This is a genomic window from Neobacillus cucumis (genome assembly GCF_023715505.1).
This window is the reverse complement of sequence record NZ_JAMBOH010000011.1, coordinates 1-57,671: the sequence shown is the minus strand read 5'-3', so window position 1 is coordinate 57,671 and position 57,671 is coordinate 1. Positions and strand designations below refer to the sequence as shown.

The following is a 57,671-nucleotide window of genomic DNA, read 5'->3' as shown; positions in this document are numbered from 1 at the left end:
AAAAGGGTGCCTTTTGCACCTGAATGGAAAAAAGGAGGATTTAGGATGAGTAGTAGTCTTCAAAAAGTAGAAAGATTTCGGGATGAAATTCGTTTAATGACATTAAAGGAACTCCACCATCTTGGCTTTGGTCATTATGGCGGCAGTTTATCGATTGTAGAGGCCTTGGCCGTATTATATGGTGAAGTGATGAAAGTGGACCCGGATAATCCTAATTGGGAGGAACGGGATTACTTCATTTTGTCGAAGGGGCATGGCGGTCCGGGTCTTTATGCGACCTTGGCGCTGAAGGGGTACTTCCCTGTTGATGTACTATATACTCTCAATCAAAACGGAACCACTCTCCCATCACATCCAGACCGCAATTTAACGCCGGGTGTTGATATGACAACGGGTTCCCTAGGGCAGGGAATTTCAGCGGCTGTAGGAGTAGCGCTTTCACATAAACTTTCTAATAAAGATAATTTTACCTATTGTATTGTGGGAGATGGCGAACTAAATGAAGGTGAGTGCTGGGAAGCTTTTCAATTTGCCGCTCATCATAAATTAAACCACCTCTTTGTATTGGTGGATGATAATAAAAAACAATTAGATGGTCCGACAAAGGATATTATTGACCCGCTAGATTTTGAAGAGAAATTTAATGCGTTTGGATTTTATACGATGAAGGTTGACGGCCGTTCGTTGGAACAAATCTATGGTGCTATTCAAAGGGGGAAAGAACAGTCCAACAAACCGGTGGCGATTATTTTAGATACGATTAAAGCACAAGGTGTTCCATATTTAGAGGAAAAGGCTGATAACCATCATATCCGTCCAAGTCATGATGATGAAGAGGCAATATTAGCTGTCATTAATGAATTAGAGAACAAACTTGGAAAGGTTGTGTCTTAATGATTCAAACAGCATCTAAAACCTATGAAATTGAAAATATGGAAATGCGTCAGATGTATGCCAATACCATTCTTGAATTAGCTCAAAAAAATCCCAATGTCATTGCATTAGAAGCAGATTTAATGAGCGCGATTTCTACCAGTAAGATTGCCAAGCAGATTCCAAACCAACTCATTAATTGTGGGATTATGGAAGCTAATATGATGGGGGTTGCGGCGGGTCTGTCGCTTACGGGAAAAATTCCTTATGTGCATACATTTGGCCAGTTTGCTACAAGAAGGGCCTTTGACCAATTGTTTGTTTCGGGGGCATATGCCAAAACAAATATTAAAATCTTAGGCTCAGATGCAGGAGTAACAGCTGAGCATAACGGCGGCACACATATGACATTTGAAGACTTGGGCCTTGTTCGTTTGATTCCAAATACGGTTGTCTATGAAGTAAGTGATTCTACCATGTTAGGATATTTGCTGCGTAAAATTGAAAAAGAGCATGGCATCCATTATATTCGGACCATCCGTAAAAATGCTTTTAAAATTTACAATGATGGGGAAACATTTGAAACGGGGAAAGGCAAAGTACTTCGTGAGGGTAGAGATGTGACCATTATTGCCAGCGGTATTATGGTGGCAGAATCGTTAAAGGCAGCAGACCAACTTAAAAAACAAAGAATCGAAGCAACCGTGATTGATATGTTTTCCATCAAACCAATTGACCGAGAATTGATTGTTGAATATGCTGAAAAAACAAAGGCTGTGGTTACTGCCGAAAATCATAATGTGATTGGCGGTTTGGGAAGTGCAGTTGCTGAGGTATTAAGCGAACATTGCCCAACTAAAATGAAACGGATTGGCGTGCGAGAAAAATTCGGCCAGGTTGGAAAAGTAGACTATTTAAAAGGAGTCTATCAATTAACGGAGAAAGATATTGCTGAGGCTGCTCTTAGCTTGATTTAAGTTTGGAAGCATTGGGACGGTTCCCATGCTTCCAAATAGATGGAGGCCGGTTTCAATGCGAACCTGGCCTCCATGTTATTAAGTTAGTTCATAATCGGTTACGTCACGGTTTATTACTCTTGCTCCTTTTGAAGCCACTAGCTCCCCACTGGCAGTAGTGAATAATCGACTGTAATACTCTGTACCATAGTAAGTTTTACCACTTCCTCATTAACCGGCTCCTTTGGATTATCAATCGAAATGCAGCAGTCTTATCAAACTCCGCACCAACTGCAATTCCAACGTCTTTGCCATTTATCATCGTCCCCTCCTTATCCCTGTTTTAAAGGTGTTGGTGTTGCTAATGGTGTCAGGCACCAGACTCTATCATTACCACCAGACTCCTGCTAGAATAATAGTTGTAGCTTTACGTTTATTTTTCCAGTTAAGGATAAATTAAGGAAGCTAGTATATATTTAGTAATTAGAGAGAATTATAAGGGGATAACCAAAGTGAATCGATTGAAAAATAGAATCATTTCTTCTGCTTTTGCACTTGGGGTCATCAGTGCAGCTATTTTTGTATTACCTTCCAACTCTTATGCCCAAACTCCGTTAAATGTACCGCTGATCTCACAATTGCCGGAATTGAAGAATGGCTGCGAGGTTACGAGTTTATCCATGCTGCTTCGTTACAAAGGAATAAATGTTTCGAAAATGACACTGGCTACTCAAGTGAAAAAAGACCCGACGCCTTACCGAGTATCAGGGAATACGACCTACTGGGGGAACCCGAATACAGGCTTTGTCGGGGACATCACCGGGCGTTCCATCGGGTATTCTGTTTATCATGGCCCCGTCTATCAGTTAGCAAAAAGGTATACGAATGTCATCGATCTAACAGGAAGTTCGTTTGATGTCATTTTAAAACAGTTAAGCAAAGGGAAACCGGTCTGGGTAATTTCAACGAGCACTTTCAATACAGTGCCGAGCAGTCAATGGAGAACGATCCAAACGCCGACCGGGCCGATTCGAATGACCTTTCATGAGCATAGTGTCCTGCTTACCGGTTATGACCAAAATTACGTCTACTTCAACGATCCGCTTGCGAACATCAAAAATCGCAAGGTATCCCGAGCGTCCTTCATTAGAGGCTGGGAGCAATTTGGCAGACAGGCGATCACCTATGGATCTTCAAAAGGCGTACTCGACAAACCGGGCACAGGTGCGACCATCAATGAAACTTACAATCTATCAGGCTGGTTTTTAGATGAGAGCGGTGTTTCTAAGATTGAAGTATTGGTCGACGGAAAAGTGGTCGGTCAAGCCACCTATGGCGATTCAAGAGCGGATATAAAAAAGGCTTATCCTGACTACAACAATGGGAATGCAGGTTTCCATTATGCATTGGACACGAAGAAATTGAGTAACGGAAAGCATACCATAACGGTTAAGGAAACAGGTAAAAATGGCTGGACCAGTACATTACCTGGAAAGGTTGTCAACATTTCAAATGCACAAGGAGTATTGGATACTCCAGCAGCCAATGAGAAAATCAAGGGGCAGTATAACGTAAAAGGCTGGTATTTAGACCCAAGCGGCGTCTCCAAGATTGAAATTTTGATAGACGGAAAAGTGGTTGGTCAAGCTTTTTACGGCATTTCTAGATTGGATGTAAAAAAGGCTTATCCTTCTTACAACAATGCTAATGCTGGTTATCATTATGTTCTAGACACAACCAAATTTGGGGATGGAGTGCATTCGATTACGGTTAGGGAAACCGGAAGAAATGGTTTAGTTTCCACATTGCCCCAAAAAGCATTCACGATTACCAATGTCAGGGGAAATCTTGATCAGCCGGTATCAGGCAGTACCATCAACGGCAGCAAAACCATTTCCGGTTGGATATTAGATATGAGCGGTGTATCGAAAATTGAGGTACTTGTGGACGGGAAGGTCGTCGGCCAAGCGGTTTACGGGGATGCCAGACCAGATGTGAAAAGGGACTTTCCTGACTTAAATAATGGAAATGCCGGTTATCATTATGTGCTAAACACGACAGGATTTAGCAATGGAAAGCATACCATCACTGTCAGGGAAATGGGGAAAACTGGCAGGATCACCACGTTGTCTGGAAGAGTTGTCACTTTCTCTAACTAGTATGTAGAGGCTGATTCGTATACGAATCGGCCTCTATTACTTTTAGTCATGTCAAAGCCTAACTCTCAAGCCCGGCACGAAGTTTTCTGAGGGCACTCATCTTCCACTGTTTCACAGCGGAAACTGAAACCTTCTCGCGGGCAGCGATTTCCTTTACAGATAAATCCTCCACAAAGGTTGCCACTACCCATTTGGTTTCCTTTTCCGATAAGCCATCACAATAGGATAGGAGCTGCTCCTCCTCAAGCGGTATTTCGGAGCAACTCCCTTCGATCATTTCCCAATACTCCTCTTTCGGATACACATTTTCAGCCTCATAACGGGAGCGTTTCGTCAGTTCGAGTAAGAGCTTCCCTTTTATATAGCTATATGCATAATTCGTGAAGTTTCCCTTTTCGGGGTTAAAGCCCTTTTGTGCCTCCCAGAGTCCAATTAACGCAGTTTGATAGAAATCTTCCCGGTTACGGTAAATCGATAAAGACTGTAAAATTCGATGAATCATCGGCGTGTATTGTTCTACTAAACTGTCAAAGTTATCCACTTCTAGATCCTTTCGGGACCCGCGCGCGTTCCAATCAATTCCTAGGTAGCTCTACCATAACGGGAAATGAGATTTCCATCGAATTCCAAAATTTTTAATTTGAGAGGGAAAACGAGATGATATCACCACTTTTGTGGCTCAAATAAGAAATTCTGAGGCGATTTTTGAAATTTTAAACGAATTCTATATGAATTTAACTAAAGGTTTTCTGTTCTCAAATCATTGCCTGGCTTTTTATTTTCATAAAAAATAACGTGCACAGCTATATTCAACTCACCAGATTTTGTAAAATAGAGGTGTGATCATTAGTTGGTAACAAAGATGAAGGGGAGGGATTGGGTTGATGGAGACAATCATCAAAATGTACCAGCATTTGGATTGGGCTAACCTTCGGATTTTAGAAACGCTGAAAACTATGGGGGATCACAACAGCGAGGCGAAACGATTATTCTCCCATATCTTGCTTGCGGAGGAGGTTTGGTTACTTCGAATAAAAGGATTGGACAGTAATCCTCAAGAAATCTGGACAGAACTTAGTCTCGAAAAATGTTCCAACCTCTTGGCAAAAAATAAACAAGGCTTTTCCGAACTTCTTGGAGGTTTGTCAGAGACAGATATAATCGTGTATAAGAATAGTACTGGTAAGAAGTTTTCGACGGCAGTTCAGGATATTCTCACGCATGTGGCACTTCATGGGCAGTATCATCGGGGGCAAATTAACCGGCTGCTGCGAGAAGAAGGATTTGAACCTGTTAATCTCGATTATATTACGTTTGTTCGTTAAATAAGACCCTATTGGACATGTGCCATGCTCCAAATGAATTTGTCCAATAGGCTCTTTTCTCATATGTATGAATCTTCCTATATTCCAACAAAAAATGCATCATCCACTTACAAAAATCCTCATCACAACAGGCTAGAACGAGGATCTAATCAAACGTTTGTATAGTCACCCAATAAGTCAAAAATGCTTATTTTTTGTCAAAAAACATCCCCTAAAAGTGACATTTCAAACAGCAGAGGATCGGATCTTTCGCTATGATAAAGATGTATATCCACAAACCGATGAAGGGAGCCCTTTATGAGAAACCAAGGCACAAGCTCAGATTTAATCGATTCCTTTACGTTCATTCTGTCAAGTCTGCTGTTCCGATGCTCCATTCATTTATGGGGCCGTCCAAGGGATTTCAGACTCCATGCTTAAACAAATCGAAAAAACAACTCCAATCACTTCACCATTTCACTCGCCCCATTGGGAAAAAATCCTTAATGGAAATAATATTTGTTTATGGTCAGTCGATGCCAGAACGCTGAAAACCTTACAGATTTCCTCAGCGTGCCAATCTATTTTCGGCTACTCCAAACAGGAATTTATTGAAAATTTCTTACTGTGGAAGGAGATTCTTTATCTGAACGATAAAGACAGGGTCCTGCAACAGCTGCGTTCGATCGGAAACGGTGAATCCGCGAAACTCGAATACAGAATTCAAACTAAGCATGGGGGATATAAGTGGGTCTCTGATTACGTATCCTTAGTTCACGATGAAAACACGCATCAAGTGCGATTTGACAGAGTCATCATGGATATTGACCATCAAAAAAAGACGGAGGACGAGCTTACGTATTTAGCCTTTCACGATCCCCTTACCGGGCTGTCAAACCGAAGGAAACTAGAAATGGAGCTCCAAAAGGCCCTTACCGAAGCAACAAATAACCATCATTTTGTCGGTATTTTATTTATTGATATCGACCGGTTTAAGGACATTAATGATTCGCTGGGGCACAAAATGGGCGATAAATTTATTCAAATAATGGCCAAAAGGTTAAAAGAGAATTTACGGCCGGACGATATTATCTCGCGTCAGGGCGGGGACGAGTTCGTGATTTTATTAAAAAATTTATCCAATAACCTGGCATTAGATGAAATGGCTGCAAGAATTAGTCAGGTAATGGCCCAGCCAATCAAAATAGTCGACCATGAATATCGCCTTGGTGTCAGTATTGGGACCAGTATTTTTCCAGACCATGGGCTGGAAGCGGACGTGCTCATGATGAGGGCCGACCATGCCATGTATCTGGCAAAAGAAAATAAAACAGGAATCCAGCAATATCAAACAGGTATGTCGAAAAGCCTATCTAGAAAAATGCTGCTGGAACAATATCTGCACCGGGCTATCGAACATAGTGAGTTGTATTTAGAATACCAGCCGATTATCGATGTGCGGTCGAACGAGATTATCGGTTTGGAGGCATTGCTTCGCTGGATGCATCCGGTTCTGGGAAATATCTCACCGGGGGAGTTTATCCAAATTGCCGAGGAATCGGACCTAATCCTTAAACTGAGCAATTGGGTGTTATTTACCGTCTGCCACCAGCGCCGTCGCTGGATGGATCAAGGGTTAGCGCCTTTTTATATTTCCATAAATGTTCCTGCCCAGCAAATCAACCAAGATACCTTTATCGAAACGATTAAACGTGCGTTAAAACAGTACAAGCTGCCAGCCGAATTTTTAAAAATAGAAATTACGGAACGAACCGCTATGACGAACGTTGAGAAGACCCTAATCACGCTGAGGGAGCTGCAGGAATTTGGGATCGATATCATTTTAGATGATTTTGGCATCGGCTATTCATCAATCAGTTATCTAGTCCAGTATCCATTTAATACAATCAAAATCGATAAATCCTTTATCCAGGACTTTCACCATAACTCCAGCCAAAAGTCGGTTTGCCGCTCCCTGGTGGCAATGGGGAAGAACCTTGGGATGAATGTGGTGGCAGAAGGAGTAGAGGAATTCGAGCAATATCACTACTTATGCAGCATTGGCTGTGATAAAATGCAAGGCTACTATTTTAGCAGGCCGATTTCGCAGGATTTGGTTGAGAGTTTAACTAGCCATATATACACGGTAAAGCTCTAGTTTTAGCTACAACTATTGTTAACTAGAATTTAACTTTTTCTTGTGAGATAAGAAAGTATAAAAGTTTTTAACTTTGAGAATTGTCTAGCTCCAGCGCCTAGCCCCTCTAGGTCATAAGCCAATCCGTCCAAAAGGTTAAAAAGCAACCTTTCGGCCGGCTCGTCTTATGCTTGGCTACAGAAAGCTATTGCTTTCTGTACGCATTAAGGGCGACTAGTCTTTGACCCTGCTTTCGCTGGCCAGTCGACAAGTCGCCCTATATCGGGGCTGACCAAGGCGCTTGCGCTTTTCTTTGTTAAACCTCTTGTATTGTCATTTTTCCGGGATTACTATTAAGCTTAACTATATTAAAGTGATTGAGGCGGGGAGAGGTTTATCATGCGAAGTTATTTCATCTTGGGGATGTGCGTCTTATTTTTAGTTGAATATTTTGTGGAGCTTGAGTGGCTGCAGTTAGTCGTAGTCGGGCTTTCGTTATTAGCCTTCTTGGGCAGCGCCTTTAAAGCAGATCGGTTTCCACGCTTGCTCGGAATTATTATGATGACTGCGGGACTAATCATCGAATGGCGAAAAGGAACCGGGGTTCAAGGAATTAGCGATGGGCTCTTCTTAATTCTGCCATTGATTTGCCTGCTCACACTTGCGCCGCTTCTGTCCATTCCGTTAAGACTCAGTGGCTACTTTGTATCCATTGCTGCCTTACTAAGGAATCTCATGCATCAGCCGAAAAAACTTTATGCGGGAATTACGGGAACGCTTTTTTTACTAGCCCCGGTCTTAAACTTAGGGTCGGTGCGGATTTTAAATGAATTTCTGGAGGAAATTAAGCTTCCTTCGGCCATGTCAGCTAAAAGTTATCTGGTTGGTTTTTCAACCGCTGTCATGTGGTCACCATATTTTGCCTCGGTTTCACTTGTGCTTCACTACCTGAATATATCCTTTAAAGGGTACATTCTGTACGGAATGGGTTTATCAATCTTATCGTTAGTCGTCGGAAACATTCTGTTTGCTCTGTGGGAAAAACGGCATCCGCTGTCTGAAAAATTAACACCGGAGGCTCCGCTCGAAAAAGGGCACCGCCTGCAAATGATGAAGCTTGTTCTATTCGTTGTCATTTTAATGAGTGCGTGTTTAGTGGTGGAAAATTTCACTCATTGGTCGATGATCGTTATCGTGTGCTTGATGTCGATTCTAGTTCCAGCTGGGTATGGCGTGATTTCGAAAGGCTGGAAACGAATGGCCTCTCCATTAGAGGATTTCCGCGACCGGACCGTACCAATGATGAATAACGAAATCATGCTGTTTATGAGTGCGGGGATGCTGGCCTTTGCCATGAAAGGGACGAGTGCCGCGAATGGAGTTAGTACATTTCTTGGCCAGTTGGCAAACCAGTCGTTTATCTTGTTTGCACTTGCTGTGATGCTGATTGTTCTAAGTATCACTTATATCGGGATTCACCAAATTGCCGCTGTCGGGGCATTGGCAATGCAATTAAATCCCGCCGAGCTAGGGATGAGTAATATTGGCTTGGCACTGCTGCTGCTCCTGACTTGGTCGATTTCCACTGCCCTCAGCCCTTTTTCGGGATTGAATTTGATGGTCAGCCGCTTTGCAGGGATTTCCGGTGTTCAAACCGGTCTTCGTGCCAATGGACTACATTTGTCTATCATTGCATTGATTGGAATCGCGATTATCGCCTTTATTGAATAATAAAAAACAATCTAACGAGTTCATTTTAGCGGTGTAAACAATCCAATCACCATGGAAACACATACTGGATTTCATATTAGAAATCTGAAGTGCCCCCCTTGGGTTCGACTAAACAATCCAGCTTAGGGGGTTTTTTATTGTTATATAAAGGGGTTCAGCCATTGTCGCTGCTACCTGTCAATAGCCGTGATTGACGACCTAAACTGTTCGAAAAATGCAAAGACGGTAGTCAATAGCCGTGATTGACGACCTAAACTGTTCGAAAAATGCAAAGACGGTAGTCAATAGCCGTGATTGACGACCTAAACTGTTCAAAAAATGCAAAGACGGTAGTCAATAGCCCTGATTGACGACCCAAACAGCTCGAAAAATGCAAAGACGGTAGTCAATAGCCCTGATTGACGACCCAAACTCCTCAAATAATCCAAAGACGGTAGTCAATGACATCGATTGACTTTTTCCTTTTTCACCCCACAAGACCCCCCGCGATTTTATGGCTGTTTTTGCATTTTATAAAGGATATACCCTGTGAAAAGCTGGAACAAATCCATAAAGTTTTTCGGATTTTTATTAGATAGGACCTCAATCCTTTGTAATCGATATGCCAAGCTGTTTCGATGAATATGAAGTTCCTTCGAAATGGCATTCATGTCGCCGCTGTTTTTAATATAGCAAATCAAGGTCTCCATCAGCTCTTGCCCTTTAGGATTTTCATCAAGTTCCTTATAAAAATCAGTGATCTCGGTAAACGAAATATCTTTATTTGTTAGGTAGTCAATAAACTTTAGCTCTTGATAAACGCAAATCGCTTGCGGAAGCTCCATCCGTTCCACAATTTCAATTGCACGCCGGGCCTCATGAACGGACTTGGACACATTGGTATAGTTGCTGCCGATACCAATCTTTATCTTATCCAGAGAATGGATTGACTCGATTCTTTTCACCACATCACTATCACTTGGGACCACAAAAAGCATGGTGTCCTGGTTGAGCCGAAAAGAAAACTCCTGCTCTAACAGATAGGGTTCCTTTGGGATATGGCCCTTTACCACAATGGCTTTACGCTCTAAAGTTAAATTAATTCCAATCGCTTCCCCGCTGCTGATCATCCCGGGATCATATTCCTGGCTGCGGAACACCCATTGATACAAAAATTCCTCTTTCATCTGCTCTTGAATACGCCGTTCCCTAAAAAGAAATTCCTGGTTGATTAATAGATCAGCGGTAACCCGGACTAATTCAGCAAACGGACCGACAATGTTGGGGTCGCCGCTGATTCCGATGACGCCGATTATTTTATTGCGAAAATGGATGGGCATATTGACGCCTGGCTGGGAGCCTCCCTCCGAATGATAAATCGATACGATGGTTCCCTGTTCGATCGCAGAAACCGCTCCCTGATGGTAGGTGCCGATCCTTTCCGGGGCACCGCTCCCAATAATTAACCCAATTTCATCCATGATATTGACATTATAGGGGATGACTTTCATTACTTTATCCGCGATCACTTGTGCTAGAGCTTGGTTGATTTTCACCTGAATTCCTCCATCCATTTTTATTCGGTTTCAAATATTCCTCGGAATATTTGTTTATTTGCCCAAAAAAATTCAACGATTATTAGCAATTTGAATGATGATTTATTTGTAAGACAATTATACAATAAATAATGTAAACGGTTACTAAAAATAAATAAAAAAGTTTTTCATACGTCTGATAAAACGTCAAGAATTAGTCACTTGACTGATAAATCTTCACTTTTTTGACACATATTAAAATCATTTTTGGTCAAATGACTAAAAACAACCAGATAAACTTTATCAAACTGAACGAAGATATCCTTACCGAAACCGTTTACTATAGATATGTGGAGCGATTCATGAATTGCAAGAATGAATCATCACATGTCAATGATTTGTCATACCATTCGCATATTTGTTTACAGAATATAGGTTATTATGATTACGAAATTAGAAATAGGGTTTGTCGTAAAATAATAATCTTTTATAAAAACAGAATATGTGAAGGGATTCACAAATGCACTATTATTATTATCTTTTTGTCCAAAGCAAGAATCTTAAAAGCTGGGAGGAGTTAACAAATGTTTAAGCCAAGAGGGGTTATCCCCGCATTAGTCACACCATTAGATAAAAACGGTCATTTGATGGAAGAGGCATTACGAAATGTCATCGACTACACCATTGCAGGTGGTGTCCATGGATTATTTATTCTAGGATCGAGCGGCGAAATTTACGGTTTAACGCCCGAGCAAAAACGCCGTGTCGTGGAAGTAACAGTGGATCACACTGCTGGAAGAGTTCCTGTTTATTGTGGGGCTAGTGAAATCACCACGAGAGACTGTATTCAAACAGCTCGAATGGTTGAAGAAATTGGCGGCGTGTCAGCATTATCTGTCCTTACTCCATATTTTATGTCACCAACCCAAACGGAGTTAGCCGAGCACTTTAAAGCAATTGCCAAGTCAACAAACTTACCCGTAATTCTTTATGGGAACGAAGCTCGTACCCAAGTAAAAATTGATGTGAAGACTTGTGAAGAACTTAGTAAGGTAGACAATATTATTGGAATTAAAGACTCAAGCGGAGATATGACGAAAACGGCTGAGTACTTAAGGGTAACTCCTCGTGAATCCTTTTCCGTGTTACTTGGACGCGACACACTGATTTATGCAGGTCTATGTCACGGTGCCACTGGTGCCATCGCGAGCACAGGAAATATTGCTCCTAAATTGGTAGCGGATATTTACAATACGTTTGTGGCTGGCGATTATCAAAAATCACTAGAATTGCAGTTTAAACTGGCTCCGTTACGTTTAGCCGTGGACAAAGCAACATTCCCTGTTGTGTTAAAAGAAGGTTTAAGAATGGTAGGAATAGATGTGGGCTATGCATTTGCTCCTGCAGCAGAGATGAATCGGGAAAGTAAGCAATTATTGGCCAATGTTTTAAAAGATTTAGAACTTTACCAAACCTATTAATTTCCTAAGGGAAAGGAAGAAATAACATGCCATTATTGTATGTTGCCTTAGCAGTTATCCTTTTACTAGTTTTAATGATTCCGCTGAAAATGAACGGGTTCATTGCACTTCTCTTAACTTCTTTATTTGTTGGTTTGCTCGTCGGAATGCCCTTGGATAAAATTTGGGAAACCATTGGTGACGGTCTTGGAGGTCAGCTGGGCGGGACTGCCCTAATTGTCGGCATCGGGGCTATGCTTGGAACGGTTATGGCTGATGCGGGAGCCGCACAGCGGATTGCTACTAGTTTAGTAGACAAAATGGGAATTAAACGGATTCAACTTGCCATCTTAATCGCTGCATTTGTACTTGGCGTTACGATGTTTTTCGAAGTCGCTTTTGTCTTATTGATTCCACTTGTATTCGTCATTGCACGTCAAACAAAGTTAAATCTATTATGGGTTGCTTTACCAATGTCGATCGGGTTATCAACCTGCCATAGCTTTCTCCCGCCACACCCGGGACCAGCGGCAGTTGTTGGCGTCTTCCATGCCGACATGGGCTTGACTCTTTTATACGGCTTAATTATTGCAATACCAGCGGCAACTTTTATCGCCTATACCTGGACTAGATTTCCATTTATTAAAAAGATTAATCCGATCATTCCAGATGGGCTAATTACGAACAAAACGTTTAAAGAAGAAGAAATGCCATCGTTTGGATCAAGTATTTTTGTTGCTCTGATTCCAGTCGTACTAATGGCCCTTGACGCGATTTGCACTTTATTTTTACCAGAAGATAACGGTTTTAGGCACGTAATGGATTTCTTCGGTTCATCTGAAATGGCTTTATTACTTGCTCTCTTAATCTCTATGTGGCTGCTAGGACCTAGAATAGGCCGCCCACTTAAAGATGTTATGCAGTCTTGCTCCAATGCGGTTAAGCCAATGGCCATGATCATTTTGGTTATTGGTGCAGGCGGTGCCTTTAAGCAAGTACTAGTTGATGGTGGTATTGCTGACTACATCAAAGATATAACAGCGGGCTGGAACATGTCTCCAATCATCCTAGCTTGGATCATTGCGGCTCTTTTACGGATTGCTCTTGGTTCTGCAACGGTTGCGGTAATGACTGCTTCTGGAGTGGTACTACCAATCGCTCAAAGCTCAGGAATTAGCATGGAATTAATGACACTTGCCGTTACATGCGGAAGTATTGCTTTCTCTCACGTAACCGATCCAGGATTCTGGATGTTTAAGGAATACCTCAATTTATCGGTTCCCGAAGCTATTAAAATAAGAACAACCTATACAACCGCACTTGCCATCATTGGTTTAATCGGTGTATTAATTCTCAATATGTTTGTAGGATAATAATTTCTTTTGAGTCAACCGGGCAGTAAATCAGTTTAGATCCCTTAAGCTTGGGAGTTTGCTGCCCGCCATGGTGTCAAATAGAAAAGCGGAAGCGCCTTGACCAGGGGCGCAAGGCTACAGACGAGCCGGTGAGAAGGCTGCTCTTTAGCCTTCTTGACGGATTGGCTTATACCTAAGAGCCACTAGGCGCTGAAGCTAGACAATTCTCATCTAATAAGGATAGTACAATCTTGTACTCTCTTTAAATAAAAAAATCTGTAGGAGTGAAATAATAATGAAGAAAATTGGATTTATTGGACTAGGAATTATGGGTAAGCCGATGAGCAAAAACTTGATCAAAGCTGGATATCAGTTAATCGTTAGTGATTTTAATAAAGAAGCAGTCAAAGAACTTGAACAATTAGGTGCAGAAGTAGAATCAACTCCAAAAGCCATCGCGGAAAAATCAGACATCGTCATCACGATGCTTCCAAACTCTCCAAACGTAAAAGCTGTTGCATTGGGAGAAAACGGGCTGATTGAAGGTGCACATGATAGATTAATTTACATTGACATGAGTTCCATCGCCCCAGCTGCTTCTCAAGAAGTCTATCGTGCATTAATTGAAAAAGGCGTAGAAATGTTAGATGCTCCTGTCAGCGGCGGCGAGCCAAAGGCAATTGATGGAACCATCTCTGTTATGGTTGGCGGTAAGAAAGAAGTTTTTGAAGAAGTGAAAGAGGTATTAGCCGCAATGGCTGGATCGGTTGTCCACGTGGGTGAAATCGGTGCAGGTAACGTCACAAAGCTTGCTAACCAAGTCATCGTCGCCTTAAATATTGCTGCTGTATCGGAAGCATTCGTGTTAGCGCAAAAAGCTGGTGTAAATCCTGAAGCTGTTTATCAAGCTATTCGCGGCGGTTTAGCTGGAAGCACAGTATTAGATGCAAAAGCGCCAATGATGCTAGACCGTAACTTCGACCCAGGTTTCCGAATCAACTTACACATTAAAGATTTAACAAACGCAATGGAAACAAGCCATGAGTTCGGCGCTCCAGCTCCATTAACAGCAGCTGTATTAGAAATGATGTATACACTGAAAGTAGATGGTCATGAATTTGAAGACCACAGCAGTCTATTAAAATACTATGAAAAGTTAGCTAACGTTGAAATTTCTCGTTAAATAGATTGAAAAACACATAGAGAACGCACCAATAATTAGAATTATGTGTTCTCTCTCTTTAAAAGGAAGGAAGTATAAAAATTTTTTAACTTTGAGAATTGTCCAGCTCCAGCGCCTAGCCCCTCGAGGTCACAAGCCAATCCGTCCAAAAGGTTATAAAGCAACCTTTCGGACGGCTCGTCTTGTGCTTGTCGGGCTGACCAAGGCGCTTGCGCTTTTCTTTAAAAACAAAACCATTTTGATTGGAGAAAATCTACATGAATACAGTTGAGAAAGTTATTAACGCTACTCCAGTTGTAACAGAAATGGAAGTATATCCGGTGGCCGGCCATGACAGTATGTTATTAAATCTTAGCGGCGCTCATGGTGCTTATTTTACAAGAAACATTGTCATCTTAAAGGACAGTAATGGAAATGTCGGTGTTGGTGAAGTACCTGGCGGCGAAAGCATCCGCAAAACGCTTGAAGATGCGAGAGCTATAGTAGTCGGCTCATCTATTGGTCATTATAACAATATCTTAAATAAGGTACGAAAAGAATTTGCCGGCCGCGATTCAGCGGGCCGCGGGTTACAAACGTTTGATTTGCGGATTACGATCCATGCGGTTACTGCGATTGAGGCTGCATTGCTTGATCTTTTAGGAAAACATTTAAATGTCCCGGTTGCTGCTCTTTTAGGTGAAGGCCAGCAGCGTGACAAAGTAAAGACACTTGGTTACTTGTTCTACATTGGCGATCGCAATCGGACGGATATTCCTTATTACAGTAACCCTGATTCTGAAGTGGACTGGTACCGCATCCGCCACGAAGAAGCGTTAACTCCTGAAGCGGTTGTCCGTCTTGCTGAGGCTTCACAGGCCCTTTATGGCTTCAAAGACTTCAAACTTAAAGGCGGCGTGTTAGAAGGAAAAGAAGAAATTAAAGCGATTAAGGCACTAAAAGAAAGATTCCCAGATGCAAGAATTACCCTTGATCCAAATGGTGCATGGTCATTAAAAGAAGCCGTTGAGCTTTGCAAAGATATGCATGGGATTCTAACTTATGCGGAAGATCCTTGTGGTGCGGAAAATGGGTATTCTGGCCGTGAAGTGATGGCTGAGTTTAGAAGGCAAACAGGTCTTCCAACAGCAACCAATATGATTGCTACGGATTGGCGGCAAATGGGTCATACAATTTCCCTGCAATCGGTGGATATCCCGCTTGCGGATCCGCACTTCTGGACGATGCAAGGTTCTGTACGTGTAGCGCAAATGTGTAATGATTGGGGCCTAACTTGGGGGTCTCACTCTAATAACCACTTTGACATCTCCCTTGCGATGTTTACCCATGTTGCAGCGGCAGCACCTGGAGAAATCACGGCGATTGATACACACTGGATTTGGCAGGAAGGAATTGAGCGCTTAACGAAGGATCCATTCCAAATTGTTGACGGACATTTAACGATTCCTGATAAGCCAGGCTTAGGGGTAGAGGTTGATATGGATCAAATCATGAAGGCTCATGAATTATATAAAACACAAGGATTAAATTCTCGTGACGACTCTGTCGGAATGCAATTTTACATCCCAGGCTGGAAGTTTGACAACAAACGCCCATGTTTGGTTCGATAAATAGAAAAGCGGAAGCGTCTTGATCAGGGAAAGAAGTAGTTCATTTTTTTCCTAGAACGCAAGGCTGCAGACGGGCCGGTAAAAGGGATGCTCTTTAGCCTTCTTGAAGGAAGGGCCTTTGACCTGAGTCCCTAGGCTGAAGCTAGATAATTTTCTAAATACAAATAGGGTGACTGCTTTGTCACTCTTCTTAAATTTTCAAATTAACCGTAAAGGACAGATAGATATGAAGTTTGTGCTAGCGCCTGATTCGTTTAAAGAAAGTATGACGGCGAAAAATGCTGCCCTTGCAATGGAAAGAGGGATCCGGAAGGTTTTCCCTGATGCGGAATGTGTGATTGTTCCGATGGCTGACGGCGGGGAAGGCACGGTCGAATCTCTCGTCAGTATGACAAACGGGGAGATCATCAGGACAGAGGTGCTTGGACCGCTAGGCGAGAAGGTTATTGCTGGATACGGTCTTTTGGGAGAAGGGCAAACCGCTGTTATTGAGATGGCAAGTGCAAGTGGATTGGAATTACTTAAACCTGAAGACCGCGATCCTCTATTGACGACTACTTTCGGAACCGGACAATTAATCAAGCATGCGTTGGACAAGGGTGTCAGCCGGTTTTTAATTGGAATCGGCGGCAGTGCGACAAATGATGGCGGGGCAGGAATGCTTCAGGCTTTGGGTGTTTCTTTTAAAGATGAACATGGTGAGGAGCTTTTCTTTGGCGGCGGTGCCTTAAAACGGCTTCATACGATTGATATAAGCGGCTTGGATGAACGAATAAAAGATGTCAAAATAGACGTGGCCTGTGATGTGACCAATCCGTTAATTGGTGAAAACGGCGCCTCCGCCATCTTTGGTCCCCAAAAAGGGGCAACTCCTGAGGTCGTGCAGGTCCTGGATCAGAATTTAGCTCATTTTGCGGAAGTAATGAAGGCTCAGCTAGGTAAGGATATTGCTCATATGGAGGGTGCCGGAGCTGCCGGTGGACTTGGTGCTGGGTTGATGGCCTTTTTAAATGCGCAGCTGAAAAAGGGTGTCGACCTTGTGATAGAGTATACCGGACTTGAGGAGCGCGTCCAAGGTGCGGATTATGTGTTTACAGGAGAAGGAAGTATTGATGGGCAGACACTGTTTGGGAAGACTCCATATGGCGTCGCGAAGATTGCCGAGAAATATTCCATCCCAGTGATTGCGTTTGCCGGCCGAATTGGCAAAGGTGTTGAGCCTTTATATGAAAACGGGTTTACGGCGATTATTGGTATTTTGACAGGTGTGACCTCTTTAGAGGACGCTTTGAAAGCTGGAGAGGCCAATATTGAGTTTGCAGCAGAAAATATCTGCCGCGTATTACAGGTATAACTTTGATGATGCTGCCAAGTTTTCTTGGCAGCTATTTTTTTAAGAGCCCAGGTGGAATCTGTAACTTGAACCTTTTTTCATTTAAGGTAATAATGGAAGAGATTACAAATTAGATTGTGACCGAGGAGCCTAATATGAAAGACCCTTCGAAAAAAATAAATGTTGAAATGGTTCAGCGTCATACATTATCAAAGCAGGTAATGGAAAGTATTGTCCAGCTATTAATCAGCGGTCAGCTCAAACCAGGGGATAGGCTGCCGACAGAAATGGAATTATTGGAGATCTTAGATGTCAGCCGTCCGGTCCTGCGTGAGGCGCTTAGTTCCTTAGAGTCCCTGGGCGTTATAAGCCGTAAAACGCGGGAGGGGACATTTTTTAATAATAGAATCAGCAGCCATCCCTTTTCCGTCATGCTGGCGTTAGCACATGATAATCTGCAGGCATTGGTTGAGGCGCGGATGGCATTGGAGTTAGGGCTCATTACGATGGCGGCTGAGAAAATTAGCGAAGAAGAGCTCGCAAGATTAAAGCAGACGATTAATACTATCGAGAATTGTCAAGATGGTAACTATGGGGAAGCTGATATTGAATTTCACCGTATTATTGCGTTAAGTGCCGATAATCCGATTGTCGAAGGGATGATTGATTCGTTAATCGTGACGCTGGTGAAAATCAATAGTGAAATTAAGGTTCGAGAACCGGAGCGGACTGTCCGCCATCATACGGCGATTTATGAAGCACTGGCCAACCGTGACCCATTTGAAGCCTTTCACCAAATGTACCTCCACCTCGATTACGTCCGGCAGAAGGTACTAAAAGGGCTAGAGTCAGGAGAAGAAGCGTAGAAACGAAAGAAAACTAAAGGTGACAGGCACCATGTGAAGAATTCACATGGTGCCTGTCACCTTTAATTGTATTTTCACAGTTATAAGATGGGTTCCTATTTTTTCTCCATCAACCACTTAGTAACGACTCTAGATTCATTATCTGTCAGGAGATGTCCTGGCATTTTATCGGACCCTTCGGTGACCATCTTAAATAATTCGTCTTCTGAGTATTTGCTGCTCATATTTAAAACAGATGGTCCGACAGCACCTTTTAGATTTCCTCCATGACAGGCTGAACACTTATTGCCATAGAGTGTCTCTCCATCCATTGCTTCTGTCTTATCCGCAGACTTAGATGAACAGCCAGCCAATAATACAAGTGATATGCCCGCCACTATCCAGAGCTTTTTCATATATCGATCCTCCATAATCATAGTCAGAAAAGAACAGTTCCTAACATGATTATAAAGTGTATAAAGCTGGAAATAGGGCTTGAAAGATGAAAGTTTTCGTACAATTAAAGACCGTTACCTTAGAAGGTAACGGTCTCTTCAACCGCTTGAACTTCCGATTCATGTACTAGCTGCACATTAAATTTGCTGTCCTTCTCTCTAATTTCCCAATAGCCGGAACTATATTTATAGATAACCATAAAAAGCTTCCCGTCATAACGAACAATTTCTGTATTCATTCCAATACCACCTTTATAGTTAATTGAGTGATACTATCTATATTCCATCATTCGCTAAAATATGACGGTAACCTTCGGAAAATATCAGGAATAGCCGAATACTAAACATAAACATTGTCAAAACCGTAATATTGGTGTCAGGCACCTTGTGAGACACTGAGCGTTTCGTTTACTTGGTTGTTGAGTTTTTTGATTTGTTGGACGATGTTGGTGATTTCTTGGACAGGTTGGAGTAGTTGGTTGTTTTCGAGGAAGGAGGGATCGAGAAGGCCGTTTTTTAGCTGCGCTAGGTATAGGTCAATCTGGGAAACCAGGCGGTTATTTTGTTCGATCAGCTGTTGATGAAACTCCCTTACCGTTTCTGGGGCATCCAGATTATTAAACTTTATTATCTCCTGTTTCATTTGCTGGAGTTCCCTTTTTAGTTCATCTGCTGCTTGTTGATTGTCGGTAGCCCTTTTAACCAGTGAGGGGGTGTCAGCGGCAAATTGGGTCACCTTGTCAAGATAACTAGTGGCATCTCTTGCATAGTCAAGCGTGTCATATGAAAGGTTGAAGAAAGAACAGCCACTGAGAAGAACTAAGAGTCCGACAAACAGACCAGTCAACCACTTTTTCATGTCTAAAACCTCCGTTTACTGTTTGTGTTTGCATTCAAAAAAGCACTCTTCTTCTAATGTATTATTCTGCTCTAACGATAATATTCATGTGACATCAAGAACCGAGGAATAATATCAACCTTTCGCAACTCTAGCAAACGACTTCATAGAATTAAAATTTTCCCAAGTTCCGCCAAAATCTGAGATACTTCGTTAAGATTTATAGCATAATCAAGGGCAGTGGACTTTTCTTGCCAATTCTCAACATAATCAACATAAAAAGTGTCGATATTTGATGATGAAAATAAGTTCCTTGAATACGCTTACAACTAGTAAACTTATTTCACAAGGAGTTTTTAATATAAGGGGTTATCGATTATGACGAATGAGGATCTATTTTTACAAATTGAAAATCTACGATTAAAAATGATAACAGTAGGGCTTTCCAAAGGCTTTACCTCTGCCGAAACGGTAAGACTTAGTGAAAGACTTGATAGATTAATTAACCTCCAAATGGGTTTAATAGAAGAACTAACAGCATAAGTATTTACATACATGAAGTTTTTTTCCCAACATCAAGGCAGAGAAGGTGAATCGTAATTTTCTAGTAAAAGAATTTACTAAAATGGCAGAGGGCTGTGCCCTCTGCCAATTTTTTTATATTACCAATAAAGTAAAGATCGGCTTGCCATATTAAATTACGCCGCATCAATCTTCTTCATTTTTTTATATTAATAATAGGGGTAACCACCATAATACGGATATGGGTATCCTCCCGTTAAGGCACCCGCTGTTAACCCACCGAGGAAGCCGCCTAAAAACGGTGAACCGAAGCCTCCATATCCATATCCATACCCTGGATAACCCCCGTGATAGTATCCATGATGATGGTGATAATATCCTCCAGGATAGCCGCCATGATACCCGCCATGATATCCGCCGTGTCCTCCAAACATGTGCATACATCTCCCTTTTCTATTTGTTGAAGTGGCAAAATAGCTACTTACTACCTGTAATGTATGCATGATAGATGTCCAGTGAATGGGCGGGCACCAGCCCAGATCCAATCCCTCAAGAAGGCTAAAGAGCAGCCACTGGCCGGCTCGTCTGTAGCCTTGCGTCCGTGGTCAAGGCGCTTCCGCTTTTCTAATTAAGATTTTTGTTGCTGCAGTTTGTGGTGTAATTTATTTAAATGTTCCATGAGCTGCTCATACTCGTTGAACTCAATGTTACAGGCTTCAATTTTTTCGCCGACCTTTTGGGTGATTGCTGGCCTTTGTTGATAGGCTTTTTTTTCTAAAAATATAAAAACCCTTCTTTCATCCTCAGTGGAACGTTGCTTACGGAGCCAGCCGTTCCCCTCCATTCTTGCAATCATCGGCGTTAAGGTGCCGGTCCCGAGATTTAAGCTTTCACCCAAGTCCTTTACCGTTACCCCATCTTTTTCCCATAAAGCCAAGAGGACCAAGTACTGCGGATAGGTTAATCCGAATGGTTGAAGAACTGTCGAATACAGTTTTGTAAATTCACCAGCTGTTTCATAGATGGCAAAACATAGTTGATTTTTTAACGTGAAGAAGTCTTTCAAATGATCACCTTTAAGAAAATAATTTTTTGATATCCTGCTCCATCCTGCTTGGATCGACAGTTGGGGCGTAACGTTCGACGACCTGGCCATTGGCATCGACCAGAAACTTCGTGAAATTCCATTTAATATTTCTTGAGAGAAGACCTTTTTTCTGATCCTTTAAAAAAGTAAACAACGGATCTGCTTTTTCTCCGTTTACATCAACCTTGGCAAACATCGGAAAGGTTACACCGTAGTTCACCTGGCAAAATTGAGTGGTTTCGTTGATATCAGCAAATTCTTGGTTGTTAAATTGATCGCAGGGGAACCCTAAAATCTCAAGGCCCTGGTCTTTGTACTTTTCATTTAGTGCTTGAAGGCCTTTAAATTGTGGTGTAAAGCCACATTTGCTGGCTGTATTGACAATGATTAACGGTTTCCCCTCATATTCTTTCAATGACTTGATTTCGCCGTTTGGCATTTTTACATTAAAATCATAAACGGTTGTCATGTTTTTCCCTCCCAAAGTAAAAAAAAATAAATCGCATACGATTTAATCGTATCCGATTTATTAGCGTTTAGCAATTATTTTTGTCTTCGTTCCTTCGCCTTTTTAATTTTCATGAGTTTGGTCGGGGGCTGTTTACGGATCCATTTAATAAAGCTGGCAAGCCTTTCATCCCCTCTCAGTTCGGGTAATGTTGTCAGCCGGGCGGCGATTTCCTCATTGGTGTAGAGAGCGTGGATTTGCTTATGGCAGGGAATGCACAGGCCTGCGGTGGCCCCAAATGTTCCGCCCATTTCTTTCGGAAGCAGGTGATGGACCGTTGTTTCCACCTGCTGTCGTCCGCAAAGTTCACAAGTCCCCATAGTTTTTTCCCTCCGGTTATTTTGGTACTATTATATACAAGAAGTTGTGATGGGATTCTAGCTTGGAAGAGGATCAGAGGAAGGAGCATTTCATGCGGTATTTATTTTTGTTGATCATCATCATACCAGCAGCTGATATAGGATTTTTACTATTATCCGGTAAAACCATCGGTGTGTGGCCTACGATATTGCTTATTATTTTGACAGGAGTTATTGGCGCCTATTTAGCGAAAAGAGAAGGACTGCAAACGATTCGGAAGGTTCAAGAACAGTTGAGCCGCGGCCAGCTTCCTGGGGATGCACTTTTAGATGGCATTTGCATTTTAATAGGTGGGACTTTTTTATTAACTCCAGGATTCATTACCGATATTGTTGGCTTTCTGATGCTTTTTCCGCCAACAAGGAAGATATTTAAGTATTTAATTAGTTACTTTTTCAAAAAGAGGATCAACAGGAGTAATCGGAAAATTATTAAATAAAAGGCTGTGTTAAACTCGGGTGTTGATTTACGCTCCAGGTGCGTGCGGTTCGCGGGCGGTCCGGGGACCTCAACATCGTTATAAAATCAATAATAAGCTCTAACACAGCTAATAAAAAAAGGTTGCATACCCTATAGAATAGGGATACAACCTTTTTTGTTATCTTACAGCTGTTTGAGGAACATAGCCTGTTAATTTACCATAGCTGATTCGATACCAGCCACCGCTTGTGGAGAGAATGGTAACGGTTTGGTTTTTCTTTATTGTCCCGATTATTTTTGCTTTAGACGATGCAGAGGTACGTACGTGTAATAATGAAACCAATACTTTTCCTGTTTTCACCTTTTTGACTTCAAAAGCAGCTGTAGCAGAAGATTTATTATTGCTTGTATCCACCGTATTGATCACTACTGTATATTTTCCGTTTGCGTAGGAATTGGTGCTGTAATCCAGCTTAACTGCACCAGCCTTCGTTAAGGCATCCTTTTTCAAATACGTAAGGATTTTTCCTTTGCTGTCCTTAATATATACAGTTAATTTCGAGGTCTCATTGGTGTTAAAAGTGAGTGAAGCTTTGTTAGTTGTGTTATTCACACTTGTTTTAACGGTGCTGATTTTTGGAGCTGTTGTATCTTTTACTGGGGCGATTTTCTTTACTTCAAATGATGGCAACGCTGATGCCCGATTATTCGAGCCATCCATCGCAATGATGCCTGCATAATATTTACCATTTGCTAATGTAGAGGTATTGTACTCTTTGTTAATTGTTCCAGGTTCAGTTAAAGCATCTTGTGATAAATAGGTTAGAATTTTTCCGGTGCTATCTTTGATATAAACGGAAATTTTCGCCTTTTCATTCGTTTTAAAAGAAATGACAGCCTTATTTTTTGCATTATCGACATTGACACTCACAGCACTTATTTGCGGAGCTGTCGTGTCAGCAGGCGGAGTTTGGATTACAATAGGTGCAGTCGTTGGAACTTCTGCTTGATCGGTCGGTTCCGGTGAAGGTTGTACGACCGATTGAGGTCGTTCCGTGTATTCTTTTGTTAAAGTTGTGCCATCATAATAGAACACAAGGATTTCGTTATATTTTTGACCTGCATCTGCGCGATTTTTCGCGCCCCATTGACTTAAACCTACCCCATGGCCATCACCAAGTCCGGAGACCGTGATGTTATCGGATGTTTGCGAGATATTTGTAACTAAATAACTTAACATGGCGCGAATACCGACCATGGCGCGTATTTGCGTAGCGGATACGTTTTTGTACTCGATTTTTTGCGGTAAGAATAAGCCTTTTTCGTCTACTTTATCCTTTGTTAAAAACTCAATCGTAATATCTCCTTTTGATACACGACCACCAGAGGTAGGTGTAGTTAAAGACAAAATAGGGATGGCAGTTATCTTTATTTCTTTCCCTGCATAACCATGTGTAAGCATCCAAGATTTTATCGAGGTAGTGATTGTGGTATCAAATTCTTTCATTTGAACCCATGAAGGAATCGTTGGATCGATTTGCTGTTTTTTTACAGAAAACTTCCATGCTGTTTTGGCATCAAATTCGTCTGCTTTGATCGTTAAATAGGAAACAGGGGATGTACCCCATACATTTGCATTTGACTCTGTTTTTCCTCCATTACTTGCAGAGAAAACCGCACTAATCAATCGTCCATTTGATTTTAAGACTTCACCTTTCGTTTCATCTACAGCTGCTGTGCTGTTAGGGTGCCAGGCGTAGCCTCCGTATACTTGATAATTGATCGTGTCATCCATCACTCTATTTAAATAGGATAGCGCATAGGTTCTAGCAGCGACTGCCTGAGCTTTTAATGCTTCTTTATTCCAGCCTGCCATCATTTCAAAAGGGACAACGCCCTTTAAATAATCTTCTATATAAACCTCATTAATGGGGCGGACGTATTTTGAATTCTCAGGGATAAATTGAAATGAACCTAAATAGGGACGATTGTTAATGGTTAAAAGGTTTGTTTCTAATGAAGGGATTAGGTTTACGGAATCACTTTGAATAAGTGTGGTTGAACCTTCTAATAATGTAATTCTATTATTATCATATTTGACCACATAAGAAGTCCCATTGGTTAAACGTATATTTGACCCTTGGACAAGATAGTCCCCCGTAGGCTTAATGGTCAATTGTGGTTGGTTTCCTATATAATTAACCAATTTAACCTGCAATTTTGGTTCAATCGTGTCTGCCGATGCACCCGAAATAAAAAGATTAAATAGTAAGAAAAAGGAAAGAAAACTTACTACTATTCTATTCAATTATTCTCCTCCACTCATAAATAATATATTCACTTACAAAATCATACTTTATTAGAATCATAGTTTACAATGGAAGATTATTGGAAAATAGCAGTGAACAAACCAGCAGTTTGTTACTTCTAAAAGGTTGACAGCGGTATCAGTCTATATTAACCTTACTAATGTAATTTGTTTAGTAAACAAATTAAATAAGCGAAACCTTTATTTTCTTTTTTATAGAATAGTGAAAAGGGTTGCAGTAAAAAATAAATGATACAACGGGGGGATATATAATGCAGGGACTAACAAACTCATTACCAATCATATGGGTAGCGGTGGGGGTCGCATTACTCTTATTTTTGAACATGAAATGGAAACTTAATGGGGTTCTGGCACTCCTAATTGCTGCTATATTCGTAGGAATCATGAATGGCTTATCGCTTCCAGAAGTCATCGAAACGATCAAAAAAGGTCTTGGCGGCACACTTGGCAGTTTGGCGTTAGTGATCGGATTTGGTGCAGTACTGGGGAAATTGATGGTTGACTCAGGTGCTGCACAACGAGTAGCGTCTACACTCCTAAATAAATTCGGTGTCAAAAATGTCCAATGGGCCATCTTGCTCGTCGGAGCGATCTTCGGTGTTTCCGTATTTTACGAGGTAGCTTTTATTATCTTAGCTCCACTAGTGATCAGTATCGCGGTTGAAGCAAAAATGCCATACTTACGCCTTGGAGTGACGATGGTTGCCGCAGCCACAATGGCCCATAGTATTTTCCCGCCGCAGCCGGGTCCAGTGGCCCTTGTTTCTGCCTATGGTGCAGATATGGGTATGGTTTATATGTTGGGTCTAGTCGTGGTTATTCCAGCCATTATCTGTTCAGGGATTATTTTTCCGAAATTGATGCGTAATGTGGAACGTCCGGTTCCACCATTATTAAAGAAGTCAAAAGAGTTTACTGATGATGAAATGCCCCGATTTGCTGTAAGTTTAATTGTTCCGTTAATTCCTGCGATTATTATTACTGCAGCAACTATTTTAAACATTTTTATCAAAAAAGGTTCGACAGCCTATCAAATTATAAACTTCTTCGGAAGTGCCGAAATTAGTATGTTACTTGCTGTCTTAGTGGCCGTGTATGTATTTGGTATTCGTGTTGGCCGAACCATGCCTGAAGTAATGAAATCCTTTTCTGGGGCGATTGAGGGCGTTGCAATGGTCATCTTCATCGTGGGTGCAGGAGGGGCGTTCAAACAAATTATTTTAGACTCGGGCGTTGGTGAGTATATCGCCAAAATGATGGAAAACACAAGCATTTCACCACTTATTATGGCTTGGTTTATTACAGCTTTGCTCCGTTTAGCGACAGGTACAGGTGTTGTTTCTGCGATTACCGCTGCGGGGATCGTTGGCCCATTAATGCATCAATTTGATGTCAATCCTGCCTTAATGGTATTAGCAACTGCTGCTGGCAGTAACACGATTACTCATGTGAATGATGCTTCTTTCTGGTTGTTTAAGGAATACTTTAATCTATCCATTAAAGATACATTAAAATCATGGGGACTTCTTCTGTTAATTAACTCACTTGTCGGATTGGGAATTGTCTTATTGCTTAGCTTGTTTATCTAAACCGGACATATGGTGCCGCATTCGATATGCGGTACTTTTTTTTGCAAAAAAAAAACATCCCATAGCTTATTTTCTTAGGCTGGGATGTACTGGTTCTGATTGAGTGAATGGAACATATTCATGGTTTTTCTCCATTTTTTCTACAAGATTCATTAATAATTTTCTCATCGTATTTTCCTCCATTTCTTTGATACCCTTATTATCAATGAAAAGGGCTATAATCACAAGTGGACTGAAAACGGCAACAATTACTCTGAAAACGACATCATTTACCAAGAAAGCGTTATAATAAAAATGGTTCTTACAAATACTCTATTTTTCTCCATATTGCTCCGTTTTTTAAATTCTTACATTCTACTCAAGTTTTGGAGCCATTTATATTTAATGCCGGCGAACACACAAGAATGCAGTCTGACATAAAGTAAGGTAAGAAATTCAACAGTAAAGGAATGTTCCTAATATGTCCTTCAATCCCCCAGTCAAGATTGATACCGTAAGCGGCGGGATCGTGCAATTTGGAGGTGCCTTGTTTGTTTCTCCTAAAAGTGCTTCAAAAACAGCATTTGGCGCCGGGTCTGATAATACAGGTGTGCACATTTTAACCATTAGCGGAGTTAGTGCAACAAATGCTCCTGATTGCGATGTTATTGATCAGCCAATTGTTCAGGATGCATAACTCAAAAAGAGGGGCTGTCATGAATCGATGACAGCCTTTTTCAAAAGATAAGAAAGTATAAATGTTTTTGACTTCGAAAATTGTCCAGCTCCAGCGCCTAGCCCCTCGAGGTCACAAGCCAATCCGTCCAAAAGGTTAAAGAGCAACCTTTCGGCCGGCTCGTCTTGTGCTTGTCGGGGCTGACCAAGGCGCTTGCGCTTTTCTTATATATTCAAAACATTTTTTCGTTAGCAAGTTGAAATGCTATGGAAATAATTTGGCAATGTGAAAAAAACTTATTCTTGCTATATTAGCAAGAATAGATAGTCAGATATAATATTTATTATATAGATAGAAGTTTTTGGGGGGAGCATCTTGGAAGTCATCTTTGTTTTTACACTCATCATCCTTTTTTTGATTATAGCAGGTAAATATATAACGGTGTCTGTCCGAGATGTGACCAAGCGGAAACAAACCGAGCGGGAATTAATCGAAAGTGAGCATCGCTACCGTAGTTTAGTAGAGGTATCCCCAAAAGCCATTCTTGTTTTTCAAGAAAATCATATTGTGTTTGCCAACCAGGCCGCGATGAAACTGTTTGGTGCTGCCAATGAGCAGGACCTTTTCGGTAAAAGTATTTTTGAACTTATTCATGTTGAAGACCGTGTAGAGCTAATTAATAACCTCACAAGATTGTCTAAACAAGAAAATGTTGCTATCCGTGAGTATCGATTTCATACGTTAGATGGAAGAACGATTTTTGTTGAGGCGGTTGGGACCAATATTATGTTTAGTGGCAAGCCTGCTCTCATGGCTGTTGGAAACGATATTACGGAGAACAAGAGACTCCAACAGCAAATCAAAATGAGTGAACAGCGCTATAAATCCCTTTTTGATTATCATTCTGATGCCGTTTACTCGCTAGATTTAGAGGGGAGATTTACGAGTGCAAACAGCGTTTGCGAAACATTATCTGGTTATAGTCCGGAAGAACTATTGGATAAGAATTTTTCGGAACTGATTTATGAGGAAGATTTAGAAAAGACCATCAGGATCTTCCATTTAACCATTCAGGATGGGGGAAGTCAGCAAAAAAATCAATTTCGACTGAAGCGCAAAACAGGCGAATTTATTAATCTAGACACGACCACTATTCCGATCATTGTCGACGGACAAATTGTTGGAATGTATGGCATCGCGAAAGATATCACCGAGCAAATCAGAAATGAGGAAATGGTTCAGCATTTAGCCTATCATGATTATTTAACTGGTCTCCCTAACCGAAACATGTTGAATGCACTTCTCACGAATGGGGCCATAACGATTGAGAACTTAGCCGTATTATTTATCGACCTTGACCGATTCAAGATTGTCAATGATACATTAGGGCATTCCATGGGCGATCAGCTCTTAAAGAAGGTGGCCAAAAGGTTAAAAGCTTCACTATCAGATAAGGATTTGATCTTTAGGCAGGGCGGGGATGAATTTATCGTTTTCTTGAAGGAGACAGACCGAGAAAGAGCTGATATGATCGCCAATCGAATCCTCGATGCCTTGTCAACACCGTTTAAATTAAATACGACGGAAGTTTTTACCTCACCGAGCATCGGAATCAGTTTATCCCAAGAGGATGGCGACACGGTTGAAATATTGATAAAGCATGCAGATTTTGCCATGTACCAAGCGAAAAAGGCTGGAAAGAAGACGTATCGTTTTTATTCTTGTATCCAGTATGATGGAGATTTCAATCCATTGACGTTGGAAATGGAACTTCATCAGGCCGTTAAAAAAAGTGAACTTTTCCTTGAGTACCAGCCCAAGGTGAATTTAAAAACAGGGAAAATGTTCGGTGCAGAAGCATTGCTTCGCTGGAATCATCCTAAGTGGGGAATGGTCTCGCCGGTGAATTTTATTCCAGTTGCGGAGGAATCAGGCTTAATTAACCCGATTGGAGAGTGGGTTCTAAGGCAAGCGTGTACACAGAATAAGAAATGGCAGGTGAATGGCTTCCCGCCAATGGTCATCTCTGTAAATCTATCAGCGCGCCAGTTCTCACATGCGAGCATCGTCGCAACTGTCGAGAAAGTACTAAACGAAACCGAGTTAGCGCCACAATATTTAGAACTTGAGATTACGGAAAGTATGACGATCGATATTGAACATACGATTTCCACCCTGCACGAATTAAAGCGGCTTGGTGTTCTCATCAGTATTGATGATTTTGGAACAGGCTTCAGTTCATTGAATTATTTAAAACAGTTTCCAGTGGATACGTTAAAGATTGACCAGTCCTTTGTACGGGAGCTGTTAAATAATAATAATGATGATACGATTGTAAAAACGATTATCTCAATGGCACACCATCTCCAATTGAAAGTGGTGGCTGAGGGGATTGAAACAAGGGAACAATTAGTCTTTTTACAGCAGCACCTTTGTGATGAGGGACAAGGTTATTTCTTTAGTAAACCGGTTTCTGCTGAAGATTTGATTAAAGCATGGACAAGAATTGAACAGCTTGTCAAAGAATTTGGGATATCGCAGGATGTCAATGACAGAATGTGGGCAGAGGAAGCCTACCGGATTACCCAACAGGAGCTGCAGGATACAATGAGCCGTCAGCAGGGATTGACGTTGAAATTTAAACAAATCGATGGCCGGTTTATTCATACATGGTGTGAGGGCAGTCTTTTATATAAGATTGGATTAACAAAGGATAGAATAGTAGGCAAGGATTTAGGTGAATTTATCCCACAGAAACAGGCGGAAGAAAAAGCGAAAATCTACAAAAGAGCATGGGATGGTGAAGAGAATCTATCCTATGAAGCTGAAATCAATGGTGTTTATTATTTAGCTGCGTTAAGTCCGATTAAAAGAGGCGGAAAGGTAGTCGAGGTGATTGTTTCTTGCATTGATATCACACCATTAAAAGAAACAGAAAAGGCACTGCGCGACAGCCTGGAATTGTATCGGCTAATGGCCGAGAATATGACGGATTTAATTACCATCTTTGATTTAACAGGAAGGATCATCTATGCTTCCCCGTCCCATAGCACGATCCTGGGACTGCCGACTAGTTATTATGAGGGCAGGACATTCCTTTCTGATTTAGATCCTGAGGATCAAGCGGATTTTCCAGCCATTATGAATGAGATAACAGAGAGAAAGCAGCCGTACCATCTTAAGTTTCGCATGTCGGTCAATGACGGCAGCTATAAGTTATTTAAGACCATGTTGACCCCTATATTGGATAAGGATGGAGAAGTAAAGCATATTATTGGTGTGGCAAGGGATATCACCGATATGAAAAAAGCAGAAGCATTGGCATGGGCAATTGGAAAAGGTATCCATTCCCAGAGTCATCAAGCATTACTTTCATAAAAGGTCAAAAATGTAAACCGTACAAAAAAAGGACGCATCTAAGCGTCCTTTTTTGCAATATCGCACATACCGATTTTTCATTAAATATCTATGCCTGCCAACTGGCCAGTTGATATTTCCGCTCGCCCACACACTTTTTCTTTTAGTATGTCCCTTCCTTTACCACTTCCTGGACATTCATTTGCTGCTTCTGGGTTAAAAAGAAAAAGACTCCTGCCAAAACGAGCAGTCCGCCGACGATTTGCCAGCCTGCCAGATGTTCGTGCAACAAGAAGAACGCTAATATCGTAGCCCCAACGGGTTCTCCTAAGATACTCATCGATATCGTCGTCGCATTTACATAGTTTAATAGCCAGTTATTAATTACATGGCTAACGGTTGGAACCGTTGCGAGCAATAGAAAGATGCCCCATTCCTTTGCCGGGTAACCAATAACCTCAACTCCCGCTGAAAGATTATAAATGGTAAGAACAATCGCCGCGGAGAAAAAGACGCAAAAGCTATATAGCCAATGGGAAACCTTTTTAACCGTCGTCTGGCCGATTAACAGGTAACCGACAACAGAGATTACGCTAAAAAAGGAGAGGATATCTCCCATGATTGCTCCTTTACTCAGGCCGAAGTCACCCCAGCCAATCATCATCGCGCCAATGATGGCAATGCCCATTGTCAGCAACGCTGAAAGGGTGGTTCGTTCCTTATACAAAAAGAATCCGCCAACCAGAGAAACAATCGGCTGCAAGGCCAGGATAATGGTGGAACTTGCTACTGTCGTTAATTTTAACGAACCAAACCAAAGAACAAAGTGAAATGCCAAAAAGAGGCCGGAAAAAAATAGAAAATACCAATCTTTTTTGACGATTTTTTTAAATTCGTGACGTTTTTTCCAAACGATTGGCAGCATTAAGATACTGGCAAACCACATCCGGTACATACTCAGAATAGAGGCCGGCGCGTCTGACCACTTCACAAAAATAGCCGAAAACGAAATGGCAATAATCGAAATCGTCAGCGGCAGGGCAATCGATCGTGAACCTTCCTGTTTCATGTCTTCCTCCTATGGTGCATAACTAATATCAAACAACTCCTTATTATACTCGTGTTTTTTTGGTGTCTCAACGTGTTTCCAAAAAATAACCAAGTAGAGGAGGCCGGTTAGTTAATGAACCGGCTTCTTTAAAGACTTTAATTTTTGAAAGGTTCTGTTTACATATAGGAAAAAGAGTAGATAAATGCATAAGGTGAGTAGATAAATCGGGTAGGAGTAGGCGAAATTCCATCTATAATATTTGAACATATTAAATTTTAGACTAATCCATTCCACCAGCATGGCAATAAAGGACCAGCCGAGAATGTACCAAAATAATCGCAGACCACGAATCGACCACTTATCAAAAAAATAAATAAAGAAATACCCAAACGGCGGGTAGATGAACCAGCCAATCCAATCAAACCATTCGTATTTTCCGTAATCATTGATATCATACAAATTAAAGCCTGAGCCCGCTAAAATATGGTCGCTTACTTGAACATAGGCCATTCCGAAGAAAAGAATCAGCAATGTAATGGTGAGCGGAAATCTTTTAGGCAGTTTTACTAGTAATACATAAGCGACAATTAGGGAAATAACAATAAACCATTCATTTTCATCAAATTTATCCGGTAGTAATAACATTAATGTTTCAACTCCTTCAGGACTAATTTTCGAAATAGATAATGAAGGAAGAAGGTGATTATATATATACAAAGCCATTGCGCCAAATCATATGACCAGCTCCAGTTTTTATAGGTGAGCACTTTTAAATACTTTAAGCCACTGTCTAGTCCCACGATTGAAAAGACTGCAAAGAGAATCATTAGAACTTTTGCAGGCTTCGCTTGAACCTTCCTGAGATGATCTAAACTGCAGGCAATGATTAACGGATATAACACGATAAATGAAAGGTAAAAGGTGAACCGGTCCGAACTTGTTTTTCCTAAACCCATTCTGTCTAAATTTAACATGACGAAATCCATGACATTACTGTCTAAGTACATAACTACAAGGAAAATCATCGTCAGTTCTAGCGTATTCAATATTTTGGGCCTAACCGTGCAATAAATAATGGCGATTAAACTAATGGTTGAATAAATGGTAAAAGACATACTGCCTCCCCTTTATCCGACATTTTCATTTATTATGTCCCACAAATTTATAATCATTTGCATCAATTTATGTTTTTGTTATTTATTCATCTTTTCAGGCATAATAATCACATGGACACTTAAGGGAAGATGTGATCACATGAAATTCAAATATCTTGTCATAACCCTTTTCTTAATCGCTCAAAGCTGTTCCGTGAGCTCAAAAATTGGTGTAAGGAATACTGGTGCCCAGACCCAAAAAGTTCAGGAAAAGATTCAAGCTTATCTGCTTTCCAAACATGTCAATGGGAGCATTGCTGTAGTGAAGAAAAATAAGGTGATTTTTAACGAGGGGATTGGTTTAGCCAATCGAGCTACTGGGAGAGTGAACCGGCCTTCTACGACTTTTCCCATCGGATCCGTCACTAAGGTGATTGTAGCAGCCTGTATTTTGCAGCTTCAGGAAAAGGGAAAGCTAAGCACGGAGGATTCCATATCAACGTTTATTCCTAACTTCCCAAATGGCAGCCGTATTAAACTAATTCATTTATTAAACCATACGTCGGGAATAGAAGAGAATCTATTCCTCCATGGAAAATCAAAAGATATGCTGAAAGGGATTAGCGTTAAATTTCCTGCCGGTAAGAAGTGGGATTACAATGATATCAATTATTTCGTGTTAGGACTAGTCGTGGAAAAGGCATCAGGAGAATCATTACATAACTATATACAAAAGAATATCTTAGACAAAGCTTCGATGCATCATTCCGGATTTATAACGAAAAACAGGCCGGTGCCCTTTAATTCGAAAGGTTATATAAAGACGGGGGATTATGCGCTGCCAGTCAATATACTGAATTGGTCCAAGCTATTCGGTTGTGGGGATATCTATTCCACGGCTCTTGATCTATGCTTGTTTGATGAGGCATTACTAAGCGGGAAGCTCCTTTCTAAACGGAGTTTACAGGAAATGCTGACACCTGGATCCCCATCAAAGTATGGAGAAGGTGTCTACATTTACGGCAATCAGGTTTTTAGCAGGGGCGTAGTTGGCGGCTGGGAAACGCTGCATGTATTTTTTAAGGATCATACCATCATGGCGATTTTGCTGAATGTTCGTGATAAGAACATCAATATTCATCAGCTTTCAAGCGATATAAAGAATATCATTCACTAAAACGATTAGCTGCATTGATTGATGAATTGCCGGAGCGGAAAAATTGATCTTGTCACTATTAATTATGAGAAATTAAGTATGAGACAAGTAGGAGAAATTTTAGTCAGTGAGAGTCTTAATATTTAGTTAATAGGGCATAGATGCCCCTATTTTTTTTGGTATTTGTATTTATTTGACAAAATTTTTGGTATTATAGATGTAGTTTGTAAGAAGATGTAGAATTAGAAGGTTTTAGAAAGCCGAAACAAAGGAGAGATCATATGGCAGTGTTAGTAACGGGCGGAGCTGGATATATCGGCAGCCATACATGTATAGAACTGTTAAATGCCGGACATGAAATTATCATCGTTGACAACTATTCAAACAGTAAACCGGAATCCTTAGAAAGAGTAAAAGAGCTTTCAGGTAAGGATTTTGCTTTTTATGAGGTTGATTTGCTTGACCGGAATGGTCTTGAGAAGGTCTTTGCGGAAAATCAAATTGAAGCGGTCATTCACTTTGCGGGTTTAAAGGCAGTGGGTGAATCGGTATCGATTCCGCTTCACTATTACCATAATAATATCACGGGAACACTGATTCTTTGTGAAGTTATGAAGCAATATGGTGTCAAAAATCTGGTCTTTAGTTCCTCCGCAACGGTGTACGGAATGCCGGAACGGGTGCCGATTTCAGAGGACTTCCCGCTAGGGGCTACCAACCCATATGGCCGGACTAAGCTGATGATTGAGGAGATTTTACGAGACTTGTATGTGTCTGATCCCGAATGGAGTATTGCTTTATTACGCTATTTTAACCCAATTGGAGCCCACGTTAGCGGCAGAATTGGCGAAGACCCGAATGGAATTCCTAACAATTTAATGCCGTTCATTACTCAGGTAGCGGTCGGCAAGTTAAAGCAATTACAAGTGTTTGGCAGTGATTACCCAACCGTCGATGGGACAGGTGTCCGTGATTATATTCATGTCGTCGACTTGGCCATTGGCCATTTAAAGGCGCTTGAAAAAATCCTTCCAGTAACAGGCGTGGAGGCTTATAATCTTGGAACGGGTACGGGCTATAGTGTGCTTGAGCTTGTCGCTGCTTTTGAAAAGGCTTCTGGCGTCGAGATTCCTTATAAGATTGTTGATCGCAGACCAGGAGATGTTGCTGTTTGTTACGCTGACGCATCCAAAGCAAAAAATGAGCTTGGCTGGACTGCTGCTAAGGGAATTACGGAAATGTGTGAGGATTCGTGGAGATGGCAGAAAAATAATCCGAATGGGTATGAGGATTAAACCGATTAGAGCAGGAGACAGGACCTAAGATAGGGTAGTGTTTTATGTTAATAAAAATAGATGATTTAACGGGGCCTAAAGCCGCGGAATTGATTCAGGAGTCAATAGGGACTCTGGACCAAAATATAAGTAGAAGAACAAATCAGTAGCCGCCATTTTGATAACAATAAAAACACACTGTGATTTCATATGCGAAATTCAGTGTGTTATTATTGTTGATTTGAACTCAGATTATTTTCAACTAGATCCCTGCTAACTTATTTCTATCAACTGCACAGGGTGGCATTTCAAACCAACCAAGGCGGACCATTAATTCCGCTCCATCATCTAGATAAGTGGCGATTTCAGCTATGAGTCGGGCGTATGTCACCCCTAAATCACGTCTATTACTTGTTGCTAATGCATTCCCATATGAGGCCATTCCTGCTCCATTTAGGTAGAGGAGATGATACAGCATGAGTTTTTCGGAAAAGGGTGAGGTTGTTGAGTCAGTAACCTCAGACTCCCATGTAGATATACTCGAGATATCATCGTCACGCAGGATAGACCCAAAAACCTCTATATGTTTAGCCGCTATTCCTTTACCACGCTTCATAAATACCTTAATTGATTGAGTTTGGCTTACCTGTAAAAATCCAGTTATCAACGCTTTTCCCAGAGAATTTGTTAGCGTATTGTAAAACAAAGTGGTAATTTCTATTGAATTTAATGCTCTTCTATCGCCGAATAATGCATTAAAAAAACTTTCCTTATGAACGTATTCTGCTTTTTTGGGATAAGGGATATAAGGTGGTCGAATATATAATCCCTTTTTCAAAAGAACCTCGATAATTTGATTAAGTTGACTAGTGATTTGTTCTATTGCATAGTTAAACGTCTGACGAACATCATTACGAGGGCAAACAGCAAGAGAAACACTATATGTTGCTAAACCAAATCCCAGCATTTGCTTAAGGTATTCAATAATAAATCGGTCGGTAAATAGTTTGGGTGCTTCCAAATTAACGTCAGCGTTAGTAAAACCATAAGGAATCGGCAATTTTTCCAAAAGAAAATGTTGTTTCACTCTTGATTCCATTGCTTCTGAGAACTCAAATGCTGACTTTACTAATGCTTGGATATCAGAATCTTCTGTTGTTTCTTGAAAATGTTTTAACACGCAACTTGCCATTGAGCTATTTATATATGTAACCCATAGTTGAGACAATTCAGATGATGCCATTTTTATATTTTCACTCATCATTACTGCCTCCCCTTTACCTTTAAGTTCTCTTGCTCTATATATTTTCCAAATTGCTTTCCTGTATACTCAACTTCGACTAAAAAGGAAAATGACGTATGTCAACATACGTCATTTTTATATCATTTATAAAATTTTGGCTGTTTTTCTTAATCAACCTCTACTTTTTTTGCTTGAGTATTGGTGCCATAGACGCCCTTTGATTCGATAAAGCGCTGAATTCGTTTGAGTGCTTCCTGAAGATGTTCCATAGAAGCGGCATAACTGCAGCGGATGTAACCTTCCCCGCTTTCGCCAAAAACATGACCTGGTACAACGGCGACTTTTTCCTGCATTAACAGTTCCTCAGCAAATTGTTCAGAGCTTAAGCCAGTTTGGCGAATGGATGGAAATACATAAAAGGCGCCGCCGGGATTGTGGCAATCGAGCCCCATCCTGTTCAGAGTCTGCACCATATAATTCCGTCTCCGGCGATAGCTGTTCCTCATCGAGATCACTTCATCGTACGTATTGCGAAGGGCCTCAATCGCGCCGTGTTGAAGCATATGCGGCGCGCACATGGTGGTATATTGGTGGATTTTTAACATGACCTCCACAAACTCGACGGGTCCGGCGAGGAAACCTAATCTCCAGCCTGTCATCGCAAACCCTTTGGAAAAACCATTTATAAGAATTGTCCGCTCATACATGCCTTCAATCGAGGCAATACTACAAAATTCTTCATCATAGGAAAGCTCGGCATAAATTTCATCCGAGACTACAAGTAAGTCGTGCTTCTTGATAATGTCGGCGATTTCCATTAGCTCATTTTTCGTTAACATAGTACCAGTCGGATTGTTTGGCGAGCATAGTAAAATGGCTTTTGTGTTTGGTGTAATCGCTGCTTCGATTTGCTCCGGTGTTACCTTAAAGCCGTTTTCCGGAGAGGTGGAAACAGGAACAGGTTTCCCCCCGGCAATCGCCACTAATGGTCCGTAGGAGACAAAGGCCGGTTCGACAATTAAGACCTCATCGCCTTGGTTTAAAATAGCGCGAAAGGCAAGGTCGATACCCTGGCTAGCTCCAATCGTTACGATTACTTGGTTTTTAGGATTATAAGCTACGCCGAACCTTGTGACTAAATAGTTCGTGATTTCTTCCCGTAATTCGAGCAGACCTGCATTTGCTGTGTAAGAGGTATAGCCTTCCTCGAGTGATAAAATGGTCGCTTCGCGAATGCTCCATGGCGTGGTGAAGTCTGGTTCACCCACACCTAGTGAAATAACCCCTTCCATGCTTGCGGCAAGGTCGAAAAACTTTCTAATCCCGGAAGGCTGCAGTTCTATGGCTGTTTGGGATAGATAGTGTGCATGCTCGTGTCTCATGGTGTAACCACCATCCTGCGGTCTTTATCATCATTATCACTTTTAAAAATAACGCCGTCATGTTTATATTTTTTTAACATGAAATGGGTAGTCGTTGAGACGACATTTTCAATCGTCGATAATTTTTCTGATACAAATTGGGAAATTTGTATCATTGATCTTCCTTCGACGGTGATGGATAGGTCATAGGCACCTGACATGAGGTAAAGCGATGATACCTCAGGGAAACGGCCGATTCGTTGGGCTACCTCATCAAAACCGACCCCGCGTTTCGGTGTTACTTTTACGTCGATCATCGCGATGACGTGTTCTTGCCCCTCTACTTTGCTCCAGTCAATTAAGGTCGGATAGCTGATGATAATTTGTGATTGTTCTAATTTTTCGATGGTGGCTTTAACCGTTTCTTCGCTGCACATGGCCATTAAGGCAATGGATTCTATAGGTAATTTATGATTTTCTTCAATGATTTTTAAGATTTCAATTTCTTCACTGTTAAGCTGCATGTAGATGTCCTCCTGTTTCTTTGAACGTTAATTATTGCTAGCTTCAGCCCCTAGGCTTTTTCCCTGACCAAGGCGCTTGCGCTTTTCTCACTTATTGATGATTTTAATCCTATTTGCGATGTCTGTCACGTGATGTTGAAAAAAATTTTGTATTTTTCTGAAAGAGGGGGGAAGCAGAAACGAATGAAGTAATCTCAATAAAGAGTTTCCGTGAGGCTAATTCATCATTTTTTAAATGAAAACGCACTCACATAAAATATGTAAAATCTAATTAAAAAATTGGAGTATAATAGGAAATAGATTCTAGCAACAGGAGTAGTGAACTGTGGAAAAACAAACTAGCAAATATAGATGGGTCGTTTTTGCCTCGGTCTTGTTTACGTATTTTTTAATCGTCAGTCAACGGACAGCACCGGGCTTGATTTCTGACCAGTTAATGAAGGACTTCAATTTAACCGCGGCAACCATTGGATTGCTGACAAGTATTCAATTTTTAGCTTATGCCGGCTTTCAAATACCAATTGGAATTCTATCTGACCGGTACGGGCCGAATTTCTTCCTTATCATTGGTGCCTTGCTGAACGGGATTGGTACCTTAATTTACAGTCTCGCACCAAATGCATTTTTCCTCCTTGTGGCGAGATTATTGGCAGGATTAGGGGATGCCACGATTTGGGTCAACCTCGTCTTGATTTTAAGCCAATGGTTTAAAGTCAGAGAATTCGTCGGCTTACTCGGAATGGCGGGAATGGCCGGAAGCTTTGGTTTCCTGCTCGCGACCGTTCCTTTTTCAGCGTGGATCTCCTTATCAGGCTGGCGCACGCCCTTTTTTATAACAGGGATTGTTTTAGTTTTGAGCGCCGTGCTGCTATACTTTGTACTCGAAAAAAAATCGAAACAGTTATTTAAAAATGATACGGTCAAGGTGAAACAAAAGAAACCGCGCGAAAAAACAATCATCGTGCTGCGGCGGATTTTTTCAAGCCGTCAGGCCTGGGCTGCCTTCTTTTGTCATTTTGGCTTAGTGGGGACCTACGTGGGATTCATCGGTTCTTGGGCGGTTCCTTATGGAATGCATGTGTATGATATGACACGGTCGCAATCAAGTCAGCTTGTGATGCTCGGTCTAATCGGTGCCCTCGTTGGCGCACCGCTGACAAGCTGGATCTCAAGCAGATTCGATTCGATAAAGCGTCCGTTCATCGTGGTACATGTGATTGCGTTTGTCAGCTGGCTCGTTTTATTTTTTAGCGGCAAACCGCCATACTATATGCTCGTCATTATCTTTTTACTGATTGGCTATGGAAATGGTTCCAGTTCGTTAACGTTCGCGGTTGTACGAAAGTCATTTGATATGAAGGAAGTCGGTGTCGTATCGGGCTTTGCCAATACAGGGGGCTTTTTAAGTGCGGTTCTCCTGCCAAGTATTTTTGGGAAGGTATTAGACCATTTCCATACATCGTCCGCAAGTGTTGGGTATCATAATGGATTTATCATTCCAGTTGTTTTCTCGCTTCTCGGGTTAATCGGGGGAATTTTTATTAAAGAAGATCACCAGGAAGCAAAGCAGCCAAGTGAAATAACGGCATAAAAAAGAGTCCGGATTCGGACTCTTTTTTTTTACATCTAGCTCCAGCGCCTGGCCAGGGCGCTTTTCGTTTAGGAAATTATCGCTCGTGGATAACTAACTGTTAATAAAAGGACTGTCAACGTCCAGATCCAGCGCCTAGCACCTAGATGGTCTACAGTCAAGCCGTCCAAAAGGTTAAAAAGCAACCTTTCGGCCGGCTCGTCTTATGCTTGTCTGCGATAGACGGGCGCCTTGCGCTTCTTATTAGAACTGCAAGAATGCTAATTGAATAAAGAACAATACCGCAAACACATAAAGTAATGGATGAATCTCGCGCCATTTCCCCTTCACCAACTTTAAAATGGGAAAAGTGATAAATCCGAGCGCGATTCCTGTTGAAATACTGGAGGTCAGCGGCATACTTAAAACCGTAAGGAAGGCCGGGAATGCTTCATCAAGTTCATTCCAATTAATTTTGGCGATACTGCCCATCATTAAACTGCCGACAATAATCAACGCTGGTGCTGTAATCGCAGCAATTCCCGACACGGCACTAACAAGCGGGCCAAAGAAGGCTGACACCAAGAATAAAACCGCCACAGTTACGGAGGTTAAACCAGTCCGGCCGCCAGCCGCAACACCGGAAGTCGATTCTATAAAAGCGGTTGTCGGGCTTGTCCCCAAAATCGATCCGACCATTGTTGCAATGGAATCAGAGAGGAGGGCCTGTCTGGCACGCGGCAGCTTGTCGCCCTTCATTAACCCGGCTTGATTGGCAACCCCAATCATCGTCCCTGTTGTATCAAAAATCGTCACAAGGATAAACGAAAAGACTACAGCATAAAGACTGTGCCCGATGACATCACCGAAGGCAGTGATAGGATTTCCGATCATCAGCCCTTCCGGAAGAGATGGAAGCGACATGAATCCTTTCGCAAAGGAAAGCTGCCCTGTAAAGTAAGCAATCACCCCGGTAACAATCATCCCGAAAAATAAGGCCCCATTGACTCTAAGAACCATCAAAATTAATGTAACAGCCAATCCTACAATTGCTAAAAGGGCAGAAGAGGAATGCAGATCACCCAAACCTACTAAATTAGAAGGATCAGCGGTAATAATTTTGGTTTGACGCAGGCCGATAAATGCGATAAATAAACCAATTCCAGCGGTAATTCCGTGCTTTAAATTCTCTGGAATGGCCTCAATCAATTTTTCACGAAACGGTGTTAATGATAAGATGACAAAAATAATTCCTGCTACGAACACAGCGGCAAAGGCCGTTTGATAGCTAATCCCCTGGTGGCCGCCGACGACTGAATAAGCAAAGTAGGCGTTTAAACCCATTCCCGGTGCGATGGCAATGGGGTAATTAGCAAAAAGCCCCATCCATAGGGTTCCGACTAAGGCAGCGATGATGGTGGCGGAAAATACCTGTTCAAATGGTACGCCGGCATCGGCTAGAATGACAGGGTTGACGACCACGATATAGACCATAGTGAAAAAGGTTGTAATCCCAGCCATCAGTTCTGTTTTTGTATTAGTATGATTTTCTTTCAATCTAAACATTAGAATCCTCCGAAATACGAACAATTTTTAGCAACTTTACTATAATATTCGTTTTTATTGCGACTATCAAGAGGTAAACTTTATTTTTTCCTATTTTGACTTAGGCTAAGTAGGGTTATTGTCATAAAAATTTTAAAGTTAGCAAAAGAAAAGCCCCTCATCATAGTGATGAAGGATCATTCCAAAAAATTATTCGGCAATAATAAACGCATCGGTAATGCCTGTCCGCTTCAGCTCGTCTAAACGGTCTTCCGCATTTTCCCGGTTGGCATAGGCCCCTGCTTGTACACGATACCAGGTTTGACCGGAAATCGTGACTGTAGTCACAAATGAATCAATTCCCTTAGAGGAAAGGAAGGCTACCCGTTCATCGGCGTTTTCTCTTGCTTGAAACGATCCGGCAATGACCTTGTATAGGGTGCCTGTCCCAGGATCGGCCGGTTTTCTTTTAAGATTGAACGCGCTCGCAATCCCGTTGGCATGGCCTTGGGCCACGTTTTGACGCCAGCTGGATTGCTTCATTAAAGCAGCGTCATGGGAATTATCGATAAAACCATTTTCCGATAATAGGGACGCCATGTTCGATTCACGTAAGACGTGAAAGTTGGCTTTTTTCTGGCCGCGGTCTTTTAATTGATTTAATTTCATGACCTCAGCATGAATGATATCCTGATATTTTGCCGAGGTGGATGTGTCTGAGAGGCCGCTGTAAATATAATCTTCATATCCTTGGGCAGACCCTCCGCCGGCATTGATGTGGATCGCCAGATAATAGTCGGCGCCCCAGCTGTTTGCCTCATTGGTCCTTTCACTCAAGCTTTTCGTGATATCGGTCGTCCGGCTCATTTTTATTTCAATATCTTGATAGTTATTGAGTAAGATGGACCGCAATTTAAGGGCAATATCTAATGTTACGTCTTTTTCGTTTAAACCACTCCCTTGGGCCCCAGGGTCATTACCTCCATGGCCTGGATCCAAATAAAGTTTCATCTTATCTCCTCCTTTATAAAAGTGCATTCAAATCATCATATGGGATAAGCTGTCATCGGGCTTGTGCATTTGCCATTAAACACAAAAAAAGCCAACTTCAATTAGTTGGCTAAATTTTACAAACATACCCTTTTTAAAATAATTCAGAATATAAAAATTGGTTAAAAATATTAATTGACGTCGGGGATAGAAATGTTATATATTTTATCATATTGATGTTAGGAAATATAACATGGAGGTGTTTCCATGAAGAAAATAGAGGCAATCATCAGGCCCGAAAGGCTCACTGAGACAATTAAGGGTTTAAAGAGTATCGGCATCACAGGTTTTACCGTTTCTCAGGTAGTGGGACGAGGAAAACAAAAGGATACAAAAGGTGTGTATCGCGGGAAAAATTATCAAGTGACGCTGCACCCTAAAGTGAAATTAGAAATTGTTCTTTCCGATTATTTAGTGGAATCCACGATTGAGACGATTGTAAAGGCGGCACAGACCGGAGAAGAGGGCGATGGGAAAATCTATGTTTATCCGATTCTAGAAGCCTATAACATTCGGACGGGGAAATTTGATGATGATATTGATGATCTAGTAAACCGGGAGGAGGGACTATAATGGTACTGACGTATATCAATACAGTTTGGATTGTTTTGGCAGCGGCAATGGTATTATTTATGGAGGGAGGATTTAGCTTACTGGAGGCCGGATTTGTCCGAACGAAAAATGCGGTGAATGTGACCATGAAAATTTTCGTTGACCTAACGATAGGAGCCTTGGCGTTTTGGGTGGTTGGATTTGGTGTTATGTTCGGGAAAGATGCCTTTGGATTCATCGGGACCAATTTGTTTGGAAGTCCTGAAAAAATCCACCTTGCTGTTCATTTGCCTAGTACCGCCTTTGTTCTTTTTCAAATGGGTTTTGCGGTTGCGAGCATATCGATTATTTCAGGCGCAGTTGCCGAGCGCATGAATTTCAAAGCCTATGTGGTAACGGCAGCACTCATCTGTATTGTGATCTATCCTATGAGCGGCCACTGGATCTGGAATAGTGACGGCTGGTTAGCTAAGCTTGGGATGAAGGATTTTTCGGGTTCGGCGGCGATCCATGCGGTCGGCGGCTTTGCGGCATTGGCAATGGCGAAATGGCTCGGGCCGAGGAAAGGCCGGTTTAATTCCGATGGCAGTGTGAATGTATTTGCGCCAAGTAACATCCCGTTAGCTTCGGCAGGTGCCTTTATTCTTTGGTTTGGATGGTTTGCTTTTAATGCCGGAAGTACATTGGATGCATCGAGTCCTGCGCTTGCACCGGTTGCGATTAATACGATGCTTGCTGGCGCGAGCGGCGGTTCAGCTGCCTTATTTTTAACGATGAAAAAATTCGGTAAAGCAGACCCGAGTATGACGATTAATGGTGTGTTAGCAGGATTGGTTGCCATTACGGCAGGGTGTGCGTATGTTTCGGAATGGTCTTCTGTTATCATCGGAGCGGTTAGTGGTATATTGGTCATTTATGCTACGCTTTTTGTTGATTATTTAAAGGTAGATGATCCAGTTGGCGCCGTGGCTGTTCATGGTTTTGGCGGGATATTTGGAACGATTGCGGTTGGATTGTTTGATAAAACGGACGGTTTATTGACAACTGGTCATGTTTCACTCCTCCTTGTTCAGCTATTAGGCGCGGTTGTTGTAATGGCTTGGGGTTTAATTGGCGGGACGTTTATGGCGAAGGTATGTGAAAAGACGGTTGGCCTCCGCGCTACTGAGCGAGAAGAAGAAGAGGGCTTGGATATGTCTTACCATGGCATTCCGGCGTATAACGAGTTGGAGCGGTTTACGGATATCCCGGCGAGCTTGTTCAATTTTGAAGAGACAACAGGGATTACGGTAGCTCCGCCCTCTGCTACTAAAGTAAAAACAGGGGATTCATTTTAAGAAGAAGGCTGGATTCATTGGGATCCGGCCTTTTTTTGTGAGAAAGTATAAAAGTTTTTAACTTTGAGAATTGTCTAGCTCCAGCGCCCTAGCAGCGAGACGCCTTCGCTCTCCGCCCTACGATAGGTCAACATCGAATCACTATCGCTCTTCGTGTTTCCTTTATCTCAGTTGGAGCGCTCCAGGCCATACGCCGATGACCAGGGCGCCTCCGCTTTTCTTAATTGGTAGGTAAATATTGTTAATACCTCGATGTGAGCTGTTTTTTTTGAATAATGTTATAATAGAAAAGGTTTTTAATTCTAGCTAAGGGGAAATGAATATGATTCTCGTCGTTGGCGGAGCTGGTTACATTGGTAGCCATCTCGTAAAGGAATTAGTAGAAAAAGAGGATGTTGTAGTACTGGACAACCTATCAACTGGCCATCGTGACGCGGTTGATAAAAGGGCCATTTTTGTAAAAGGGGACCTCGGTAATGAGGAAGACCTGCAAATGGTGTTCAGAAGTTATCCTATTAAAGCCGTTATGCACTTTGCTGCTTATAGCTTGGTCGGAGAGTCTGTTATAGATCCATTGAAATACTATGAAAATAATGTGGCTTCTACCTTAACATTGTTAAAAGTGATGATTAAATTTAAAGTGAAAAACTTTATTTTTTCTTCTACTGCTGCTACATATGGTATTCCTGATGTGAAGTTGATTGATGAAGAGAGCAAAACTGCACCGATTAATCCTTATGGACAATCTAAGTTAATGGTTGAGCAGATGCTGGCTGATTTTTCAAAATCGTATGGATTGAATTATGTTGTGCTGCGTTACTTTAATGCGGCAGGTGCCCATCAATCTGCGGCCATTGGCGAAAGTCATGACCCGGAAACACATTTAATTCCGATTATTCTTCAGCAGTTGTTGGGGACTAGGGAAAAAATCTCTGTGTTTGGCTCTGATTATGATACAGAGGATGGTACATGCATCCGCGATTATATCCATGTCACCGATTTAGCACATGCTCATATTCTTGCCTTGGAAACTTTATTATCAGGGGAGAAATCCGCTGAGACATATAATTTAGGCAACGGTCTTGGCTATTCTGTTAAAGAAGTCATTGAAACGTGCGAGCGAGTTACGGGGATTAAGGCGAATGTAGAAATGGCGGACCGCCGTGCCGGGGATCCTGCTAGATTAATAGCTTCTTCTAATAAAATTTTTACAGAACTTGGCTGGAAAGCGGAACGCAATCTTGAGAAAATTATTGCCGATGCCTGGAAATGGCATCAGAATCAACTATATTAATTTAGTCAAAAAGCAATGGACCATTTTAACGGTGCATTGCTTTTTTTAGATTTACCATTACTGGTATTAGGCGATTACAGGTTATTGATAGCTATAGTAGTTTAGGTTACACTTTTGGAAGGGACCTGTGGATTATTTATCAGTGAATCGATTACGTTTGAGGAGTTTCAGGATGCCTTAGATGGGATTGATAAGAGAAATGTGGAAGGATACACCTAATGGGGGGCCGTCAACCGAATTGGGTGTTTAGGCCCTATTTTATGATATAATTAATTCAGTCGATTTTTGGAGAATAGTTAGAAATATTGTTATCATTATACATATGATGAAATGATGTGAAGGAGAGATAGCTGTGAAAAAAGTTCGTAAAGCAATTATCCCGGCGGCTGGGCTGGGGACACGTTTTTTACCAGCGACGAAAGCCATGCCTAAAGAAATGCTGCCAATCGTGGATAAGCCAACGATACAATATATTGTTGAAGAAGCCATTGCTTCGGGGATTGAGGATATTATTATCGTCACAGGTAAAGGGAAACGTGCGATTGAGGACCACTTTGATTTTGCCCCTGAGCTTGAGAAAAATTTAATGGAAAAAGAAAAATGGGATCTATTAAGTAAAGTGAATTATACCTCTAACCTTGCGGATATTCACTATATTCGTCAGAAGGAGCCTAAGGGGCTGGGTCATGCCGTTTGGTGTGCGCGCAACTTTATTGGCGATGAACCATTTGCGGTTCTGCTGGGTGATGATATTGTTCAAAGTGAGACACCTTGTTTAAAGCAGTTAATTGATCAATATGAAGCGACGTTCTCCTCCATCATCGGGGTTCAGCATGTACCACAAGATGAGACTCACCGATATGGCATTGTGGACCCGTTTGAGCAGGAAGGCAGACGTTATCAGGTTAAACATTTTGTTGAAAAGCCAGCTCCAGGAACAGCTCCTTCTAATCTTGCGATCATGGGGAGATATATCTTAACTCCTGAGATCTTTTTGTATCTAGATCAGCAGGAAGCAGGAGCTGGCGGTGAAATTCAGTTAACCGATGCGATTCATAAGCTCAACCAAATTCAACGCGTGTTTGCTTATGACTTTGAAGGAAAACGGTTCGATGTCGGTGAAAAAATCGGCTTCGTCAAAACGACCGTCGAATTCGCCTTGCAGCAAGAAGAACTCCAAGACGAACTCATTCAATTCCTAAAGGAACTCATCAAAGAACACGAAAACAATCCGAATATCAACATCCAGGAAGTGTAAATGGTCTCATGCACCAAGCCGTGGCTTATTTGGGGAAATCCTCCGGTAAATCGCGGCTTTTTTTATGTTTGATCATGTGCAGCTGGATTGTAAGGGCAGACACCTAATTAAGGATTATTCATAGAATGAATAAGGAGAAAAATTAGGAGGTCCCCTATGTATCCATATACGAATTATTACGATGCGGTATATAGACAGACGAATGTCTTGATTCAAGAAATTGAACAGGCAATAAATGGTGAATATAGCGCCATTGAATGTTATGCAAGGTTGGCCAATTTGGCTTCTAGCAAGAAAGAGCGGGAGCGGATTTTGGAGATTCGTGAGGATGAGGTCAGGCATTATCAACAGTTTGTTCATATTTATCAAAGATTAACGGGGCACCCGCCTCAGCCGAAAATCACGGAAGAATGTCCAAACAGTTATGTGAAAGGCTTAAAGTTTGCGATCGAGGATGAACAGAAAACGGTGGATTTTTATATGGAAATCGCAGATAAGGCTACTGACCCGATGATTCAAGCGGCATTCAGAAGAGCGGCGGTCGATGAACAAAATCATGCTGTATGGTTTTTATATTTTTTTACAAAAGCCAAATCATAGTGTAAATGCCCCCGGAGAAATTGAAATGGGGGCATTTTTTGTTGATTTGAGCGCTTGGAGGAAAAGGATTAATCCCCGCTTTCTCCGGCTGAATTGCTGCTCTCGTATAAATGATCATGGTCGGAAGATGATTCTTGATTGTGTTTGTTATAGTTATTCTGAGTACTGTGGGATTTTCTTTTTTCTTTATTTAGGCTTGGGAAGATTAAGAAGGCCAGGATAATTAAAATCGTACCGAAGAACTCCTGTGTACCGAAAATAAGGTAGACTCCGTACACAAGGAGGATGACACCTATAATTCGCTGAGTCATTCTTATAATTTTCAGAGACATTCCCCCTTCGTTGAAAGTAAGTGTGGGTAACTTCCTCTACCTTATACATAAATATTAAGACTTAGGACCTTTTATACGTTTATAGTAAAAATCAAGCTTGGCCGTCTTTAAAGGACAAAAGCCCCGTAAAGTTAACAGGGGGCGATTCATTTAATCCAAACCTTTGAACATTTTGTTACCATCCTCAAAAATCAAGAGCTTGCATGAGAAAGATTTGTATAATGGGGAAGAGGGGAAAGGTGCCTGTCACTGAATGTGCTATTCTCATCGTGTGAAACGAGGAAATGGTGCCTGACACCGAATCTATTTATCAAGGAAAAGGGAGTGATTTTATTGGTAAGAAATGTCCGTTTGTGGTTTGAAGGGGCGAAGTATCATGTGACGAGCAGGGGGAACCGGAAGAGCGCGTTGTTTTTGGAAAAGGAGGATTATCAGAAATATCTCGACCTTGTTGAAGAAACACGAATGCGTTACCCCTTTCAGCTCCATCTTCAGTTGAAAACGCTTGAAACTCCTCTGAGTATAATCATGAAAAATCTTAATACCAAGTACGCGAAATATTTTAACAAAAAGTATGAGTTCACTGGCCATGTGTTTGAAAAACGCTATGGTGATGAACTTCTTAACTCTCGCGAATATGAGATTGATGTCAGCAAATATATTCATCTAAACCCGGTAGAGGCCGGAATGGTCTCATCCCCCGAAGATTACCCCTGGAGCAGCTGCCGAACCTATGTATATGGCGAAGTCCATCCGCTAATAGACCCCAAACCGATTCTATCTTACTTTCCTGATCCTCCAGCCCATTACTACCAACAATACATGAATGCTGCTAAGACCGATAAATTTTTCTGGGAAGACGGAAAGCTCCTAAAGCGGGAGGGGGAGTGGTGTCGATGTGGGCTCGAGTAACGGGTATCGGCTTAAAAGGAATGGACGGCTACCGTGTCAGTGTAGAAGTGGAGCTGTCTAAAGAGAATAATCAGCGACTGGGTGAAAGAGGCAAGAGAAAGATAATATTAGCATTCTGGAGAGGAGATTTGTAATAGCCGAGTTCCATAGAAACCCTTCGTCGTACAAGTCCTATATCCGCGATCCAGCAAACGATGCCGCAGCAGCTAGCCATTCAGAGGAATTGTAATTGGAGCAACCGTACCCATATCAAAATCCTTCGCATCGCCCGCACCATCGCAGACCTGCAAGGAAGCCCAGCCATCACCGGCCAAACCATCCAAGAAGCAATCCATCTCAATGGTGACAGCACCATTTGTAATCTCACTACAGTGAAATAGGTGACAGGCACCATTCGTGGACAAAGAGTGGGCTTTGTCCACGTGAAAAAGACAGTGAGGCCATTTGGGTTCATCTCTGTCTTCTACTTTTAGCTCATATAAATAGCAATAAGCTCAGTGCCATAACAGCCATTCCACCGATCAAGCCGTATATTGAAAGATGGGCCTCGTCATATCGTTTAGCGGCGGGAAGTAACTCGTCAAGAGAGATAAAGACCATAATTCCTGCAACCGCTGCAAAGATGATTCCAAACATAATATCGTTCAGAAAGGGCATTAAGAACAAATAGGCCACAAAAGCTCCAATGGGCTCTGACAAACCGGATAAGAAGGACAGTTTAAAGGCCCGCTTTTTATCGCCTGTTGCAAAATAAACTGGTACCGAAACGGCGATCCCCTCAGGAATATTGTGAATCGCGATCGCAACTGCTATTGCAATCCCTAGCTTAGGGTCCTGAAGTGCTGAAGTAAAGGTGGCAATCCCCTCTGGAAAGTTATGAATTCCAATCGCTAAGGCTGTAAAGGTCCCCATCTTTAATAAATCCGGTTGTTTTCCCTGGGTGTCAGGAGGATTCATATCCTCGACCGTCTTAAGCTCATGAGGATTGCTTTGCTTTGGGATAAATTTATCAATACTAGCAATTAACAACATCCCGGCAAAGAAGCCAGCAACAGTGAGCCAGTTTCCTGGCTGAACCCCCATTGCATCGACAAGAGCGGTCTTAGCTTTTGAGAATATTTCAATCATCGATACATAAATCATAACTCCAGCTGAGAAGCCGAGGGTGACGGATAAAAACTTGGTATTGGTATGTGAAGTAAAAAAGGCAAGGAGGCTGCCTATTCCCGTTGCAAGGCCGGCAAATAATGTTAGCCCAAAAGCTAATAACAGATTTTCAGTCACCTGCAAATCACTCCTTTTTATTAATAACCATATCAAATGAATCACAACAACGATAGAGTCGCAGTTATACTTTATATGCATCTAGTCGGCATATTTCCACAAAAAACAATCGCATACCTATAGCAGCGCCCAAAAATAAAAGGATGCAGTAAAAAACACTGCACCCCCGTTACAAATGGTGACAGGCACCATTCTATTCTTCGTCCTTCTTCTGTTGCTTTTTCTGGTGTTCTTCGAGGGCAAGGAGGATGTCTTGGACGTCGATTTTTCCATCTTTGTTTAGATCTTGTAGGGTGTTTTCCGGTGCTGCCGGCGGTGTTGGAGCAGGTGCCGCTGGTGTCGGAGCAGGCCTGGCCACAGGTCCAGCAACCACTGTAGCCGAACTCTTGGGTTTACCTCCGACAAACGTAAACACTAAAAGGATGAGAATGAGCAAACCCGCTACGCCATCGACGATATAGAAGGTTGTAGCATAATCGGACCAAAGCATTTTACTGCTGTCGACCTTCTTCTCGGCATTGGCAATATATTGTTTAATCTCCGAATGATTTGGATAGATCCGCTGCACCGCCTCGAATTTCTCTAAGGCATGCTTATAATAACCGCCCCAATACAATTCCAAACCTTCCTGGAATAGCTTATCGGTTTCACTCTTTGTATTTCTTACCCCGGCTTGATTCACAAATTCCCGCACCGTATTCACTGGTACAGCAAAATTAAATCCTTGTACCTCCTGACCATTGACCGTATCGCCTCTAAAGGTTAATAAACCAATGATTTGCCCTTTATCATTGATGACCGGTCCGCCGCTATTTCCGTGTGTTGCCGCTGCATTAATTTGAATAACCGGGCTTCCTTGGTCGGTCTTTTTCGAGGTAGCGGAAATTTGGCCTGCTGTCATGGAAGAAACTAATGATGAATCTGGTGATAAAAGATCAGAATCAGCTGCGGCAGGGTATCCGCTTACCCAAATGTTATCTTGGCTTTGGATATTGTCTGAATTCCCGAGCGGGATGGTAGGCAGGTTTTTGCCTTCAATTTTTAAAACGGCGACATCCTTTCCTTCATTAATAGGTGCGCCGTAGCTTTTAACCTCTCCATCGAGAACATCTCCACCTGGTAATACCACCTTTAATACTCTTTTAATATCCGTGTATTGGGTATAAGCCACCATGTAATTATAGGCGGTCTCATAATCCACTTTAAAATAATCAGCCACAATAGAAACTAGTTGTTCAAAAGCTTCATTGGCAATGTCTTCATCTTTCTTTTGTGTCGCTTCCACCACATGGGCATTTGTGACAATATAGCCATCCGAGCTTATAATCGCCCCAGACCCAGATCCGCCCACTACCGATTGATTGTTTAGTTGTTCAAGTATGGAGATCACTTCCGGATCATTGGGATTGTTAAACTGCCACCTGACCACGGTATAATCTACAATTCTTACAACTGCCGGCTTTGTATATTCAGCAAGCTTCTGCGCCTTCGCAATTTTTCCTTCGGCTGGTTTAATATTTATTAGGAAAAAGGAGGCAATAATTACCGCTATAAGCAGTAAACTAATAGGTATGGTAAAAAGGGCCTTTTTTTTCAAAATATCACCTCTTGGTTGATTTAAATTCACTCTGCAATATATTCCTTGGAATAGGAATGGGAAATTGTCTATGTTAAATTATTAAAATTTGATGAGAATTTTTTAGGTCTAAAAGACTAATTCGGGAGTTAGAAAAGCTAATTATCAATGAAATATAAAAAAAATGACTCCTATTAATAAAGGAATCATCTTTTATCATCTTAACTCTTTATTCAAATGTCCTGTTCACGGGTGTCAGATTCCCTGTGCTGCTTTTGTTGTAAATGATACATAGCTCCAATCATTCCCGCATCATTTTGATGTTTACAACTTTCAACCGGAATCTTAATATCTTTCCACCAATAAAGGCGGTCAAGTTGATTATTAATCATTTTTATTAAACCTTCTTGGCCGATTACCCCGCCGCCAATTAAAATTTTTTGTGGATTTAAAGTTGCAGCTAGGTTATAAATTCCATAACTAAGGATTTTTATCCAATCATCCACTAGTCTTTTCACTGAAGAATCTTTAGCAGCTTTAAGAAAAATGGTCTCGCCATCCACCTTTTTAATTTCATTAATACCCTTTAACTTTTTATAGGACCTTATTAAGGCAGACGTAGAAGCATTGTTATTCAATACATCTTCTGTTGACTGGGTAATCATAAAACCAAATTCACCGCCTCTAAAACTGTGCCCATGTACAAGTTTCCCGTCTATAAAAATCCCGCCACCAATTCCAGTACCAACTGTTACACAGATAAAATCGGTACAATCTTTTGCGTTCCCACTTATTTTTTCTGCTATAGCAGCACAGTTTCCATCATTTTCAATTTCAACAGGCAGTGAAATTTCGGTTTCTAACAATATTTTAAGATTCTGACCATCTAATACGGATATAGCTCCCGCTCGTTCTGAGTAACCTGTATGTGGGTTAATATGACCTGGCAAACTAATGGCAACACCACTGACACTAGTATTTTCTGGATAGGCCTTAATGGTATTTACCATTTTTTTAATAAACATTTCGAGGCTTGTGGAGGGGGTAGCATAGCTTCCCTTGGAAAGAATGGATCCATTCTCTAACAATAAACCATGCTTCACTTGTGTCCCGCCAATATCAAAGGCAATATATTTTTTCACTATTTTCCCCCTAGTCTACGTGGGTTAGGAATGTCATAATGTTATTCTTTATTAGGGTATTCATCAGGATACAACATTCATTACTACTTTTAAGTTGATGGCCATTGTTCTTTTAAAATGACATTTAATTCAATGAATTCTGGAATTTGAAATATGTTCCAAACTGACGGTCATGATTTTTTACTAATTTACGATAATGATTTTCCCCTCATCTGGAGTAGGTGTCTGAAATTCGTTGTAAATTTGTTTTAATACATCTTGAGATAGTCGTTTCAATGGTTTGTTACGTTCTTTGCAAGTTTTGTAGTCCGTATCAACGTAGTAAATTTTTAATGTAAGTCCGAACTCTTTAGCTACCCGTATCCATCTTTTCCGACGCTCCCTTGTCCTGTTTGTGGTATCAACAATTACGTTATGACCGCTTTTTAGTAATGACCTGACCATAAGTTCAGCGCTTTCCCATACGAGCGGTTCTGCTTCTGCTTTATAAATTTCGCCATGTAAAGCCAGCCTGATATCATCCAGAGATACACGAACCCACCCTTGGTCTTGAAGCTTCTTAGCGTATGTTGATTTTCCGCTTAGCGGCATCCCGCACATAATACCTAATTTCAAGTCACATCTCTCCCTTATCAGATTCTTGCCTGCACTCTATTAGACAAACAACCCAACTGTAATAGTGTTTTACTTTATGTAATGCAAGTCAGAGTAAATTTGACAGGGACAAATTAACTGTGTTGCCTTACGGTAACTAGATATTTTCCTGAATAACCAATTTTTTTGGGTGAAACTGTGATACAAGCCGTTTCCATTTCATAGCAAGATACATAAAGCTAACAGTATAGTATAAATAATCTATATTTCTGGAAAGATTATATTTTTTCAAAATTATAAAAAAGGAGAGGAAAACTTATGGTAAGGAAAGCAATTGTCCCTGCCGCCGGGTACGGCACTAGGAATCTTCCTATTACAAAAGCAATACCTAAAGAAATGTTTCCTTTAGGCTTAAAACCGGCCATTCATCATATCGTTGAGGAGGCGGTTCAATCAGGTATTGAACAATTATTAATCATAATTTCCAATTCAAAACATTCTATTTTGGAATACTTTGACCATTCAGTGGAGTTAGAGGACTTTTTAAAAAGCAATAATAAAGAACATATGCTTAAACATTTAGAACTTCCAAAAATAGATATCACTTACATCCAACAACATTATGCTAATGGACTAGGGGACGCTATACGACTAGGAAAAGAATTTGTAGGAGATGAACCATTTGGAGTTCTATTACCAGATGATTTTGTTTTATCCGATCGAACCCCCGCTCTTAAACAGTTAATTGATGTGTATAATGAGACAAATAGTAGTGTTTTAGGATTAAAACAGGTAAATCAAGAACAATTAAAAAACTACGGAGTTATCCAAGGTGCAACTAATACTAATCTCATTCAAATTGAAAATATAGTGGAAAAGCCTAGACAAGACCCTCCTTCGGATTTAGCTGTTATCGGAAGATACATTCTTACCCCAACTATTTTTCAATGTATAGAGGATCTAACGGAAGGTGTTGACGGAGAACTTCAGTTAACAGATGCTATTAAATTTTTGCTGAGGATCGAACCTATATATGGAAAAATCGTATCTGGGGATCGTTACGATATTGGTAATTTAGAGGAATATGTAGAACTCATGAAAATAATGAGTAAGAAAGTATAAATCGATTAAATTCCATAAAAGGAGAGAGTTTTTGTGTTAGACAAAGTTTCAATTATTATTCCTTTCCAGTCGGATTACGGCCCAAGAGCAAAGGCATTTGAATGGATTCAACAGTATTATGCTCGTGTTATGCCCGAAGCAGAGATATGTTTAGGATTAATCTCTGGCAAGGAAGTTAATAAAGCCAAGGCGGTAAACCTAGCGGTTAAAAAAGCCACAAGAGATATTTTCGTAATAGCGGATGCGGATGTGGTTTATGACCCTAATCTGATTGTGGAAGCGATAAAAGTACTCAAAAAAGGAGGTTTTGTTGTTCCTTTTACGGCAGTCTACAATATTGAAAAACAAGGAACTGAGAGATTACTCAAGACAAAACCAAAATGGCCAATAGATGTAAAATCAGGAGAATGTTATAAATCAAATTGGGTCTATGAAGGATTTGCTGGAAAACTCTTTGTCATTTCTAGAGAGAATTTTGAAGCGGTCGGAGGTTTTGATGAGCGGTTTATTGGTTGGGGAGGGGAAGATGATGCCTTTTCCCATGCAGCTCGGACGATGTGCGGCAAACTAGTAAATATAGAGGGGAAGGTCTATCACCTATGGCATCCGGCTTCAAGCTATCAAACAAATCCCAATGGTAGAGCGAATGCTAAACTTCTTGGACGTTATGAACGTGCAAGTGGAAAAAAGGAAAAAATGAAGAAGCTCCTTGCGGAACGGAGCAGTACACTAGAGGAACATCAAGTTACCACAATAGCTAATTACGAAAATATTTTACCAGAATCACCAAAAAGCAAAATTTGTTTTGCCATCCTTGTTCATGAGGATAGAGAATTAGTCAAGCAGTTAATTGACAATGTCCGATACTATTGCCCCAATAGTACAATTGTTTTATACAACGGAGGGAATGATCCAACTCTTTGTGAGGGGTTAGGTGTACCCGTTTGTCCATATAGCCATAAGTTAGTACGGGGATGGACGACCATTTATTTTATGGAAGTAATGGAATGGTTAGAAGAGTTGGGTATTGAGTATGAATATTTTATTAATATCGATTCCGACGCATTGTTCGTTAAAAATGGATATGAAGAATTTATTCAAACTCAAATGAAGGATGCCGATTATATGGCAATCAAGTTAAGAATCCCAGAAGAAGACTGGTATATCGGAAAGGAACTTAAAAAAGATAAAAACAGGTGGAAAGCATTATTTAATCTCAAACCTTACTATGGAGTTTTCAATGTTGGACAGGTAATATCTAAACCAGTAGTGAAAGCATTACTTGATCCAGTAAGAAAACAAAAGTTAAAAAATGCTTTAATAGAAACGCATTCTTTTGGTACGGATGAGGTATTTTACGTAAACATGGCTGTGGAACTTGGATTCAGGGTAAAAAATTATCCAAACAAAATGGACGAAAGGATGATACGATATCGGCCTTACTTTACCGTGGAAGAAATGATTTCCTGTCTAAATAAAGCGGAGAATAGTTGTCTATGTCATCCCGTAATTCGAGATCAAGCTGATCCTGTCAGGAAACTAATCCTTAATATGGAACAGGAACATCATACTAAACCGTATAAAAGCAAGGAATATCCGTGGTATGAAGATGATTCAGATCATTATTCAGTGTCTCTTCCAATTAAAAGTAAATTTGGGAATTCAGAGATTGTTGTTCGGTCAGGTTCCTCCTTGATCCACTATTATCAGGATCCTAATGGGAGATGGAATATAAGTAAGAAGTTTGCTAACGGTGTTACTGGAAATCCAATATTTTTTGAAAATAATTCAGGTCAATTTGGTGTAATCTGCAAACTAAAAACTGGTGGAATTGGTTTTTGGCTGCGAGACAACAATAAAGATAGCTTCCCTTGGTATGGACCAACTATCTATCAACTTGATAATTTAGAGCCATTAATGGCAAGTAAACTTCCGAACGGAAAACATATAATCGTCTTTAAGGATGACAACAAAATGATTTATTGGGAACTGGATAATGATAAATGGAATAAGGTCTTCCCGAATAGTAAGTGAATCAAAACATAGTTTAAATGAAACTTTAGAAAAGCCTCCATGTATGGGGGCATTTTTTTTATATACTATTAATTGGAGGCAGGAGTTTTGATATGATAACTATATAAGGGGGATTAAAACTTATGAACTTAAAGAAGATTCATCACGTGGCTGTCATTTGTTCCGATTACCAAAAATCAAAGGATTTTTATGTAAGAATTTTAGGTCTTACACCAATAAGAGAAGTGTACAGGGAGGAAAGGGAGTCCTATAAGCTGGATTTAGAAGTCGGAGGACAATACCAAATCGAGCTGTTTTCATTTCCAAACCCGCCAACGAGGCCGAATCGTCCGGAAGCCGTTGGGTTAAGACATTTGGCTTTTGAGGTAGAGGATATAGAGGAAGAAGTGGCTGAGTTAGTGAAGCATGATATTTTAGTAGAACCAATCCGGGTCGATCCGTTCACAAACAAAAAATACACCTTCTTCGCAGACCCTGACGGCCTTCCCATTGAACTTTATGAACGGTAAAAAAACTACGGTGACTGTCACCATTTCTACTACGGTCAACTAGGAATGGTGGGAGTTCCCGGAATGAGATTTCCATACAAAATGATGATGGCTCCTAAGCTGCTGGTTCATTCCATGAAGATGTATAGGATCTTTACAAAGAAAATACAATATTCCATACTCCTCTCAGTTTAAGCTATCTTCACCATAGCCTATGAACCAACTCCAATAATTCTTGGGTATCAGCCGGAACTCGCTCAACTAACACCAAAACAGGAAGAAAGCCCCCACGAGTGGTGCCTGTCACCATTAGCACTGCGAATACAATGATTACCGTTGAATCCCACCATCTAAATGTAACCTTCGCCATAAAAAATACGTCTTAAGTCTTAGCTTCCTTTCCGTTTGTGGTCTATGGCAGGAAGGGATTTTTTCGTGTATTGTGGAAGTAGTAAATGTTATATTCTTCTAATTTGAAAAGTGTTTTTCAAGTTTGTGAAACATTTATTTACTTATTTCGTATCACTAGTGTTGCGTTAATTAAATTTCAATATTAAAAACACTCTAAATCTTCACTAATTTTATTTTGTGCAAAGAAAAAGTCCTTTATAATGAATAAGTCAGGTGGTAACCCGTCCAAATCCACTAAAAAGGACACATCTCATGGACAAGATTACACGAAAAACCTCATTTGGACA

The 57,671-nt window shown here is 41.2% G+C and carries 55 protein-coding genes; 31 read left to right on the top strand and 24 right to left on the bottom strand.

Annotated elements, in window-relative coordinates:
* Window positions 1-45 precede the first annotated feature (45 nt).
* The 3 genes from M3226_RS16730 (at window position 46) to M3226_RS16720 (ending at window position 3,988) form a co-directional block, all read left to right on the top strand.
* Window positions 46-894, top strand: a complete 849-nt coding sequence (locus M3226_RS16730) for a transketolase (protein WP_251567059.1) — start codon at window positions 46-48, stop codon at window positions 892-894.
* The gene (locus tag M3226_RS16725; RefSeq protein ID WP_251567057.1) at window positions 894-1,850 is read left to right on the top strand and encodes a transketolase family protein; all 957 of its coding nucleotides are present in this window, start codon (window positions 894-896) and stop codon (window positions 1,848-1,850) included. Before M3226_RS16730 ends, M3226_RS16725 begins: the two co-directional genes overlap by 1 nt.
* Window positions 1,851-2,341: 491 nt before the next feature.
* Entirely contained in the window at window positions 2,342-3,988 is a 1,647-nt protein-coding gene (locus M3226_RS16720) for a C39 family peptidase (protein ID WP_251567055.1), read from the top strand.
* 58 nt (window positions 3,989-4,046) lie between these two features.
* On the opposite strand, the gene M3226_RS16715 is transcribed toward M3226_RS16720, so the two are convergent.
* Window positions 4,047-4,529: a sigma-70 family RNA polymerase sigma factor gene (locus M3226_RS16715; RefSeq protein ID WP_251567053.1), complete on the bottom strand. Its 483-nt coding sequence runs from the start codon at window positions 4,527-4,529 to the stop codon at window positions 4,047-4,049.
* 343 nt (window positions 4,530-4,872) lie between these two features.
* On the opposite strand from M3226_RS16715, the gene M3226_RS16710 reads away from it, so the two are divergent.
* The 3 genes from M3226_RS16710 to M3226_RS16700 all read left to right on the top strand — a co-directional run bounded on the left by M3226_RS16710 (window position 4,873) and on the right by M3226_RS16700 (window position 9,160).
* Window positions 4,873-5,313 carry a DinB family protein gene (locus M3226_RS16710; protein ID WP_251567051.1) on the top strand — a complete coding sequence of 147 codons (441 nt, stop codon included), beginning with the start codon at window positions 4,873-4,875 and terminating at the stop codon, window positions 5,311-5,313.
* Window positions 5,314-5,725: 412 nt separating this feature from the next.
* Window positions 5,726-7,450, top strand: coding sequence for a bifunctional diguanylate cyclase/phosphodiesterase (locus M3226_RS16705; protein WP_251567049.1), 1,725 nt, complete (start codon window positions 5,726-5,728; stop codon window positions 7,448-7,450).
* Window positions 7,451-7,828: 378 nt separating this feature from the next.
* Window positions 7,829-9,160 (top strand): hypothetical protein, encoded by a 1,332-nt coding sequence (locus tag M3226_RS16700; RefSeq protein ID WP_251567047.1) that lies wholly within the window; start codon window positions 7,829-7,831, stop codon window positions 9,158-9,160.
* Between the two features lie 491 nt (window positions 9,161-9,651).
* Here the strand turns inward: M3226_RS16700 and M3226_RS16695 are convergent, their stop codons facing one another.
* Window positions 9,652-10,695, bottom strand: a complete 1,044-nt coding sequence (locus tag M3226_RS16695; protein ID WP_251567045.1) for a CdaR family transcriptional regulator — start codon at window positions 10,693-10,695, stop codon at window positions 9,652-9,654.
* Between the two features lie 563 nt (window positions 10,696-11,258).
* Between M3226_RS16695 and dapA the strand changes: the two genes are divergently transcribed.
* From dapA to M3226_RS16665, 6 genes are all read left to right on the top strand, one after another.
* Window positions 11,259-12,155, top strand: coding sequence for a 4-hydroxy-tetrahydrodipicolinate synthase (gene dapA, locus M3226_RS16690; RefSeq protein WP_251567043.1), 897 nt, complete (start codon window positions 11,259-11,261; stop codon window positions 12,153-12,155).
* Window positions 12,156-12,181: 26 nt separating this feature from the next.
* The gene (locus tag M3226_RS16685) at window positions 12,182-13,507 is read left to right on the top strand and encodes a gluconate:H+ symporter (protein ID WP_251567041.1); all 1,326 of its coding nucleotides are present in this window, start codon (window positions 12,182-12,184) and stop codon (window positions 13,505-13,507) included.
* A 256-nt stretch (window positions 13,508-13,763) separates the two neighbouring features.
* Window positions 13,764-14,672 (top strand): 2-hydroxy-3-oxopropionate reductase, encoded by a 909-nt coding sequence (garR, locus tag M3226_RS16680; protein WP_308211956.1) that lies wholly within the window; start codon window positions 13,764-13,766, stop codon window positions 14,670-14,672.
* Window positions 14,673-14,929: 257 nt separating this feature from the next.
* Window positions 14,930-16,282 (top strand): glucarate dehydratase, encoded by a 1,353-nt coding sequence (gudD, locus tag M3226_RS16675; RefSeq protein ID WP_251567039.1) that lies wholly within the window; start codon window positions 14,930-14,932, stop codon window positions 16,280-16,282.
* A 226-nt stretch (window positions 16,283-16,508) separates the two neighbouring features.
* Window positions 16,509-17,636, top strand: a complete 1,128-nt coding sequence (locus M3226_RS16670; RefSeq protein ID WP_251567029.1) for a glycerate kinase — start codon at window positions 16,509-16,511, stop codon at window positions 17,634-17,636.
* 134 nt (window positions 17,637-17,770) lie between these two features.
* Window positions 17,771-18,481 (top strand): FadR/GntR family transcriptional regulator, encoded by a 711-nt coding sequence (locus M3226_RS16665; RefSeq protein WP_251567027.1) that lies wholly within the window; start codon window positions 17,771-17,773, stop codon window positions 18,479-18,481.
* A gap of 95 nt (window positions 18,482-18,576) precedes the next feature.
* On the opposite strand, the gene M3226_RS16660 is transcribed toward M3226_RS16665, so the two are convergent.
* From M3226_RS16660 to M3226_RS16650, 3 genes are all read right to left on the bottom strand, one after another.
* Entirely contained in the window at window positions 18,577-18,876 is a 300-nt protein-coding gene (locus M3226_RS16660) for a c-type cytochrome (protein WP_251567025.1), read from the bottom strand.
* A 119-nt stretch (window positions 18,877-18,995) separates the two neighbouring features.
* Window positions 18,996-19,154, bottom strand: a complete 159-nt coding sequence (locus tag M3226_RS16655) for a hypothetical protein (RefSeq protein WP_251567022.1) — start codon at window positions 19,152-19,154, stop codon at window positions 18,996-18,998.
* Between the two features lie 137 nt (window positions 19,155-19,291).
* Window positions 19,292-19,774 carry a DUF6376 family protein gene (locus M3226_RS16650; RefSeq protein ID WP_251567020.1) on the bottom strand — a complete coding sequence of 161 codons (483 nt, stop codon included), beginning with the start codon at window positions 19,772-19,774 and terminating at the stop codon, window positions 19,292-19,294.
* 357 nt (window positions 19,775-20,131) lie between these two features.
* Here M3226_RS16650 and M3226_RS16645 point away from each other — a divergent pair, with 357 nt between their 5' ends.
* Window positions 20,132-20,296: an aspartyl-phosphate phosphatase Spo0E family protein gene (locus tag M3226_RS16645; RefSeq protein ID WP_098531386.1), complete on the top strand. Its 165-nt coding sequence runs from the start codon at window positions 20,132-20,134 to the stop codon at window positions 20,294-20,296.
* A 188-nt stretch (window positions 20,297-20,484) separates the two neighbouring features.
* Here the strand turns inward: M3226_RS16645 and M3226_RS16640 are convergent, their stop codons facing one another.
* The 4 genes from M3226_RS16640 to M3226_RS16625 all read right to left on the bottom strand — a co-directional run bounded on the left by M3226_RS16640 (window position 20,485) and on the right by M3226_RS16625 (window position 22,190).
* Window positions 20,485-20,709, bottom strand: a complete 225-nt coding sequence (locus M3226_RS16640) for a hypothetical protein (protein WP_308211951.1) — start codon at window positions 20,707-20,709, stop codon at window positions 20,485-20,487.
* 194 nt (window positions 20,710-20,903) lie between these two features.
* Window positions 20,904-21,341: a MarR family winged helix-turn-helix transcriptional regulator gene (locus tag M3226_RS16635; protein ID WP_251567011.1), complete on the bottom strand. Its 438-nt coding sequence runs from the start codon at window positions 21,339-21,341 to the stop codon at window positions 20,904-20,906.
* Between the two features lie 10 nt (window positions 21,342-21,351).
* Window positions 21,352-21,831: a glutathione peroxidase gene (locus M3226_RS16630; protein WP_251567009.1), complete on the bottom strand. Its 480-nt coding sequence runs from the start codon at window positions 21,829-21,831 to the stop codon at window positions 21,352-21,354.
* 74 nt (window positions 21,832-21,905) lie between these two features.
* Window positions 21,906-22,190: an HNH endonuclease gene (locus M3226_RS16625; RefSeq protein ID WP_251567007.1), complete on the bottom strand. Its 285-nt coding sequence runs from the start codon at window positions 22,188-22,190 to the stop codon at window positions 21,906-21,908.
* A gap of 92 nt (window positions 22,191-22,282) precedes the next feature.
* Here M3226_RS16625 and M3226_RS16620 point away from each other — a divergent pair, with 92 nt between their 5' ends.
* Window positions 22,283-22,669: an FxsA family protein gene (locus M3226_RS16620; RefSeq protein WP_251567005.1), complete on the top strand. Its 387-nt coding sequence runs from the start codon at window positions 22,283-22,285 to the stop codon at window positions 22,667-22,669.
* A gap of 159 nt (window positions 22,670-22,828) precedes the next feature.
* Here M3226_RS16620 and M3226_RS16615 read toward each other — a convergent pair whose 3' ends face one another.
* The gene (locus M3226_RS16615; RefSeq protein WP_251567003.1) at window positions 22,829-24,958 is read right to left on the bottom strand and encodes a SpoIID/LytB domain-containing protein; all 2,130 of its coding nucleotides are present in this window, start codon (window positions 24,956-24,958) and stop codon (window positions 22,829-22,831) included.
* A gap of 272 nt (window positions 24,959-25,230) precedes the next feature.
* Here M3226_RS16615 and M3226_RS16610 point away from each other — a divergent pair, with 272 nt between their 5' ends.
* From M3226_RS16610 to M3226_RS16600, 3 genes are all read left to right on the top strand, one after another.
* Entirely contained in the window at window positions 25,231-26,568 is a 1,338-nt protein-coding gene (locus M3226_RS16610; RefSeq protein ID WP_251566996.1) for a gluconate:H+ symporter, read from the top strand.
* 460 nt (window positions 26,569-27,028) lie between these two features.
* Window positions 27,029-27,244, top strand: coding sequence for a spore germination protein (locus tag M3226_RS16605; protein ID WP_251566994.1), 216 nt, complete (start codon window positions 27,029-27,031; stop codon window positions 27,242-27,244).
* Between the two features lie 354 nt (window positions 27,245-27,598).
* On the top strand, window positions 27,599-30,601 hold the full coding sequence (locus tag M3226_RS16600) for an EAL domain-containing protein (RefSeq protein WP_251566992.1): 3,003 nt from the start codon (window positions 27,599-27,601) through the stop codon (window positions 30,599-30,601).
* A 142-nt stretch (window positions 30,602-30,743) separates the two neighbouring features.
* On the opposite strand, the gene M3226_RS16595 is transcribed toward M3226_RS16600, so the two are convergent.
* From M3226_RS16595 to M3226_RS16585, 3 genes are all read right to left on the bottom strand, one after another.
* A complete protein-coding gene (locus M3226_RS16595) occupies window positions 30,744-31,649 on the bottom strand; it encodes a DMT family transporter (RefSeq protein WP_251566990.1) in 906 nt (301 codons plus the stop codon).
* 111 nt (window positions 31,650-31,760) lie between these two features.
* A complete protein-coding gene (locus tag M3226_RS16590; RefSeq protein ID WP_251566988.1) occupies window positions 31,761-32,276 on the bottom strand; it encodes a hypothetical protein in 516 nt (171 codons plus the stop codon).
* Entirely contained in the window at window positions 32,276-32,746 is a 471-nt protein-coding gene (locus M3226_RS16585; RefSeq protein WP_251566987.1) for a hypothetical protein, read from the bottom strand. The genes M3226_RS16590 and M3226_RS16585 overlap by 1 nt, the downstream gene beginning before the upstream one ends.
* Window positions 32,747-32,885: 139 nt before the next feature.
* Between M3226_RS16585 and M3226_RS16580 the strand changes: the two genes are divergently transcribed.
* Both M3226_RS16580 and galE (M3226_RS16575) read left to right on the top strand, forming a co-directional pair.
* Window positions 32,886-33,902, top strand: a complete 1,017-nt coding sequence (locus M3226_RS16580; RefSeq protein WP_251566985.1) for a serine hydrolase domain-containing protein — start codon at window positions 32,886-32,888, stop codon at window positions 33,900-33,902.
* A 260-nt stretch (window positions 33,903-34,162) separates the two neighbouring features.
* Entirely contained in the window at window positions 34,163-35,176 is a 1,014-nt protein-coding gene (gene galE / locus M3226_RS16575) for a UDP-glucose 4-epimerase GalE (RefSeq protein ID WP_251566983.1), read from the top strand.
* A gap of 241 nt (window positions 35,177-35,417) precedes the next feature.
* On the opposite strand, the gene M3226_RS16570 is transcribed toward galE (M3226_RS16575), so the two are convergent.
* The 3 genes from M3226_RS16570 to M3226_RS16560 all read right to left on the bottom strand — a co-directional run bounded on the left by M3226_RS16570 (window position 35,418) and on the right by M3226_RS16560 (window position 38,283).
* On the bottom strand, window positions 35,418-36,419 hold the full coding sequence (locus M3226_RS16570) for a DUF3231 family protein (protein ID WP_251566976.1): 1,002 nt from the start codon (window positions 36,417-36,419) through the stop codon (window positions 35,418-35,420).
* A 146-nt stretch (window positions 36,420-36,565) separates the two neighbouring features.
* Window positions 36,566-37,780, bottom strand: a complete 1,215-nt coding sequence (locus tag M3226_RS16565) for an aminotransferase (RefSeq protein WP_251566974.1) — start codon at window positions 37,778-37,780, stop codon at window positions 36,566-36,568.
* Complete coding sequence (locus tag M3226_RS16560; RefSeq protein ID WP_251566972.1) at window positions 37,777-38,283, bottom strand: Lrp/AsnC family transcriptional regulator; 507 nt, start codon at window positions 38,281-38,283, stop codon at window positions 37,777-37,779. Before M3226_RS16560 ends, M3226_RS16565 begins: the two co-directional genes overlap by 4 nt.
* A gap of 325 nt (window positions 38,284-38,608) precedes the next feature.
* On the opposite strand from M3226_RS16560, the gene M3226_RS16555 reads away from it, so the two are divergent.
* Window positions 38,609-39,874 carry an MFS transporter gene (locus M3226_RS16555; RefSeq protein ID WP_251566970.1) on the top strand — a complete coding sequence of 422 codons (1,266 nt, stop codon included), beginning with the start codon at window positions 38,609-38,611 and terminating at the stop codon, window positions 39,872-39,874.
* A gap of 243 nt (window positions 39,875-40,117) precedes the next feature.
* Here the strand turns inward: M3226_RS16555 and M3226_RS16550 are convergent, their stop codons facing one another.
* Together M3226_RS16550 and M3226_RS16545 are read right to left on the bottom strand one after the other, a co-directional pair.
* Window positions 40,118-41,419 carry an NCS2 family permease gene (locus M3226_RS16550; protein ID WP_251566968.1) on the bottom strand — a complete coding sequence of 434 codons (1,302 nt, stop codon included), beginning with the start codon at window positions 41,417-41,419 and terminating at the stop codon, window positions 40,118-40,120.
* Between the two features lie 189 nt (window positions 41,420-41,608).
* The gene (locus M3226_RS16545; RefSeq protein WP_251566966.1) at window positions 41,609-42,409 is read right to left on the bottom strand and encodes an N-acetylmuramoyl-L-alanine amidase; all 801 of its coding nucleotides are present in this window, start codon (window positions 42,407-42,409) and stop codon (window positions 41,609-41,611) included.
* 246 nt (window positions 42,410-42,655) lie between these two features.
* On the opposite strand from M3226_RS16545, the gene M3226_RS16540 reads away from it, so the two are divergent.
* The 5 genes from M3226_RS16540 (at window position 42,656) to M3226_RS16520 (ending at window position 47,489) form a co-directional block, all read left to right on the top strand.
* Window positions 42,656-43,021 (top strand): P-II family nitrogen regulator, encoded by a 366-nt coding sequence (locus M3226_RS16540; RefSeq protein WP_251566964.1) that lies wholly within the window; start codon window positions 42,656-42,658, stop codon window positions 43,019-43,021.
* Window positions 43,021-44,337 (top strand): ammonium transporter, encoded by a 1,317-nt coding sequence (locus tag M3226_RS16535; protein ID WP_251566962.1) that lies wholly within the window; start codon window positions 43,021-43,023, stop codon window positions 44,335-44,337. Before M3226_RS16540 ends, M3226_RS16535 begins: the two co-directional genes overlap by 1 nt.
* Window positions 44,338-44,659: 322 nt before the next feature.
* Complete coding sequence (galE, locus tag M3226_RS16530; RefSeq protein ID WP_251566956.1) at window positions 44,660-45,631, top strand: UDP-glucose 4-epimerase GalE; 972 nt, start codon at window positions 44,660-44,662, stop codon at window positions 45,629-45,631.
* A gap of 352 nt (window positions 45,632-45,983) precedes the next feature.
* Window positions 45,984-46,889 (top strand): UTP--glucose-1-phosphate uridylyltransferase GalU, encoded by a 906-nt coding sequence (gene galU / locus M3226_RS16525; RefSeq protein WP_251566954.1) that lies wholly within the window; start codon window positions 45,984-45,986, stop codon window positions 46,887-46,889.
* A gap of 156 nt (window positions 46,890-47,045) precedes the next feature.
* Window positions 47,046-47,489 (top strand): ferritin-like domain-containing protein, encoded by a 444-nt coding sequence (locus M3226_RS16520; protein ID WP_251566952.1) that lies wholly within the window; start codon window positions 47,046-47,048, stop codon window positions 47,487-47,489.
* Between the two features lie 68 nt (window positions 47,490-47,557).
* On the opposite strand, the gene M3226_RS16515 is transcribed toward M3226_RS16520, so the two are convergent.
* Window positions 47,558-47,821 carry a hypothetical protein gene (locus M3226_RS16515; protein WP_251566950.1) on the bottom strand — a complete coding sequence of 88 codons (264 nt, stop codon included), beginning with the start codon at window positions 47,819-47,821 and terminating at the stop codon, window positions 47,558-47,560.
* Window positions 47,822-48,154: 333 nt separating this feature from the next.
* Between M3226_RS16515 and M3226_RS16510 the strand changes: the two genes are divergently transcribed.
* Genes M3226_RS16510 through M3226_RS32750 form a run of 3 tightly spaced genes read left to right on the top strand, consistent with a single transcriptional unit; the run spans window position 48,155 to window position 49,113 of the window.
* A complete protein-coding gene (locus tag M3226_RS16510) occupies window positions 48,155-48,733 on the top strand; it encodes a transposase (protein WP_251566948.1) in 579 nt (192 codons plus the stop codon).
* Window positions 48,712-48,867 (top strand): hypothetical protein, encoded by a 156-nt coding sequence (locus M3226_RS16505; protein ID WP_251566946.1) that lies wholly within the window; start codon window positions 48,712-48,714, stop codon window positions 48,865-48,867. The genes M3226_RS16510 and M3226_RS16505 overlap by 22 nt, the downstream gene beginning before the upstream one ends.
* A gap of 60 nt (window positions 48,868-48,927) precedes the next feature.
* Window positions 48,928-49,113, top strand: a complete 186-nt coding sequence (locus tag M3226_RS32750) for a hypothetical protein (RefSeq protein WP_374110618.1) — start codon at window positions 48,928-48,930, stop codon at window positions 49,111-49,113.
* Window positions 49,114-49,207: 94 nt separating this feature from the next.
* On the opposite strand, the gene zupT is transcribed toward M3226_RS32750, so the two are convergent.
* The 4 genes from zupT to M3226_RS16480 form a co-directional block, all read right to left on the bottom strand.
* Window positions 49,208-50,017, bottom strand: a complete 810-nt coding sequence (gene zupT / locus M3226_RS16495) for a zinc transporter ZupT (RefSeq protein WP_251566943.1) — start codon at window positions 50,015-50,017, stop codon at window positions 49,208-49,210.
* Between the two features lie 193 nt (window positions 50,018-50,210).
* A complete protein-coding gene (locus M3226_RS16490; protein WP_251566941.1) occupies window positions 50,211-51,614 on the bottom strand; it encodes a S1C family serine protease in 1,404 nt (467 codons plus the stop codon).
* 212 nt (window positions 51,615-51,826) lie between these two features.
* Window positions 51,827-52,735, bottom strand: coding sequence for an ROK family protein (locus M3226_RS16485; RefSeq protein ID WP_251566939.1), 909 nt, complete (start codon window positions 52,733-52,735; stop codon window positions 51,827-51,829).
* Between the two features lie 183 nt (window positions 52,736-52,918).
* Entirely contained in the window at window positions 52,919-53,350 is a 432-nt protein-coding gene (locus M3226_RS16480) for an ATP-binding protein (protein WP_251566938.1), read from the bottom strand.
* A 297-nt stretch (window positions 53,351-53,647) separates the two neighbouring features.
* On the opposite strand from M3226_RS16480, the gene M3226_RS16475 reads away from it, so the two are divergent.
* From M3226_RS16475 to gloA2, 3 genes are all read left to right on the top strand, one after another.
* Window positions 53,648-54,451 carry a UTP--glucose-1-phosphate uridylyltransferase gene (locus M3226_RS16475; protein WP_251566936.1) on the top strand — a complete coding sequence of 268 codons (804 nt, stop codon included), beginning with the start codon at window positions 53,648-53,650 and terminating at the stop codon, window positions 54,449-54,451.
* A 33-nt stretch (window positions 54,452-54,484) separates the two neighbouring features.
* Entirely contained in the window at window positions 54,485-56,485 is a 2,001-nt protein-coding gene (locus M3226_RS16470; RefSeq protein WP_251566934.1) for a galactosyltransferase-related protein, read from the top strand.
* Between the two features lie 122 nt (window positions 56,486-56,607).
* Complete coding sequence (gene gloA2 / locus M3226_RS16465) at window positions 56,608-56,994, top strand: SMU1112c/YaeR family gloxylase I-like metalloprotein (RefSeq protein ID WP_251566933.1); 387 nt, start codon at window positions 56,608-56,610, stop codon at window positions 56,992-56,994.
* Window positions 56,995-57,175: 181 nt separating this feature from the next.
* Here the strand turns inward: gloA2 and M3226_RS16460 are convergent, their stop codons facing one another.
* A complete protein-coding gene (locus M3226_RS16460) occupies window positions 57,176-57,343 on the bottom strand; it encodes a hypothetical protein (RefSeq protein WP_251566931.1) in 168 nt (55 codons plus the stop codon).
* Between the last annotated feature and the right edge of the window lie 328 nt (window positions 57,344-57,671).

What these genes read in the sequence shown, in the direction of transcription:
- M3226_RS16660 (WP_251567025.1), bottom strand. Translation starts at nt 18,876, where the DNA reads ATGAAAAAGCTCTGGATAGTGGCGGGCATATCACTTGTATTATTGGCT.
- M3226_RS16725 (WP_251567057.1), top strand. Translation starts at nt 894, where the DNA reads ATGATTCAAACAGCATCTAAAACCTATGAAATTGAAAATATGGAAATG.
- M3226_RS16650 (WP_251567020.1), bottom strand. Translation starts at nt 19,774, where the DNA reads ATGAAAAAGTGGTTGACTGGTCTGTTTGTCGGACTCTTAGTTCTTCTC.
- M3226_RS16515 (WP_251566950.1), bottom strand. Translation starts at nt 47,821, where the DNA reads ATGTCTCTGAAAATTATAAGAATGACTCAGCGAATTATAGGTGTCATC.
- M3226_RS16540 (WP_251566964.1), top strand. Translation starts at nt 42,656, where the DNA reads ATGAAGAAAATAGAGGCAATCATCAGGCCCGAAAGGCTCACTGAGACA.
- M3226_RS16560 (WP_251566972.1), bottom strand. Translation starts at nt 38,283, where the DNA reads ATGCAGCTTAACAGTGAAGAAATTGAAATCTTAAAAATCATTGAAGAA.
- dapA (WP_251567043.1), top strand. Translation starts at nt 11,259, where the DNA reads ATGTTTAAGCCAAGAGGGGTTATCCCCGCATTAGTCACACCATTAGAT.
- M3226_RS16620 (WP_251567005.1), top strand. Translation starts at nt 22,283, where the DNA reads ATGCGGTATTTATTTTTGTTGATCATCATCATACCAGCAGCTGATATA.
- M3226_RS32750 (WP_374110618.1), top strand. Translation starts at nt 48,928, where the DNA reads ATGCCGCAGCAGCTAGCCATTCAGAGGAATTGTAATTGGAGCAACCGT.
- M3226_RS16655 (WP_251567022.1), bottom strand. Translation starts at nt 19,154, where the DNA reads ATGAATACAGAAATTGTTCGTTATGACGGGAAGCTTTTTATGGTTATC.
- M3226_RS16730 (WP_251567059.1), top strand. Translation starts at nt 46, where the DNA reads ATGAGTAGTAGTCTTCAAAAAGTAGAAAGATTTCGGGATGAAATTCGT.
- M3226_RS16640 (WP_308211951.1), bottom strand. Translation starts at nt 20,709, where the DNA reads ATGTTTGGAGGACACGGCGGATATCATGGCGGGTATCATGGCGGCTAT.
- M3226_RS16710 (WP_251567051.1), top strand. Translation starts at nt 4,873, where the DNA reads ATGGAGACAATCATCAAAATGTACCAGCATTTGGATTGGGCTAACCTT.
- M3226_RS16630 (WP_251567009.1), bottom strand. Translation starts at nt 21,831, where the DNA reads ATGACAACCGTTTATGATTTTAATGTAAAAATGCCAAACGGCGAAATC.
- M3226_RS16685 (WP_251567041.1), top strand. Translation starts at nt 12,182, where the DNA reads ATGCCATTATTGTATGTTGCCTTAGCAGTTATCCTTTTACTAGTTTTA.
- gloA2 (WP_251566933.1), top strand. Translation starts at nt 56,608, where the DNA reads ATGAACTTAAAGAAGATTCATCACGTGGCTGTCATTTGTTCCGATTAC.
- M3226_RS16610 (WP_251566996.1), top strand. Translation starts at nt 25,231, where the DNA reads ATGCAGGGACTAACAAACTCATTACCAATCATATGGGTAGCGGTGGGG.
- galE (WP_251566983.1), top strand. Translation starts at nt 34,163, where the DNA reads ATGGCAGTGTTAGTAACGGGCGGAGCTGGATATATCGGCAGCCATACA.
- M3226_RS16665 (WP_251567027.1), top strand. Translation starts at nt 17,771, where the DNA reads ATGAAAGACCCTTCGAAAAAAATAAATGTTGAAATGGTTCAGCGTCAT.
- M3226_RS16475 (WP_251566936.1), top strand. Translation starts at nt 53,648, where the DNA reads ATGGTAAGGAAAGCAATTGTCCCTGCCGCCGGGTACGGCACTAGGAAT.
- M3226_RS16565 (WP_251566974.1), bottom strand. Translation starts at nt 37,780, where the DNA reads ATGAGACACGAGCATGCACACTATCTATCCCAAACAGCCATAGAACTG.
- M3226_RS16550 (WP_251566968.1), bottom strand. Translation starts at nt 41,419, where the DNA reads ATGTTTAGATTGAAAGAAAATCATACTAATACAAAAACAGAACTGATG.
- M3226_RS16645 (WP_098531386.1), top strand. Translation starts at nt 20,132, where the DNA reads ATGACGAATGAGGATCTATTTTTACAAATTGAAAATCTACGATTAAAA.
- M3226_RS16585 (WP_251566987.1), bottom strand. Translation starts at nt 32,746, where the DNA reads ATGTCTTTTACCATTTATTCAACCATTAGTTTAATCGCCATTATTTAT.
- M3226_RS16535 (WP_251566962.1), top strand. Translation starts at nt 43,021, where the DNA reads ATGGTACTGACGTATATCAATACAGTTTGGATTGTTTTGGCAGCGGCA.
- gudD (WP_251567039.1), top strand. Translation starts at nt 14,930, where the DNA reads ATGAATACAGTTGAGAAAGTTATTAACGCTACTCCAGTTGTAACAGAA.
- M3226_RS16670 (WP_251567029.1), top strand. Translation starts at nt 16,509, where the DNA reads ATGAAGTTTGTGCTAGCGCCTGATTCGTTTAAAGAAAGTATGACGGCG.
- M3226_RS16545 (WP_251566966.1), bottom strand. Translation starts at nt 42,409, where the DNA reads ATGAAACTTTATTTGGATCCAGGCCATGGAGGTAATGACCCTGGGGCC.
- galE (WP_251566956.1), top strand. Translation starts at nt 44,660, where the DNA reads ATGATTCTCGTCGTTGGCGGAGCTGGTTACATTGGTAGCCATCTCGTA.
- M3226_RS16570 (WP_251566976.1), bottom strand. Translation starts at nt 36,419, where the DNA reads ATGATGAGTGAAAATATAAAAATGGCATCATCTGAATTGTCTCAACTA.
- M3226_RS16595 (WP_251566990.1), bottom strand. Translation starts at nt 31,649, where the DNA reads ATGAAACAGGAAGGTTCACGATCGATTGCCCTGCCGCTGACGATTTCG.
- M3226_RS16520 (WP_251566952.1), top strand. Translation starts at nt 47,046, where the DNA reads ATGTATCCATATACGAATTATTACGATGCGGTATATAGACAGACGAAT.
- M3226_RS16590 (WP_251566988.1), bottom strand. Translation starts at nt 32,276, where the DNA reads ATGTTATTACTACCGGATAAATTTGATGAAAATGAATGGTTTATTGTT.
- M3226_RS16580 (WP_251566985.1), top strand. Translation starts at nt 32,886, where the DNA reads ATGAAATTCAAATATCTTGTCATAACCCTTTTCTTAATCGCTCAAAGC.
- M3226_RS16605 (WP_251566994.1), top strand. Translation starts at nt 27,029, where the DNA reads ATGTCCTTCAATCCCCCAGTCAAGATTGATACCGTAAGCGGCGGGATC.
- M3226_RS16460 (WP_251566931.1), bottom strand. Translation starts at nt 57,343, where the DNA reads ATGGCGAAGGTTACATTTAGATGGTGGGATTCAACGGTAATCATTGTA.
- M3226_RS16705 (WP_251567049.1), top strand. Translation starts at nt 5,726, where the DNA reads ATGCTTAAACAAATCGAAAAAACAACTCCAATCACTTCACCATTTCAC.
- M3226_RS16625 (WP_251567007.1), bottom strand. Translation starts at nt 22,190, where the DNA reads ATGGGGACTTGTGAACTTTGCGGACGACAGCAGGTGGAAACAACGGTC.
- M3226_RS16700 (WP_251567047.1), top strand. Translation starts at nt 7,829, where the DNA reads ATGCGAAGTTATTTCATCTTGGGGATGTGCGTCTTATTTTTAGTTGAA.